This is a genomic window from Brumimicrobium salinarum, from assembly GCF_002844555.1.
In the GTDB taxonomy this organism is placed as follows: Bacteria; Bacteroidota; Bacteroidia; order Flavobacteriales_D; family Crocinitomicaceae; genus Brumimicrobium; species Brumimicrobium salinarum.
Map to the genome: position 1 here is coordinate 1 of NZ_PJNI01000009.1, position 57,671 is coordinate 57,671.

46 protein-coding genes (1 of these 46 running past the window's edge) are annotated in these 57,671 nt (G+C 34.5%); 29 read left to right on the top strand and 17 right to left on the bottom strand.

What is annotated here, in order from left to right; translation table 11 throughout:
* The 5 genes from CW751_RS08775 to CW751_RS08795 all read right to left on the bottom strand — a co-directional run.
* The coding region (locus CW751_RS08775) for a PKD domain-containing protein (protein WP_119782961.1) at window positions 1-2,100 on the bottom strand (2,100 nt) is incomplete at its 3' end.
* Between the two features lie 38 nt (window positions 2,101-2,138).
* The gene (locus tag CW751_RS08780) at window positions 2,139-2,567 is read right to left on the bottom strand and encodes a hypothetical protein (protein WP_101334632.1); all 429 of its coding nucleotides are present in this window, start codon (window positions 2,565-2,567) and stop codon (window positions 2,139-2,141) included.
* Between the two features lie 233 nt (window positions 2,568-2,800).
* Window positions 2,801-3,679 carry a cation diffusion facilitator family transporter gene (locus tag CW751_RS08785; RefSeq protein WP_101334633.1) on the bottom strand — a complete coding sequence of 293 codons (879 nt, stop codon included), beginning with the start codon at window positions 3,677-3,679 and terminating at the stop codon, window positions 2,801-2,803.
* Window positions 3,680-3,770: 91 nt separating this feature from the next.
* A complete protein-coding gene (ade, locus tag CW751_RS08790) occupies window positions 3,771-5,393 on the bottom strand; it encodes an adenine deaminase (RefSeq protein ID WP_101334634.1) in 1,623 nt (540 codons plus the stop codon).
* A gap of 186 nt (window positions 5,394-5,579) precedes the next feature.
* Complete coding sequence (locus CW751_RS08795; protein WP_101334635.1) at window positions 5,580-8,249, bottom strand: PKD domain-containing protein; 2,670 nt, start codon at window positions 8,247-8,249, stop codon at window positions 5,580-5,582.
* A 703-nt stretch (window positions 8,250-8,952) separates the two neighbouring features.
* Between CW751_RS08795 and CW751_RS08800 the strand changes: the two genes are divergently transcribed.
* The 4 genes from CW751_RS08800 (at window position 8,953) to CW751_RS08815 (ending at window position 11,276) form a co-directional block, all read left to right on the top strand.
* Window positions 8,953-9,423: a class I SAM-dependent methyltransferase gene (locus CW751_RS08800; RefSeq protein ID WP_101334636.1), complete on the top strand. Its 471-nt coding sequence runs from the start codon at window positions 8,953-8,955 to the stop codon at window positions 9,421-9,423.
* A gap of 355 nt (window positions 9,424-9,778) precedes the next feature.
* Window positions 9,779-10,213, top strand: coding sequence for a MarR family winged helix-turn-helix transcriptional regulator (locus CW751_RS08805; RefSeq protein WP_101334637.1), 435 nt, complete (start codon window positions 9,779-9,781; stop codon window positions 10,211-10,213).
* Window positions 10,210-10,632 (top strand): organic hydroperoxide resistance protein, encoded by a 423-nt coding sequence (locus CW751_RS08810; RefSeq protein ID WP_101334638.1) that lies wholly within the window; start codon window positions 10,210-10,212, stop codon window positions 10,630-10,632. Before CW751_RS08805 ends, CW751_RS08810 begins: the two co-directional genes overlap by 4 nt.
* 8 nt (window positions 10,633-10,640) lie before the next feature.
* The gene (locus CW751_RS08815) at window positions 10,641-11,276 is read left to right on the top strand and encodes a nitroreductase family protein (RefSeq protein WP_101334639.1); all 636 of its coding nucleotides are present in this window, start codon (window positions 10,641-10,643) and stop codon (window positions 11,274-11,276) included.
* Window positions 11,277-11,609: 333 nt separating this feature from the next.
* Here CW751_RS08815 and CW751_RS08820 read toward each other — a convergent pair whose 3' ends face one another.
* Window positions 11,610-13,742, bottom strand: coding sequence for a M3 family metallopeptidase (locus tag CW751_RS08820; RefSeq protein ID WP_101334640.1), 2,133 nt, complete (start codon window positions 13,740-13,742; stop codon window positions 11,610-11,612).
* A gap of 99 nt (window positions 13,743-13,841) precedes the next feature.
* Window positions 13,842-17,756, bottom strand: a complete 3,915-nt coding sequence (locus CW751_RS08825; RefSeq protein ID WP_165779268.1) for a PKD domain-containing protein — start codon at window positions 17,754-17,756, stop codon at window positions 13,842-13,844.
* A 320-nt stretch (window positions 17,757-18,076) separates the two neighbouring features.
* On the opposite strand from CW751_RS08825, the gene CW751_RS08830 reads away from it, so the two are divergent.
* From CW751_RS08830 to CW751_RS08885, 12 genes are all read left to right on the top strand, one after another.
* A complete protein-coding gene (locus tag CW751_RS08830; RefSeq protein WP_101334642.1) occupies window positions 18,077-18,685 on the top strand; it encodes a hypothetical protein in 609 nt (202 codons plus the stop codon).
* 66 nt (window positions 18,686-18,751) lie between these two features.
* Window positions 18,752-19,585, top strand: coding sequence for a hypothetical protein (locus tag CW751_RS08835; RefSeq protein WP_101334643.1), 834 nt, complete (start codon window positions 18,752-18,754; stop codon window positions 19,583-19,585).
* Between the two features lie 3 nt (window positions 19,586-19,588).
* Window positions 19,589-20,053 carry a DUF4268 domain-containing protein gene (locus CW751_RS08840; protein ID WP_101334644.1) on the top strand — a complete coding sequence of 155 codons (465 nt, stop codon included), beginning with the start codon at window positions 19,589-19,591 and terminating at the stop codon, window positions 20,051-20,053.
* Between the two features lie 107 nt (window positions 20,054-20,160).
* Window positions 20,161-21,804 (top strand): acyl-CoA carboxylase subunit beta, encoded by a 1,644-nt coding sequence (locus CW751_RS08845; protein WP_101334645.1) that lies wholly within the window; start codon window positions 20,161-20,163, stop codon window positions 21,802-21,804.
* A gap of 11 nt (window positions 21,805-21,815) precedes the next feature.
* Complete coding sequence (locus CW751_RS08850; protein WP_101334646.1) at window positions 21,816-22,265, top strand: GNAT family N-acetyltransferase; 450 nt, start codon at window positions 21,816-21,818, stop codon at window positions 22,263-22,265.
* 13 nt (window positions 22,266-22,278) lie between these two features.
* The gene (locus CW751_RS08855; protein WP_101334647.1) at window positions 22,279-24,324 is read left to right on the top strand and encodes a M13 family metallopeptidase; all 2,046 of its coding nucleotides are present in this window, start codon (window positions 22,279-22,281) and stop codon (window positions 24,322-24,324) included.
* Window positions 24,325-24,338: 14 nt separating this feature from the next.
* Window positions 24,339-25,232 (top strand): tRNA (adenosine(37)-N6)-dimethylallyltransferase MiaA, encoded by an 894-nt coding sequence (miaA, locus tag CW751_RS08860; RefSeq protein WP_101334648.1) that lies wholly within the window; start codon window positions 24,339-24,341, stop codon window positions 25,230-25,232.
* A 221-nt stretch (window positions 25,233-25,453) separates the two neighbouring features.
* Entirely contained in the window at window positions 25,454-25,753 is a 300-nt protein-coding gene (locus tag CW751_RS08865) for a hypothetical protein (protein WP_101334649.1), read from the top strand.
* A gap of 86 nt (window positions 25,754-25,839) precedes the next feature.
* On the top strand, window positions 25,840-26,469 hold the full coding sequence (locus CW751_RS08870) for a hypothetical protein (RefSeq protein WP_101334650.1): 630 nt from the start codon (window positions 25,840-25,842) through the stop codon (window positions 26,467-26,469).
* A gap of 349 nt (window positions 26,470-26,818) precedes the next feature.
* On the top strand, window positions 26,819-28,594 hold the full coding sequence (gene rpsA / locus CW751_RS08875) for a 30S ribosomal protein S1 (RefSeq protein ID WP_101334651.1): 1,776 nt from the start codon (window positions 26,819-26,821) through the stop codon (window positions 28,592-28,594).
* Window positions 28,595-28,722: 128 nt separating this feature from the next.
* Complete coding sequence (locus CW751_RS08880) at window positions 28,723-30,378, top strand: YceI family protein (protein WP_101334652.1); 1,656 nt, start codon at window positions 28,723-28,725, stop codon at window positions 30,376-30,378.
* Between the two features lie 22 nt (window positions 30,379-30,400).
* A complete protein-coding gene (locus CW751_RS08885; protein WP_133122181.1) occupies window positions 30,401-31,231 on the top strand; it encodes a DUF2279 domain-containing protein in 831 nt (276 codons plus the stop codon).
* Between the two features lie 212 nt (window positions 31,232-31,443).
* Here the strand turns inward: CW751_RS08885 and mutS are convergent, their stop codons facing one another.
* Window positions 31,444-34,020, bottom strand: a complete 2,577-nt coding sequence (gene mutS, locus CW751_RS08890) for a DNA mismatch repair protein MutS (RefSeq protein WP_101334815.1) — start codon at window positions 34,018-34,020, stop codon at window positions 31,444-31,446.
* A gap of 136 nt (window positions 34,021-34,156) precedes the next feature.
* Between mutS and CW751_RS08895 the strand changes: the two genes are divergently transcribed.
* The gene (locus tag CW751_RS08895) at window positions 34,157-34,699 is read left to right on the top strand and encodes an RNA methyltransferase (protein ID WP_101334654.1); all 543 of its coding nucleotides are present in this window, start codon (window positions 34,157-34,159) and stop codon (window positions 34,697-34,699) included.
* 151 nt (window positions 34,700-34,850) lie between these two features.
* Here CW751_RS08895 and CW751_RS08900 read toward each other — a convergent pair whose 3' ends face one another.
* From CW751_RS08900 to CW751_RS08910, 4 genes are all read right to left on the bottom strand, one after another.
* Window positions 34,851-35,555, bottom strand: coding sequence for a YjjG family noncanonical pyrimidine nucleotidase (locus CW751_RS08900; RefSeq protein WP_101334655.1), 705 nt, complete (start codon window positions 35,553-35,555; stop codon window positions 34,851-34,853).
* A gap of 253 nt (window positions 35,556-35,808) precedes the next feature.
* The gene (locus tag CW751_RS15325; RefSeq protein WP_133122182.1) at window positions 35,809-36,018 is read right to left on the bottom strand and encodes a hypothetical protein; all 210 of its coding nucleotides are present in this window, start codon (window positions 36,016-36,018) and stop codon (window positions 35,809-35,811) included.
* 16 nt (window positions 36,019-36,034) lie between these two features.
* Window positions 36,035-36,682, bottom strand: a complete 648-nt coding sequence (gene upp / locus CW751_RS08905; protein ID WP_317045805.1) for a uracil phosphoribosyltransferase — start codon at window positions 36,680-36,682, stop codon at window positions 36,035-36,037.
* Window positions 36,683-37,128: 446 nt separating this feature from the next.
* Entirely contained in the window at window positions 37,129-38,649 is a 1,521-nt protein-coding gene (locus CW751_RS08910; RefSeq protein WP_101334657.1) for a hypothetical protein, read from the bottom strand.
* A 159-nt stretch (window positions 38,650-38,808) separates the two neighbouring features.
* Between CW751_RS08910 and CW751_RS08915 the strand changes: the two genes are divergently transcribed.
* Window positions 38,809-39,375: a hypothetical protein gene (locus CW751_RS08915; RefSeq protein ID WP_101334658.1), complete on the top strand. Its 567-nt coding sequence runs from the start codon at window positions 38,809-38,811 to the stop codon at window positions 39,373-39,375.
* Window positions 39,376-39,397: 22 nt separating this feature from the next.
* Here the strand turns inward: CW751_RS08915 and CW751_RS08920 are convergent, their stop codons facing one another.
* Window positions 39,398-39,832 carry an NUDIX domain-containing protein gene (locus tag CW751_RS08920; protein ID WP_101334659.1) on the bottom strand — a complete coding sequence of 145 codons (435 nt, stop codon included), beginning with the start codon at window positions 39,830-39,832 and terminating at the stop codon, window positions 39,398-39,400.
* The gene (locus CW751_RS08925) at window positions 39,822-40,229 is read right to left on the bottom strand and encodes a pyrophosphohydrolase domain-containing protein (protein ID WP_101334660.1); all 408 of its coding nucleotides are present in this window, start codon (window positions 40,227-40,229) and stop codon (window positions 39,822-39,824) included. Before CW751_RS08925 ends, CW751_RS08920 begins: the two co-directional genes overlap by 11 nt.
* A gap of 117 nt (window positions 40,230-40,346) precedes the next feature.
* On the opposite strand from CW751_RS08925, the gene CW751_RS08930 reads away from it, so the two are divergent.
* The 7 genes from CW751_RS08930 to CW751_RS08955 all read left to right on the top strand — a co-directional run bounded on the left by CW751_RS08930 (window position 40,347) and on the right by CW751_RS08955 (window position 50,217).
* Window positions 40,347-43,556, top strand: a complete 3,210-nt coding sequence (locus CW751_RS08930) for a SpoIIE family protein phosphatase (protein WP_101334661.1) — start codon at window positions 40,347-40,349, stop codon at window positions 43,554-43,556.
* Between the two features lie 52 nt (window positions 43,557-43,608).
* Entirely contained in the window at window positions 43,609-43,782 is a 174-nt protein-coding gene (locus CW751_RS15430) for a hypothetical protein (RefSeq protein WP_165779269.1), read from the top strand.
* Window positions 43,779-44,522, top strand: a complete 744-nt coding sequence (locus CW751_RS08935) for an EI24 domain-containing protein (RefSeq protein ID WP_101334662.1) — start codon at window positions 43,779-43,781, stop codon at window positions 44,520-44,522. Before CW751_RS15430 ends, CW751_RS08935 begins: the two co-directional genes overlap by 4 nt.
* Window positions 44,523-44,878: 356 nt before the next feature.
* A complete protein-coding gene (locus tag CW751_RS08940) occupies window positions 44,879-46,522 on the top strand; it encodes a DUF1800 domain-containing protein (protein WP_101334663.1) in 1,644 nt (547 codons plus the stop codon).
* Window positions 46,523-46,579: 57 nt separating this feature from the next.
* The gene (locus tag CW751_RS08945; protein WP_165779270.1) at window positions 46,580-48,175 is read left to right on the top strand and encodes a DUF1501 domain-containing protein; all 1,596 of its coding nucleotides are present in this window, start codon (window positions 46,580-46,582) and stop codon (window positions 48,173-48,175) included.
* Window positions 48,172-49,020: a porin family protein gene (locus tag CW751_RS08950; RefSeq protein ID WP_101334665.1), complete on the top strand. Its 849-nt coding sequence runs from the start codon at window positions 48,172-48,174 to the stop codon at window positions 49,018-49,020. Before CW751_RS08945 ends, CW751_RS08950 begins: the two co-directional genes overlap by 4 nt.
* Before the next feature lie 12 nt (window positions 49,021-49,032).
* Complete coding sequence (locus tag CW751_RS08955; protein WP_101334666.1) at window positions 49,033-50,217, top strand: hypothetical protein; 1,185 nt, start codon at window positions 49,033-49,035, stop codon at window positions 50,215-50,217.
* 24 nt (window positions 50,218-50,241) lie between these two features.
* On the opposite strand, the gene CW751_RS08960 is transcribed toward CW751_RS08955, so the two are convergent.
* The 3 genes from CW751_RS08960 to CW751_RS08970 form a co-directional block, all read right to left on the bottom strand.
* Window positions 50,242-51,204, bottom strand: a complete 963-nt coding sequence (locus CW751_RS08960; protein WP_165779271.1) for a transglycosylase SLT domain-containing protein — start codon at window positions 51,202-51,204, stop codon at window positions 50,242-50,244.
* A 137-nt stretch (window positions 51,205-51,341) separates the two neighbouring features.
* The gene (cmk, locus tag CW751_RS08965; protein WP_101334668.1) at window positions 51,342-52,025 is read right to left on the bottom strand and encodes a (d)CMP kinase; all 684 of its coding nucleotides are present in this window, start codon (window positions 52,023-52,025) and stop codon (window positions 51,342-51,344) included.
* Window positions 52,026-52,046: 21 nt separating this feature from the next.
* Window positions 52,047-54,161, bottom strand: coding sequence for an endonuclease MutS2 (locus tag CW751_RS08970; RefSeq protein ID WP_101334669.1), 2,115 nt, complete (start codon window positions 54,159-54,161; stop codon window positions 52,047-52,049).
* Window positions 54,162-54,196: 35 nt separating this feature from the next.
* Between CW751_RS08970 and CW751_RS08975 the strand changes: the two genes are divergently transcribed.
* The 4 genes from CW751_RS08975 to CW751_RS08990 all read left to right on the top strand — a co-directional run.
* Window positions 54,197-54,796: a hypothetical protein gene (locus CW751_RS08975; RefSeq protein ID WP_101334670.1), complete on the top strand. Its 600-nt coding sequence runs from the start codon at window positions 54,197-54,199 to the stop codon at window positions 54,794-54,796.
* Between the two features lie 46 nt (window positions 54,797-54,842).
* Window positions 54,843-55,754: a 23S rRNA (adenine(1618)-N(6))-methyltransferase RlmF gene (rlmF, locus tag CW751_RS08980; protein WP_101334816.1), complete on the top strand. Its 912-nt coding sequence runs from the start codon at window positions 54,843-54,845 to the stop codon at window positions 55,752-55,754.
* A gap of 67 nt (window positions 55,755-55,821) precedes the next feature.
* Window positions 55,822-56,994 (top strand): hypothetical protein, encoded by a 1,173-nt coding sequence (locus CW751_RS08985; RefSeq protein WP_101334671.1) that lies wholly within the window; start codon window positions 55,822-55,824, stop codon window positions 56,992-56,994.
* A 116-nt stretch (window positions 56,995-57,110) separates the two neighbouring features.
* Window positions 57,111-57,671 carry the 5' portion of a thioredoxin family protein gene (locus tag CW751_RS08990; RefSeq protein ID WP_101334672.1) on the top strand. It continues 6 nt past the right edge of the window, so only the first 561 of its 567 coding nucleotides appear in the window; its start codon is at window positions 57,111-57,113; the stop codon falls past the right edge of the window.

The window sequence follows — 57,671 nt, forward strand, 5'->3', positions numbered from 1 at the left end:
ATCTCCGATACATTGCACTGTTAGGTCAGCTGGTGCTGTTCCGGTTGGCGCTATTAAATCATTAATGGTGATGGTTTGCGTACACGTTTCTGTATTTCCACAATCATCTTCAATTTGATAAGTACGCGTAATCACCTCAGGACATGTATTTCCATCAGAAACCTCGCTAAGCAAAGTAAAAGTAGCGGGAAGCACTGAAGCCCCTCCAGTTGTAGATGCTGAACCACCTGCCGCTTGGAAAGCCGCAAAGTTTGCATAAGCAGGTTGTTCAGAAATATCACACACTGCAGTTAAAGCAGGTGGACAATTCATGGTTAGCACTGCATTAATTATAGTAATTGTAAATGATGTTTCATTTTCACAAAACGGAGCTACAGTAGCTCTATCATAAATATATAAAGTAGTTGTTGCAGAAATCACATCACCAGGATTGTATTGCGTACCTGTACCATTCATTCCTGTATAATACGCTTCATTCCCTGTCAAATTAACACCTGTAATTGCAGGCAGTGTATAAGGATTACATTGAGTTACATCAGCAACTGGGTCGATCACTGGAGAAGGATCTACAGTAATACATACCGTTGTATCATAGTCACATCCAAAATTATCTGTTACTTCAAAAGTATAACATGCATTACCTGTTGAAGTAGGTTCAACAGTAATAGGATTTGTACCACCAACTATTGTGGGGTCAGCTTGCCATCCTTCAGTAACAATTGTCGGTGTAAATGTAATTGCGGGTGGCAGAATAGCTGGATCGAAGTTCAGGCTCCAGTCAAAAATAAATCCGTTATCACTTCCCATATGGTCTGTAATAATTAAAGTCCAGTCTCCATTTAAATCGCAACCTATCAGTCCTCCCATAGAGTTTGCAGACTCATATGAACCAGCTGGCAAACTTACACCACCAGTTCCGTTAGCGACTAGTGTTCCATTTGTAGCTGTTGGATCAAAACAGTAATTGTATCCTACCCCTTGAACCGTAGGTTGCCCATCATCATCAACAGGTTCTCCAAGAAATGTATTAGACCCTCCAGGATAATCTTTTAAAGAAACAGTCTGCCCGTTTGGACATTCAATAACCATATCTAAGTCTCCCAAAAAAGAATGTTCAATTTCAAGACATATAGATACAATATCACTAATATTCGTTACAGTTTGAGATGCTCCATAACAATCGATATTAACACTTGTTTGATAAGAAACTCCCGAACCATCTGGTAGAGATATAGGTGGAAAGTTAGGTTGATTACATGTTTTTTCATAAGTTACAGGAGTAACCACACCGTTAAAACTAGCTTGTTCCCCCAAACATATAGGGTCTGGACTTCCAATAGTACCAGAGAAATTTGGTGTTGTAGAAACTCGGATTTCTTGATCTATATCATTAGCGTTAGAACAACCTTGGACATCTTCAATTTCAAGCTGTACAATATATGCACCCTCAGTTGTATATGTATGTGTAACACTTTGTCCCACAATAGCAGGGCCATCTTGCGTGCTCCATGTAAAGGTAGAAGTAGCATCAGATTGTGGGTAGGAGGTATTATTATCTGGATAAACTCCAGTTCCATTCATGGTTACTGCAGTCCCTTGACAGATTCTAATAATTCCATCTCCATCAGGAGCAGGAGAAAAAATTGCGTTCGCAATAATATCCTGACAAGGTTGAGTACAAGCGATGTTAGCACTCCAACCGGCATTATTCACAGACCCATCAGATGTAAAAACAAAGGTCAAACACCCAGAAGTATTACTTGCCGTTGCGCCAACAAACCCAGGACTTGTGGTTCCTGTATAAGATCCTAATGTAGGAGCAGCGGTACTATTCCCGTCATAAATGGTTAAAAAATCCCAACTATTCTCAATATCGAAAGACGTAAAATCTGCTGTTAACTTCCCTCCATTATCTGGACAGATGGTATAGGTCAAATTTTCACTACCACTATAACTCCCTCCACTTCCTCCAGAATCATAAAAGGTACCACTACATGTTGAAATAGAACCTCCATTCGTCATATTGTAATTTTGCGCTTGTAGGATATTCATTCCTAAAAATAGGAACAGCAATGTCATTGCCAATTTAGCATGTTTCATATAAAGGTTTTAGCTTTAGTAGTTTTGTAAAAGATGGCTTACCTGTTTCTCACTTGTTTATTAATGTATTCGTTGGATTGAATAACAATGATCGTGTTATCGCTCGCATCTAAACGAAAAACACCCTCCTCAATCGCAGGAAAAGAATACTGTAAAAAATTGAAATCATCAGTTTTAGCTGCTGCTGCAAACTCACTTGGAGTAATTTCATTTTTCATGTATAAGGTTTGAGGTAAAATTGGTAATTGATTGAATTTCTCTATAGCAACCGTATCAATTTTGTACCCTTCTGTTGATTTAATTTTTAGGTATTCAATCAATCCCGGATTATCCGATAAACTTGATTGGTATTTTTGATCTCCTAAAAATTCTTTAACAAGTTGATCAACTGGTGGTGATTGAGCGTTTAATTGTATAGAAATAAAAAATGTAAATAGTAACAATGCACACGTTGTTATCTGTTTCATAAATGTAGTTTTGTGTTTAACAAGTTTTTAACGCTATTCAACTTTTAAAGTTGCTTAGAATTAAGTTTTTATCGATAAAAAAACATTACATTTTTATTAACAACATGTTAAAAACAATCTCAAAAAAACTGATAATCAAGAGGGTTAACCCCTCATTTTATTTGGTGTTTTTTCTGGCTTTTATTTTAAAATTTTAAAAAATAAAAATAATGACATTTATAAACCTTTAAAAATTAACTAAAAGAACATTTCTCCTTATCTAATTCTGTTTCCACTGTGTAATGGCTAAATTGATTATCCTTTAATATAGTTTTAACCTTATCTTTTACTTCAATAATCTCATCAAACTTGTTTATATGTTCTAATTTTAAATGTGTCGTAAATACATGGTTCTCTCCATCTAAAGACCAGCAGTGCGTATGATGCATCGACTGAACGTTGGGGAGATTAATAATTTCTTTTCTTATTTTACTTAAATCAATCTCTTTAGGCATTCCTTGTAAAAAGAAATAAAGTGTTTCTTTTAATCGTCCAATTACTCCGTAAAGAATATAAGCTGTAATGGCCAAAGATAAAATGGGATCAATATATGGTGTTGGATAAAAATAAATAACTATCGCGGCAATTAAAACAGCAACCCAACCTAAGACGTCTTCTAACATGTGCCAAAACACAACGCGTTCGTTTAATTTTGTTGAAGACCGCATTCGCAGAACAACAATACCATTAACAATTACCCCAACAACTGCAAAAGCAATCATTCCAAGCGCATCAGAATCTTCTGGATAAATAAGTCGATCGATGGCAGCATAAATAACAAATCCGGAACCCACCATCAAAATCAAACTATTAATTAATGCACCTAATAAAGAATATCGTGCATAACCAAAAGAGAACTTTTTATCGGCTGATTGTTTTGATTTTTTCTCTAGATACCACGCAGAACCTAAAGATAAACTATCGCCTAAATCATGAATTGCATCAGAAATAATTGCAACACTATTAACGTAAATTCCACCAATAATTTCGAAAATTGAAAAACCTAAATTCATCCAAAAAGCCAGCTTTAGGTTTTTGGTAGAAGAGTGATCATGCGAATGATTGTGAGCCATAATTAGCTGTATATTATTTATTTTGTCTTATCTCAAATATACTTAAAATATGACCAAAAAGAATTGTAAAAAAACTGTTCAATTGATCGACCTATTCAAACAAAGAAACAAATTCAAATTTTGATCCATCAAACAAACCTTTATCACTTAATTTTAATTGTGGTATAACCAACAAAGCACAAAAAGAGAGCGTCATGTAGGGAGAAGTTAATTTCGAGCCTAATTTTTTAGCTCTTTTGTCTAAGAACTCATAAAGCGCGGCAACTTTCTCACCATCATCTGTTGTCATGATTCCAGCAACTGGTAAACCGAGGACTTCTTCTTCTTTGCCATTGGCTAAAGAAATTCCTCCTTTTTCTTTAATAATAAGATTAATGGCTTTTTGTAAGTCAAAATCGTTTGTTCCTACCGCAATAATGTTGTGACTGTCATGAGCCACACAAGATGCAATGGCTCCTTCCTTCAATCCGAAGTTTTTGATGAATGCCACTGCTGGTTCCGCGTCAAAATAGCGATTGACAACAACCACTTTCAGCACATCGTTTTCAACGTCAGCTAAAAGCTCTCCGTTTTCAGGTTTTATTGTTTGGATTGTTTCTTTAGTTACTAATTGACCGTCTTCCACTACAATTACGCGGACAGTATCACCAGTTGCAGGTACTTTCAATTGTGACAATTCAATAGGTTTACAATTGAAGTTATTAGGCACCTCTGCTTCTACTCTTGGGAATTTCACCTCATCATTTTCAAAAACAATTTTTCCATCGATAATGGTTTGACTAACATTAAAATCTTTTAAATCCTCAACGATACAGAAGTCAGCTTGATCGCCGATACGCAGTTGCCCCACATCCATTCTATAATGTTCAATTGGATTCAAACAAGCCGCTTGCAATACATTGAATAAATTACAGCCTTTTGTAATTGCTCTGGCTACCAATTTATTAATATGCCCAACAACAAAGTCATTTGGATGTTTATCATCGGAACACAACATGATTTCATTTGGATATTCATCAATTAAGGTCCACAACGCTTCGAAGTTCTTTGCTGCGCTTCCTTCACGAATAAGAATTTTCATCCCATGTTTCAATTTATCAAGTGCTTCCTCTTTGGTAAAACATTCGTGATCTGTTTCTATTCCTGCTTCGATGTATTTCTTGGCATCTTCCCCTCGCAATCCAGGCGCATGACCGTCCACTCTTTTATTTAAGCTTTTTGCCAATTCAATTTTTGCCATAACATTCTTATCACGAAAAAGAACGCCAGGATAATTCATCATTTCAGCTAAATAATTTACACGTGGTAATTTAAACAATTCACGCAAGTCTTCTAAATCGATTTCTGCACCAGCCGTTTCAAAAGTAGTTGCGGGAACACACGAAGGAGCTCCAAAGAAAAATTTAAAAGGTGTTTTATTTCCATTTTTCACCATGTACTCCACTCCACTTCTTCCCAAAACATTTCCAATTTCATGCGGATCAGATATCGTAGCAACCGTACCTTGTTTTACCGCTAATCGGGCGAACTCTGAAGGTATTAACATTGAACTTTCAACGTGAACATGCGCATCTATAAACCCTGGGAGTATATATTGATTCGGGACATCATTGTGCGGTGTTATTGAATGAATTTTTCCTTTTTCAACTTTTAATACTCCTTTAATGATTTTCTTATTTTGTATATCTACGATGTTTCCTTTAAATTCTTGCATGCTCTAATATTTATAAGCTAAAAATAAAAAATCATTGGTGCTCTTCCTACTTTAAAACAAGAAATCGATATGGAAAATTACTTTTTATTTCCTTACTGTTTTCTGAGAACTAAAATCACAATTGAATAAAAATGGATAATTAGAAATATAATTAAATAGAAAAACAGAATTTAATAAGTATAGTTGTTATCTAATAATATTAACATGACCTACTATTTCAATTTTGTCTTCATTCTTATCTCTTTTAAAATTGATCTTGTAAACATAAGTACCTTCTTTAACTTTTCCATGCCCATTAAGACCATAAGTTCCATCCCACCCAAAGCTTGCATCATAACTTTCAAAAACTTTTTCTCCCCATCGATTAAAAATTAATAAACGATAATCTTGTGGATCAAAGCCTGAATCAAAAATAGGTTGGAAAGTTTGGTTAATCTCATTACCATCTGGCGTAAAAGTATTTGGAATATAATAAACTAATTCCTCTTCTACGTAAATAACCATTGAAGTAGTATCAATACACCCTAACTCACTCACTGCAGTAAGTGTTACTGTGTATTTATTTTCTTCTAGCTCATATTCATGATTGGGATTAGTTTCGCTACTTATTGTTTCGTCTCCAAATGACCATATATAGGTTTCTGCATTATGTGATGTATTTGTAAACTCAACTTCCCTGTAAAAATCAGTAACCACATCTGAGTCAACGGTAAATCCAGCTTGTGGAACAGCGTCTACACAAATATAATTAGTCTCTGTTTTCGTCCCGAAACAACCCGCATTATTCTCTAACTCTAATGTAACATCATAGCAACCAGGCTCTGTAAAAGTATGTGTCAAATCACATCCATTTAATTCGGTTCCGTCACTAAACGTATACTTACAACTGCCAGGTGTACTTGAGTTGTTGGAAAATTCTACCGTTAGAGGAGCGCATCCAGATGTAAAATCTGCAGTAAACTCAACGTCTGCTACGTCGGAAACATTTACAGTAACAAAATCTTCACCAACGCAACCAAAACTATTCGTAACACTTGCGGTATATACAGTTGTTCCAACAGGCGGCGTAAAAGGTTGGCCATCTACCACATTATTATCCCATATATAATTTTGATTTCCATTTCCAGATAATGTAATTTGTTCCCCAGTACAAACGGAAATATCACTTCCTGCATCAACTACTGGAACAGGATTAACCGTTACGTCAAGCTCATCACTAGCGATACAACCAGATAAATTGGCTGTTACAGTATAAGTTGTCGTACCTAGAGTTGGGGAGAACTCAACACCATCAACAACCCCATTGTCCCATGAAATTTGAGCTCCATCGGGATTATTTGCCGTCAAATCAATAAGATCTCCTTCGCAAGCTACTATGTCTTGACCAGCATCAATAGTTGGTATATCTGGTGAAATTAAGGTTATTGTTTGCGCGTTTGTACCAATACAACCGTCGATACTTACAACAAAATTGGTGTATGTTCCATTCGTTAGATTATTAACAATACCTTCTCCTACGGCATCAGTATTTACCGTAATTGGCCCTATATTGTTTCCGTTTTCATCAACATACTCAACCGAATAAGTTGCATTTGGGTTTAATCCTTCAATTGTTATTTGACCATCAGACAAATTACACGCTGAAGGTGCTGTTCCTAAAAGAGTAAAAACAGGTGTCGGTTCTACAAAGACATCTAATGTTGTAGTTGATGCACAACCTCCATCAGGTGTAAATGTATAAGTTGTTGTCCCACCAGTATTACTTACTGTAGATGGATTCCAGCTACCATCGATACCATTTGTTGATGTTGTGGGTAAGACTGGTGGTGTCGTGGTTTCACAAAAAGAAGGTATAGGATCAAACGTTGGTGTTACCTCGGAATTAACCGTGAGATTAACTGTTTGAGGACAACCACTAAGGTCGTAAGTTATTGTTGTGGTTCCAGGACCGACTGATGTGACTTCACCAGCAGCATCAATAGTTGCTATTGTTGGGTCTGATGAACTCCATGTTCCTCCTCCGGGACTTCCGACTAACGTTTGCGTATCACCTGCACCACACATATCTGTTGGAGTTGTAATCGTAGCTTGATTCAGTCTTTCCTCTACCTGAAAAGTGGTAGCTATACAACTGTTCACTCCAATTTCCAAACTGTAGGTTTGTCCAAAATTTACATTATCAATTTCTCCCGATGGATCAATAGTTGGACCAGCAGGTGTAAAAGTGTAAGTTTCATTAATATCGTAATTCAAGATGGTCGCCACACCATCTTCAGTACAAGTTGGGGGATCAATATTTATATATGCTGTATTTGGTAAACTTGTTGAGGAAACAACCGCATCCCATCCTTCTCTATTTACAACACTTGAAGCATAAAAACGAAACGTATAACATTGATCAACTGCACAAAATTCGGTAGAGGTGTCAAAATTACAACTAGTCCCATAAGGATTGTTTGGCCCACCATTTCTATTATCAAATAAGATATTTCCGCTTGTCGTAGGACCTTCGTAAATAACCATCCAATCAAAACCACTTGATGTCGCAAACATTGAAAGAACAAGGAACTGTACGCTTAAGACTTCTCCTGGCGCAGGACAAATAGTCGTTATGGTTTCACAACCTGAATTAGAAAAATTACCCGAAGCTCCACTTGTACTGCAATCACCTCCCGGGCCACCATCGTCGTAGAAATGAATTGTTGATCCAGGACTCAACGTATACGTTGCTGTTGCACAAGCTGTAGGAATAATATCACCTTGTTGGGCCTTCAAATGCGGGGAAACACCCATTAAAAGAAGTAAAAACACCCATAAAATGTTTAAAGAAGCTAATATTTTTTCAATTTTATTCATTCAATTATGATTTGTGATGTCGCTGATCGAATTATACAAGTTTTAAAGTCTTCATTTACAAAAATACAAATGTACTTTGACTAGAAGCTAAAAAAAGATCCCAACATTTATTGTAGACTTAACGTTTATCGCTCGATTAGGTTGCTATAATCCTCAGTCTATTTTTACATCTTGTCTAACTTTAAATCAAAAGCTATCCTACTTTATTAATACAAAACAATAACACAGTAGTTTACAGAATCTTGTTTTTTTTAACTGTAATCATGTGATCTGAGAATTTTATTAAATAAACTGAAAAAGTTATGGATTTATTCGCTTGACACTACCAGTAAAATAATAGATAAGTATAAAATGTTATACTCAAAGGTCTACAAAATACAAGTTACGTCAGATTATAATGATTAATTACTAACTTAGCGCAGTAGAATAAAGCTACTAAACCGCATTAAGAGCAGATGAAAAAGAAAAACATAAAACGAATTAGAAAAGCTAAATATTTTTTTACAAGAATAGGGTTCATAAGGTTCTACCTACGAAAAAACTCAATTTTATTGGACATTTAGGTGGTGTATCCAAATGGATTGCTGAAAATCCAGCTAAGGATTTTTCAGACTTTCCCGTTAAAAATTTTGATTATAATCGACGTTATGAACTTTACAAACACCTCATTGAACATGAAGTTTCTGGAGAAGCTATCGACTATTTGGAATTTGGTGTTGCAAAAGGACAATCTTTTAAGTGGTGGATAGAACACATAGAACATGATGATTCGTTTTTTTATGGTTTTGATACCTTCAATGGTCTTCCTGAAGATTGGGGTTCATTTAAGAAGGGAGACATGTCTAACGGTAACGAACCTCCTAAAATAGATGATTCAAGACATCAGTTTTTTCAGGGAGTCTTTCAAAAGACCCTACCTGATTTTCTAAAAACCTATCAATCCAAAAAGAAAAAGATAATTCACTTAGATGCTGATTTGTATTCTGCTACATTATTCGTGCTTGCTTCAATGTCACCGTTTTTAAACAAAGGAGACATTCTTCTATTTGATGAATTCAACGTTCCTATGCATGAGTTTAAGGCATTTAATGAATGGGCTAATTCATTTTATATTAAATATACAGTGATAGGAGAAGTTAATAATTACTTTCAGGTTGCAATACGAATCGACTAGGACTTAACAACCTAATAATTATCAATTATAAATAGAAATATTCAAAATAAGCACAACCTTAATTGGCCCTTATTACCCCATAAACAATTCAAAATCTATTAGATAGACTTATGATCTTAAAGTAACTGTCCCTACTTTAATACTACAGTAGCTAAAGGTATAAATGAACTTATTAAATCTGTAATTAGCTTTGATCAAAATTTCTAATTGGAAACATCGATAATTTATTTACGTCCTTAATCCGCATTCCCATAACTTGCGCATGTCAAAATCAAAATAAATCATAAAATCACACAATTATATTGTACACAATTTAATTTTGCACTACATTTGTTGCAGATTTAAAAATAGAACTATGTCTGAAGAATTAAAGTTAAAAAACCAAGTATGCTTTCCGGTGTACAACCTGGCAAAGGAAATAATCAGTCTTTATCGACCGATATTAAAAGACTTAGACCTTACCTACTCCCAATACATAGTTATGCTGGTTTTATGGGAAAATGAAGAACAAAATGTATCAGAAATTGGGTCACTATTAAACTTAGACAGTGGTACGCTAACTCCTTTGTTAAAAAGATTAGAATTAAAAGGATTTATAGAAAGAAAAAGAAAAGCGACAGATGAAAGGGTGGTTTCCATCACACTGACAGAAGAAGGAAGGAATAAAAAGGAAAAAGCAGAATGTATTCCTACTCAATTGGTGGAGGCTTTGGATATTTCTATTGAAGATTTAAGTGAATTAAAAAGAATAACTGAAAAAATTACAAATCAAATAAATAAAATAAAATGAAAACGATGTATACGATTGGCGCAAAAGCCACAGGAGGAAGAAACGGACACGTAAAAAGTGAAAATGGAATAATAGACATTGAAGTAAGACACCCAAAAGCACTTGGTGGAGCGAATGACGATTATGCAAATCCAGAAATGCTATTTGCTGCAGGTTATTCCGCTTGTTTTGATAGTGCATTAAATCTCGTAATTCAAAAAAGTAAAAAGAAGACGGGAACAACATCAGTTACCGCAAAAGTGAGCATTGGTCAAATCGAAAATGGTGGATTTGGTCTTGCCGTAGAATTGGATGTAAACATTCCTGATGTTTCACTCGAAGAAGCTGAAGAACTAACAGCACAAGCACACCAAGTTTGTCCATATTCAAATGCAACGAGAGGTAATATTGAAGTTAAACTAAATACAACAAATAAATAAACAAAATTATGTCATTAATTGAAGATTTAAATTGGAGACACGCAGTAAAAGCCTTTAATCCAGATAAAAAAGTCAGTGAAGAAAACATTGAAAAAATAATTGAAGCGGCTAGATTAGCTCCAACATCCTCAGGATTACAGCCATTTAGAATTATTAATGTTTCTGATCAAGAGACAAAAGAAAAGTTGGTCACAGGAGCATTGAATCCTGACTCCATGAAAGAATGTTCAAATGTATTAGTGTTTGCAGCTTGGGATAATTATACAGCCGAGAGAATTGACAAAGTATATGATTTCACAACTGAAGAAAGAGATTTACCAAAAGGTCGATTTGATTCTTATACTGATAAACTTAAGGAAATGTATTTGAATCAACCTGCAGAATACAATTTTGCACATACCGCCCGACAATCTTATATTGGTTTAGGTTTGGCTTTGGCAGAGGCAGCTGAATTAAGAGTTGATTCTTGTCCAGCCGAAGGAATTAATAATCAATTGGTAGACGAAGTACTTGAACTCGGAAAACATGGATTAAAAAGTGTTTCGGTTATGTATGTTGGCTATGCAGATGAATCAAGAGATTGGGTAAAACCAATGAAAAAAGTTAGAATACCAAGAAGTGAATTCGTAATTGATGTAAAATAAAACAAATACTTGTTCATAGGATTTCCTTTGATACATTTCAAAAACTGATTCCTTGCAATTATACCAGTTTATTTTTAATGTCATTCTGAATTTTTATTTCCAACCAATTGAAAAGAGAAATTCAGAATGACATTTATATATAAAAGCAGCATTTGACAAGCTATTTCTCAACTTGTCAAACACTGCTTATCAATTAAGCTCTAAATCAGAAAAATGAATAAAATCCACGCGAATTCATCATTCATGGTTCACAATTAAAACCACACCCAACCGCATTCATAATTCATCGTTCATAACTCATAATTACCGTCAATCATCGTTCATAACTCATAATTACTCAAGCCCTCTAGCCTTAATCATAGGTGCAATCTGAGGATCTCTTCCGCTCCAATCTTTGTAAAGCGCATCATACTCCAAGGTATTTCCAACTGAAAGCACCATGTCTCTAAAACGCTGACCATTTTCTCTTGTGAGTCCGCCGTTGTTTTCAAACCAAACATAAGCGTCGTGGTGCAACATTTCTGTCCATAGGTAAGAATAATATCCAGCGCCATATCCTCCTGCAAAAATGTGAGAAAAGTAGGTTGACCTATAACGAGGCTTTACCGCATGTACTTTGTCTAAGCCATGTTTATTTAAAGCGTCTTTCTCAAATTGATTCGCATCTTTTATTTCTTGATTGGCAGAAATTGTGTGCCATTCGAAATCTAAATTTGAAGCAGCTAAATTTTCAGTAATTCCATAACCTTGATTAAATGTTCCAGCGGCTTTGATTTTGTCTAACAAAGCGCTTGGAATCACTTCTCCCGTTTCGTAATGCTTAGCATAATTCTTTAAAATATCTGGATGCGTTGCCCAGTTTTCATTAAACTGAGATGGAAACTCAACAAAATCTCTCGCTACATTCGTACCTGATAAAGTCGGATATTTTTGATCTGCAAAGAAACCGTGAAGCGCATGTCCGAATTCATGGAACATGGTAATTGCATTATCAAAACTCAACAATGTGGGTTCTCCTTCTGCTGGTTTTGGGTAATTACACACATTGTAAATCACTGGTCTTGTGTCATACAAATGCGATTGATCCACAAAGTTACTCATCCAAGCTCCTCCTCTTTTGCTTTCTCTAGAATAGAAATCGGCATAAAATAGACCTAACTGAGATCCGTCCTCTTCGAATAATTCATACACCAACACATCGTCGTGATAAACAGGAATATCTTCACGCTTTTTGTAGGTAATTCCATATAATTTTTCAGCTGCGTAGAAAACTCCATTTTCTAAAACAGACATCATTTCAAAATACGGTTTAATTTCATCCTCATCCAAGTCGTATTTTGCTTTACGCACCATTTCTGCATAATAATTCCAATCCCAAGGTTCGAGCTGACCTTCTTGACCTTCACTGTGCATCATTTCTTCAATCATTTCTGATTCTTTTTGTGCTTTAACCACGCCTGCTGGAATTAATCCATCAAAAAATTCTCGAACATTTTCTTTGTTCTGAATCATGGTTGTTTGCAAACTCCAATCGGCGTAAGTATCAAATCCTAATAATTTAGCTTTCTCTGCTCTTTTATGTGCAATCTCAATCACTAAATCTTTTGTATCATTTTCAGAACCGTCTGCGCGCATCCAAGCATTTTCAAAAACCATTTTACGCGTATCTCTATTATCTAGAGAAGCTAAGGTTGGCTGTTGCGTTGTGTTTTGAATTGGAATTCGATAGTTTCCGTCATCTGTTTTTAAAGAAGCCAAAGTAGATTCACTCAATCCTTTCAATTTTGCCTTGTCTTCAATAATTAAAGCGCCTTCGTTTGTTGCAGCCAAAAGTGTTTTTCCAAATTCAGCAGAAAGAGAGGCTAATTTAGAATTGATTGCTTTAAGTTTTTCTTTATCTTCACTCTTCAGTTCCGCTCCGGCAATCACAAATTTCTTGTGATATTCCTCCAACAACTTTTTCGATTCGGCATCAAGACCCAATTCATCTTTTTTGTTGTTTAATTCTTGAATACGTTCAAAAAGCTTCTCATTCAAATAAACCTCATCATTTAATTCTGATAGTTGAGGAGCCAATTTTTGATTCAAATCTTGAAGTGTATCATTGGTGTGGGCTCCAGTTAGAGCTGAAAAAACATTGGTCACTTTACTCAATTGATGTCCACTTTTTTCCAAAGCAACGATTGTATTTTCAAAAGTAGGTGCTTCTTCACTTTCTACAATTTCTTTCAGTCTTTCACGTTTAATTCGAATTCCTTCCATAATGGCTGGCTCGAAATGCTGATTGCGTATTTTAGAAAAATCTGGTGCTCCATAGGGTAGTGTACTCTTCTGAAGCAAAGGATTACTCGATAAATCTTTCGATCCAACATCTTTATTTGTCATTTTATCATCTGTATTAACTTCAGTTTCACAGCTTAAAAAGCAAAAAACCAAAAGAAAAGCAACTGCACTATAAATTTTCATTCTTTATTTATTTTTTGATTACATGCATATTTAGTAATTAAATGATTAAAAAAGAAGTAAATAATAAAGAAAGAAATCTTGGTAAAATGAATTCATGTTTTATTTAATGACATTTACATGCCCAGAAATTTCTTGACGTTTATCATTATTGCTTCGTTTAAAGTCTATTTTATAGATATAGGTACCATCTTTAACGACACCATGTCCATCATAGCCATAAGTTCCATCCCATCCAAAATCAACGTTATAACTTTCAAAAACAATCTCTCCCCATCTATTAAAAACAGTAAAATGATAATCCATTGGGTCAAAACCAGAAGTGAAAATAGGTTTAAATACCTGATTAACATTATTACCATCTGGTGTAAAGGTATTTGGTATATAGTAGATCAACTCTTCCTCAACCTCTATGATCAAAAAAGTAGTATCCATACAACCAGCACTACTTTCTGCTATTAAAGTAACTTCATAAAATTCCTCCTCAACGTCATATTCATGACTTGGATTTACATCTGTACTTATTGTACTATCTCCAAAAATCCATTGATAAGTATCTCCTCCTGTCGAGTTATTTAAAAAGTCAACCTCATTTGTTAATCCTCCAATTACCATTGGATTTGCAATAAAGCTTGCTTTTGGAATTTCATCTACACAGATAAAATCGATGGCGGTAAAAGATCCTTCACAGCCTTGATTATCCGTAATCGTTAAGGTTACATCCATGCAACCCGCATTTTCAAAAACATGAACTGGATTACAGCCGTTGATAACTGTTCCGTCGCTAAAAGTGTAAACACAATCCCCATTGGTCGTAGAAGTATTCGTGAGATTAACCGTTAATGGAGCACATCCTTTATCAACATCTGAAATAAAGGATACATCTGGTCCTGTCGCGACATTTACATCAACCTGATCAGTGCCTTCACACCCTTCACTCGTCACCCCTACAACTTCGTATGTGGTTGTACCTAGTGATGGTGAAAATGGTTGTCCGTCTACCACTCCGTTATTCCATGTATAAGTATCTGCACCACTAGCTGAAAGTGTTACTTGTTGGCCTTCACACACATCTATATCGACTCCTGCATCAACAATTGGATTACTAACTACAGTAACACGAACAACATCTGTTGCAACACATCCTAACAAGTCTCCTGTAACAGTGTATTCAGTTGTACCTACTACTGGTGTAAAAGCAACACCATCTGTAATAGCATTATCCCATGAGATCGTTGCCCCATCAGGATTATCAGCGACCAATATAACCGTCTCACCTTCACAAACCTCCACATCTGGACCAGCATCTATATTGGGTACGCCAAGTACATCTAAAGTTATGGTTGTATTATCCGTAGTTGAACATCCATCTAAAACAACTTCAAAATTTAAATAATCTCCATGACCCAAGTTTGAAATTATGACATTTCCAGTAGCATCGCTTGTCAGATTAACAGGTCCAATAACATTTCCAGAGGCATCTTGATAACTCACTTCATAAGTAGTGCTGGCCTGCAAACCTTCTATAGTAATTGAGCCATCGGTCGTCAGACATGAAGTTGGATCGTTAGAAGTCAATGTAAAACTAGGACCAGCGACAACGTTTACAATTGTTGTTACGGAATTTGAACATCCGTTTGCATCTGTATAATCATAAGTTAAGGTATGATTACCTATCCCTGCCAACGATGGATCAAAGTTCGTTCCTGAAACAGCTGTACCCGAAAAAGTTCCTCCTGATGGATTTCCGGATAAAGTAACGGTAGTTTCATTTTCACATTGATCCGCAATCGGATTAATTGTTGGACTTGGAAGAGGATTAACAGTAACCACCACCACGTCCGTTGAAGTACATCCAGATAAATCTGCAGTAACGGTATATGTAGTTGTACCAGTTGGTGGAGTAAATGCAACACCATCTGTCACACCATTGTTCCAAGAAATTGTAGCTCCATCCGGATTAAAAGCTGTTAAAACCACTGTAGACCCAACACAAACTGTTTGATCACTTCCAGCATCAATTGTTGCAGCTGCACCAGAATTTAAAGAAATTCCAGCAACATCCGACCCAACACAACTTGAACAAGTTGATAAACTAATTAAGAAATCAGTGTAACTTCCTTCTGGTAAGCCAGCAATAGTATATTGACCCGAAACATTTGTTGTTATACTTGTTGGCCCCATAACGGTTCCATTTTGAATATAAGTAAGGTTGAAGGTTGTATTTGGATCAAGACCATCTATAATAATCTCTCCATCTGTTCCTCCACAAATAGTAGGATCGTTTGCAGTTAAAGTAAATGTAGGATTAGTTGCATCTACATTTATTAATTGTGTCACATTCACATGACCTCCACAATCATCTTCTACCCGATAGGTTCTTGTTATTTGTTCACCTTGACACACATTACCATCAGAAACGTCAGAAACAAACGTTATTGTAGGAGGCGTACCACAAACACTCGTCGCACCTGTCACTACTGATGGGTCTGGAGCAGGTATATTGTTATTACAATCAATATTTATAGCTGCAGGATTAGATGCTGTGGGTGGAGTTGGGTCACAACAAGTATATGGAGCATTTAGAGAAAATGAACAAGCAACCGGAGAACCAACCATTTGATCAAAAACGACATCAATTGTGGTGGTAAAATCAGCTGTCCATTCTCCATCAGCTAAATTTGAACATGTTTTGTTAGGTGCAAAAGTTGTATAAATAGTAGGGTCCCAGGGCCAAAAACCAGGGACACTAAAAATATTCGGCAATACATAAACCTCAACTGTACTAGACTGTGTATACCCTCCTGGTACATCTAAGAGATTAATACAAACATTATGAGAATTACCTGTAAGTTGTGGACTCATGTATACCTGATTACCATCTATAAATATAATCACATAAAATGATTGATCTGTTTCTGTACTTGGAGGATCAAAACAAAAACCGCTAACATCTACACACAAATCTAACGAAGTAGCATTTCCACCTGAGTTATTTGGTGGTATAGTAATTAAAGCAGAGTTATTAGTTCCTCCAAATGGTGAACTTGCAACCACAGCATCAGAGGATGTTAAAGATTGATCATAAGTTTCATTCACCAAAGGCCCAGCAGTTTCACAACAATTTGGAGCACCTGAGACACCTAAATAATCAACCGTGAAGTTTTCATTACCATTTCCACAAGCGCCGGTGCTTAAACCTGCTGGATCAGGAGAAATCGTAAAGATATTTCCAATATCTAAAAGATCACAATCATTTTCTGGTGATACCTCCCATGAACATGAAGTCGTGTTCCAAGTAATATCTACCAAGTCACTAACATCTGTAGGCACTTGAGGGTTTACTGTAACGGCATGTGTACCACTAGAGATTGTTGTTCCAGAAACATCACAAGTAATCGTCCAAGGAAGATTAACATTAATAGGCGTACAAAAATTAGCATTTGATAGAGGAACTTGCACAATAAAATCATTACAATTATTGGCTACTGCTGTTACTGGTCCGGAAGGTGTTGTAACTGTAATGGTAGCTGAACTTATCACTATATTTGCATTAAAAATTATATGACTTTCCGCTCCAAAATCGCCATTTATATCTGCTAAAACAATTCCCCCTTGTTGGGTTTGTATGAAACCACCGCCAGAGAAGCCATCCCCATAGGAGTCATACACCTTTAAATCAAAAACATTTCCATGAACATTTGGATCTAATGGTCCAATAGTTGTATTAATCGCTCCGTTACTTACACCTGGTCCTCCACTTGCTACAATTGCCCCTGAAGTATTACTAACTACTTCCCATGTTATTTCGCTTCCATAAGAACCGTAATTTCCAACAACATCGAAATAAACTTCGCCATTACAAGAGGTATTGTCAACTGAAAAGGAATAATCTTGATTTCCGCAAGCTTCACCACTAGACGAAGATGTCGAAGCGTAACTTGGACAGTTTTGAGCGTTTAACTCAAAAAATGAAAAAAATAAAATTAAAACAATAAGTAATGCAGAATTTTTCATAGTGCGTGATATTAACATTTTTTAAACGTCTCAAAATTCATTTAGTTGCCATAAAATGGAATTAAAACAAATAAAATGGTAGTCTATTGATTCACTTGTATTTAAGCAAAACACAAAGCATGAAACTTACAAAACCGAAAATCTAATCTTTCATTTAGTTCTACATTAACATAATTAAGCAAACGGAAAGTAGATTTTAAATAAAGTTAAGCCCCCTTAATTTAACAAGAAATTGAGACAGAACGTGGATTAATGAAATTAACAGTGAAAATTCATATTATTTTTTTATTATTTTGGACACTTTGAATTTTAAAAAAAGTATGAGAAAAATCTTATATACAGCATTAATAACATCTCTCTTTCTTATAGGATGCAAAAACGAAAACACCTTAAGTAAGCAAGAGATTAACTCATTTTTAAAAATCTGTTTTGAGGATTATTACCTCAATTTTGATGTAGAAATAACAGCTTTATTAAATGATTTTGAACATCACCTAGTGAAAGAAGGTCATTTAAAAGACACGACAGGAAAGTCTTATAAAAAACTATTAAAATCACTTCAAAAAAACAGTTACTTCAATCCACCACTTGAGAAAAATAATTTCAATGAAGTTTTGCTTTACGCAAATCCCAGTAACATTATAGCGTGTGTCAAAGAAACATTTGCCATTGATTCCGTCGAAATAGTAAAAACTAAATTTCACAAAATTAGCATGACCATAAAGAATGAAATTGAAAAAAAAGAAGATCTTTCAATACATTTCATCTTTGAACAATATATAAATGAACTAAAAAACTCAGAATTTAAATACGATTACAATAAACAATCTATTCAACTACTATTATATAGATGGTATTTCAAAAGTAAAAATGTTTTAAACGCTAAAGAAACAGATTATTCGCCCAAAGAAAAACACATTAAAAGATAGTAATTTTAACATTTTAAAAGTTTTTCCTTTCATTCAATTATCTTTGTAGAAACTTATTTTGATATTATGAGACTTGCCCAAATTTCTAGGAAATTAAATGTAAAACCAACAAAAGTGGTTCACTACCTGAAGAATGAGTTAGGAGTAGAGATTACAAACGCTCCAAACACAAAAATTCCCGATGAAAATGTTGAACAAATACTTATTCACTTCAATAATGAAAACAAAGAAGCACCAACATCTCATGAACACGCTATAAATGAAGAAACAAAAAACAAAGAAACGAATAAAGTTGAAGAAGAAGCTAAAATTGAAATAGCAGCAAACAATAGCGCATCAACAGAGGTTGAAGCAGAAGAAAATACTGAAGACAACTTGGACGGTCTAAACATTGAGGATGGTGTTATTAAAGCTCCAAAAGCGGAAATAAAAGGTGTAAAAGTTGTTGGTAAAGTGGATTTGCCAAAACCCAAATCAAAACCCGAAGAAACAACCGCAGAAAAAGAAAAAGAAGAAGAAACTGTTAAAGAAACGATGGAGGATGCTCAAGATAATTCTACCTCTTTGTCGAAATCACCTCAAGAAAAACATTCTAATCATAAGAAAAGAACTAAACATAAAGGTAAGTCGAGTAAAAAACGAAAAAATACCACAGGCCTAACGAAAGAGAAATCTGAAAAAGAACAAAAGTTAGCACTTGAAAAACAAAAAGAGCTTAAAAAGAAAAAGGGAAAAGAACGATATGAGCAAATGATTCAAGAGCGGAATAAAAAGGCCCATGTCAAATCTAAAAAGAAATCAAAAAAGAAAAACTCCAAAATCAAAGAAATAGAATCGGCAACAAAAAAAGAGAAGCCCACCTCTATTTGGGGTCGTTTTATTTATTGGTTGAATCATTAAATCATGTTATCTAAAGAAGAACGAAAATTAATGAATCAAGTATTTTGGACTCGATTCAAAGAACAAGCCGGGATTTTTAAAGGTGAAAACGGAAATAAAATCAATTGGGTAAATTATCCAACACGTTTAAAACCCCTTTACATTCGTCTCACTGTTGATAAAACATGTGCTCGTTTTTCGATTGAAATACAAGACAAAGATGAAGGAATTCGAGACATCATCTGGGAGCAAATGATTGAATTAAAGAAAGTACTTGAGACAGAAATGGGAACTTATGGGGAATGGGAGAAAATTCAATTTAACCTTTCAAATCAACCTATATCTAGAATTTCTTGGATAAAAGAAGACATTAATATTTATCATAAAGAAGATCATCAAAAGGCTTATGACTTTTTGATTGATACATTAAGAAGATTCGATCGTTTTTACAACACCTATGGTGATATTCTGATTGGTTTGGTGAAATAGTTAACCAGTTTTAATATACTTTCAAATACCATTCAAAATAATTTTCTCAAAATCATCCTATAAAATCAACGATTTCGATTATTTTTAACGCACAACAAATTACAATTATGGCGATCTCAAAAAAAGAATTAGAATTTAACAAAAATGATGACGCTATGCGTCTAAAGATATCACAGCTTGAACGTGAATTAGCTAAGATTTATGAAGGTGGTGGAAAAGCCAAAATAGAAAAACATCATAAAAAAGGTAAACTTACGGCCAGAGAAAGAATTGAATTATTACTTGACAAAGACACTCCACGCTTCGAGGTTGCAGCATTTGCAGGAAAAGGAATGTACGAAGAATACGGAGGGTGTCCTTCAGGAGGTGTTGTGATAAAGATCGGCTATGTATCAGGCAAACAATGTATTGTTGTAGCCAATGACGCAACTGTAAAAGCCGGAGCTTGGTTTCCCATAACAGGCAAAAAAAATCTTAGAGCACAAGAAATTGCAATGGAAAACAACCTTCCTATTATTTACTTAGTTGACTCCGCAGGAGTATTCTTACCGATGCAGGATGAAATCTTTCCTGATAAAGAACATTTCGGTCGTATTTTTAGAAATAATGCAGTGATGAGCTCAAAGGGAATAACTCAAATTGCTGCAGTAATGGGAAGTTGTGTTGCTGGAGGTGCATATTTACCGATCATGTCAGACGAAAGTTTAATTGTTAATAAAACAGGAACGATTTTCTTAGCAGGTTCATATTTGGTGAAAGCTGCAATTGGTGAAAGTATAGACAACGAAACTTTAGGAGGTGCATCTACCCATACCGAAATATCTGGTGTTTGTGATTATAAGTCAGAAACAGATGAAGAATGTTTAGAAACAATTCGTGAGCTTATGGATCAAATTGGTGCGCCAGAATCTGCTGGTTTTGATAAAAAAGAAGCGATTGAACCAAAGGTTAAGCCCGAAAATATCTACGGAATTCTTCCCAAAGACAGAACTAAACCTTATGATGTTAAAGAAATCATCAAATGTATGGTTGACGATTCAAAATTCACGGAATACAAAAAAGAATACGGTCAGACTATAGTAACAGGTTATGCAAGAATACAAGGTTGGAGTGTTGGAATTGTTGCCAATCAAAGAGTGCTAACCAAAACAGGCAAAGGAGAAATGCAGTTCGGAGGTGTTATATATTCGGATTCGGCTGATAAAGCTGCGCGATTCATAATGAATTGTAATCAAAAAAATATTCCGCTTGTGTTTCTTCAAGACGTTTCAGGATTTATGGTAGGTTCGAAAAGTGAACATGGAGGAATCATTAAAGACGGTGCTAAAATGGTAAGTGCCATGGCTAATTCAGTTGTACCTAAATTTACTGTCGTAATGGGTAACTCTTATGGAGCAGGTAATTATGCAATGTGTGGAAAAGCCTACGATCCAAGATTAATGCTCGCATGGCCTACTGCCGAACTCGCCGTTATGAGTGGAGCTTCAGCAGCAAAAACACTTTTACAGATTGAAGTAGCTTCTTTAAAAGCAAAAGGTGAAAAGATTACTGAGAAAAAGGAAAAAGAAATGTATGATAAAATCAAAAACCGCTACGACGAACAAATTAGTCCATACTATGCTGCGTCAAGAATCTGGGTTGATGCAATCATAGATCCTGCTGAAACTAGAAACATTATTGCTTTAGGAATTGAAGCGGCAAATCTAAAGCCAGCGGAAAGAGACTATAACGTTGGCGTTATTCAAACTTAATTCCTTCAATAATGTTGAGCTGGCAATTTAAACATTTCGAAGATTTAGATATTTACGAACTTTATGATTTACTCGCTTTAAGAGTAAAAGTATTTGTTGTGGAACAAAATTGCCCCTATCAAGAGTTAGACCACAAAGATCAAGTCGCTTTTCATCTTGTTGCAAGAAATAAAAAGGGAAACATTGTGGGCACCATGCGTATTTTACCACGTGGTGTTTCCTATGAAGAAATCTCTTTTGGAAGAATTGTTCTCGACAAAAGTGAAAGAGAGAAACAATTCGGTGACGAAATGATAGAAAAAGCAATGGATTATGTTAGAACCGTAATTGGTAAATATCCAATCAGACTGTCAGCACAAAAGCATTTGGAAAACTTTTATAAAAAACACAAATTCGTATCAACAGGAAAAGAATACCTTGAAGACAACATTCCGCACGTTGAAATGATTTACAAACCATAATAGAAAAAATAAAATGAATTTTAAAATTAATACCCTTGCATTAATTGCCATTAGTGCTTCACTATTCTCATGTAATAGCAACAAAGAAAAGCAAGACGCTGAGAACAATAACTCTAAATATACGATCAATGTTTCCTACATGGATACAACAACTTCACCAACAAAAGATTTTTTTCAATTTGCAAATGGAACTTGGATAAAAAACAATCCTGTTCCAGCTTCAGAATCTAGATGGGGGAGCTTCAATGAGTTAGATAAAATAAACAAAGAGAAACTTACTACCATCCTAGATGAGGCAATAGAGAAAGAGGCAGAAAAAGGAAGCGATATGCAAATTATTGGTGATTATTATGCTGCCATGAAAAATAAAGTCGCTCGTAAGAAAAATTGCGATGAAGAAATGCAAAACATTAAGCAAGATATTAACAAACTACAGGAGTTCAAGGATCTACCTAAAGTTTTGTTTGACATGAAATCCAAAGGAATAACAGGATTTTACAGTCTTTATGTAGGTCAAGATTTAAAAAATGTAGAAAATCATGTGCTTAATCTTTCGCAAGGAGGTCTTGGAATGCCGAACCGTGAATACTACATGGATGAAAGCAAAAAAGAAATTCAAAATGCTTACATCGATTTCATGACAAAAGTATTTGACTATTTCGGTTATAAAAATCCCGAGAAAAAGGCACATTCCACTTATTCTTTAGAAAAAGAAATGGCCAAAAATATGATGAAACCAGCGGAACTTAGGGTGCCTGAAAACACCTATAATCCTATCTCCATTTCTAACGCTCATCAATATTCTTCTTTTTTAGATTTACAAAAATACATCAACACTTTTGGAAATGATGAGGTAGATTCTTTAATCCTTGGACAACCAAAGTACCTTAACGCACTAAAAACCATCATAAATGAAAGTAATTTCGAAAATATTAAAAACTACATCACTTGGAAATACATCAATCATTATTCATCGTATCTAAACACTGATCTTGTTAATTTTCATTTTGACTTTTACGGAAAAACTTTGTCTGGTAAAAAGGAAATGAAACCTATAAATGAACAAGCAATTGAAGAAATGACGAATAAAGCCGTGAAGACAGCTCTAGCAAAAGAATTTGTAGCACGTCATTTCTCTGAAGAAGCCAAAGAAAAGGTAAATACAATGGTTGATCATTTGTTAACCGTTTATGAACAACGACTGAATAATCTTGAGTGGATGACTGACCGAACAAAAGCAGAAGCTTTGAAAAAACTAAACGCAATTGGTCGAAAGTTAGGATATCCCGATGAATGGAAAGACCTCAGCGCATTATCAATATCTCCAGATAACTACATCAGCAATATCGATGCATGCAATCACTTTTCGTATATGGACAATATGTCGAAATTAACCAAAAAAGTGAATAAAAATGAATGGGGAATGCCGGCGCACATGGTAAATGCTTATTATCACCCACTTTTAAATGAAATTGCATTTCCTGCTGGAATTATGCAACCTCCTTTTTTCGATGTTGATGCAGAAGATGCAGTAAATTATGGTGGTATCGGGATGGTAATCGGTCATGAATTTACGCATGGTTTTGATGACATGGGAAGTAAATTTGCAGCAGATGGCTCATTCACAAATTGGTGGTCAGAAGAAGATAGAGAAAACTTTGAAAATAGAACAGCAAGATTAGGAAAAACATTTGCGGACTTCTGTCCTATTGACGGTCATTGTGTTAACCCTGAATTAACAATGGGGGAAAATATTGCTGATTTAGGTGGAATAACGATGGCCTATCATGCTTACAAAATGACAGAGGAATACAAATCCAACAAAATGATTAACGGTTATACACCTTCGCAAAGATTTTTTATTGCTTACGCTCAACTTTGGAAAATCAATTACACAGATGCTGAATTAAAAAAACGAATAGCTACAGATCCACACAGTCCAGGGAAATACCGTGTGAATGGACCGTTGATGAATTCTCCGGAATTCTTTAAAGCTTTTAACGTAAAAGAGGGCGACCCAATGCGTAAAAACGAAAAAGAGATTTCTAAAATCTGGTAGAACCTGTAAGTAAAATGAAGAAATTGATTGTAATAGCAGGCCCCACAGCGAGCGGAAAAACATCCCTTGCTGTGGCTGTTGCAAAACAACTGAAAGCACCTATAATTTCAGCTGATAGCAGACAATTTTACAAAGAACTTTCCATAGGAACTGCAAAGCCTACAAAAGAAGAAATGCAAGGCGTTCCGCATTATTTTGTAGACTCCCACTCTATTCACACCCCCTTAACCGCAGGACAATTTGAAAAAGAGGCCTTGGCAAAGGTCAATGAATTATTTAAAACCAATGAATTCATTGTAATTGTTGGAGGCTCTGGAATGTTCATCAACGCATTAATTTACGGGACAGATCAATTGCCACACGATCCAAAAATCAGAGCATTTTGGAATGATAAATTAGAACACTATGGTATTGAATACCTTCAAGAAGAACTCAAGAAAGTAGATCTTGAATATTTTCAAAACTCAGACATTCAAAATCCAGTTAGAATTATCAGGGCATTAGAAGTCTTCGAAATTACTGGTACTCCCTACTCTCAATTAAGGAATCAAAAAAAGAAAACCCCACGCTTTCCCACTGACTTTTACGTGTTAGATCATCCAAGAGAGGTTTTATACGAAAGAATTAATCATCGCGTAGATTTAATGATTGAAAATGGATTAATAGATGAAGTGAGAGCAAATAAAAAACACCAAAAACTACAACCATTAAACACCGTTGGCTACAAAGAAATATTTGAGTATTTAGATTATAACATCTCTTACGAAAAAGCAATAGAACTAGTAAAACAAAACACACGAAGATACGCCAAAAGACAACTCACTTGGTTTAGAAAAATTGAAGATGCGCAATGGATTAAACCAAACGCTTTGGATGAAATGACACAATTAATATGTAAGAATGTTTGAGTAAAAGCAGATGCTCTTTTAAGAATATGAAAATTAGAAAAGAAGTTCTTTATGGTTTAATTGGAGTTTTGACTATTGTAGAATTCTATTGGCAGCCAATATTTGGAGTTTACAACATAGTTAAACTAGGATAAGGATTATCTCTGTTGACTCTTACCATTTACATTTTATGGAACCAAATACGAAAGAAACTAGTAATTATAGCTTCTTTATTTGCATTTATGATTGGAATAATCTCCACTCAAATTAGTATCCTTAAATACGAAATATTAAACTCACCTTACAAAGGATATCTCACTATAAAAACCTGTCATAATGCCACAAAACTTGCAGAAAGAGATTTTAATAATGGACGTCTTAAATATTTTCAGTTAGGTGATTTTAAGGATACGACATTATTAAATATTTTAGAAAATAAAAACATTCAAATTATCGATTTGACAAGTTTTAATGCTGAACACCTAGAATGTAATAACAGCATCACCACACTCAGTCTTTCTCAATATTCTCCCGTTCAGTAAAACAAGTTCCTATTTCGTCATTATTTTCCATTCAACACTAGGACTAATTCTCTGATTTCTGTATATTTGATTTAAAATCAACAACTATGAAAATTATATACTTCGCTCTTACTTTGTCTGTTTTGGCTTTATTTTCTTGTAAGAAAAAGGAATTAGAATTTAATTTAACAGGGTATGTATCCTCATCTATTTCTAATCAAGGCTTATCAAATGTTAATGTTGAAGTTTACACGATTGAAATAGGTAAAAACATTGAGTCACTAAAAGGAACTACACAAACAGATGGAGCAGGAAAGTATTCAATTAACATTGACAGGAGTAAGTTTGAAAAATTGATAATTGTTTTTACCAAAGAAAATTACTTCAAGCATTCAAAAACATATTTTTTTGATGATTTAACAGCAGATGAGGAAAACGTTACCAATCCAACCTTAGAAGCAAAATCTTTCACTCGTTTTATAATTAAAAATCAACCGCCAAATAATGATCAAGATGTATTAAAAATTCAGAAGGTTAATGGCAAAACAGACTGTTCTGAATGCTGTCCAGACGGAGAAAGTTTTTACACAGGTAAAGTCGATACTATCTTCAAATGTGCAAATACTGGCGATACATATATGAAGTTTTACTGGTGGGTAAATGGAAGTGAGTCTTACGGCTATGACAGTGTTTTGAATGTACCTTTTGAAACCACTGACTATATTTTAGAATATTAATTGTTTCATTGTAAACAAGCCATTAAACCATTAGGAACTACACCTAGTAAACACAAATATACTCCTTATAAAAATTATCCGTTTCGTGATTTAGCGAATACTTCAATAAAATGTAGTTTAAGTAAAAAATACATTGTAGGATAGGCCTTTCAAAATTGAATAAAACACTTCATTTTCAAGAAGTAATTAAATTTTTATCAATGTCTTTTGCCATTCAAATAAAATAAGTTTACCTTTGCACTCCAATTTAGAGAAAATTGGGCATCGTCAATCTTAATACAGACGATTTTAATATAAACATCTTTCAGGTTTTTAAGATTACTTGAAATACAATTAAATTATTGCCAATATGGCTGAAAACAAAATTATCGATCAGGGAAATCCTGAATTTGACTGGGAAGCGTTAGCAAACGAAGGATACAGTCAAGCAGAACACGCTGAATACGCTGATACGTATGAAGCAACTTTAACTTCTATCAATGAAAAGGAGGTAATCCTTGGAAAAGTAGTAGCGATTACAGACCGTGAAGTGGTTGTAAACATTGGTTACAAATCTGAAGGAGTTATTGCAATTAATGAATTTCGTTATAAAGACAACCTTGAGATAGGTGATGAAGTTGTTGTTTTTGTTGAGTCACAAGAAGACCGTAATGGTCAGCTTGTTGTTTCTCATAAAACAGCACGTATGCACCATGCTTGGGATCGTGTTAACGAAGTACTTAAAACTGGAGAAGTAATTACTGGACATGTTAAATGTAGAACTAAAGGTGGTTTAATCGTTGATGTATTTGGAATTGAGGCATTCTTGCCAGGTTCTCAAATCGATGTAAAACCAATTCGTGACTACGACATGTATGTTGGTAAAGACATGGAATTCCGTGTTGTTAAAATTAACCAAGAATTTAGAAACGTTGTTGTTTCTCACAAAGCACTTATTGAAGCTGAACTTGAAGAGCAGAAAAAACAAATTATTTCTGGTCTTGAAAAAGGACAGGTTCTTGAAGGTACAGTTAAAAACATCACTTCTTATGGTGTGTTTATTGACCTTGGTGGTGTTGATGGTTTAGTTCACATTACAGATCTTTCTTGGGGACGTGTAAACCACCCAGAAGAAATTGTAGAGCTTGATCAAAAATTAAATGTAGTTATTCTTGATTTTGATGACGACAAAAAACGTATTGCACTTGGATTAAAACAATTGCAAGCTCACCCTTGGGATGCGTTGGATGAAAACATGAATGTTGGAGACAAAGTAAAAGGTAAAGTAGTTGTACTTGCTGATTATGGTGCATTTGTTGAAATCGCACCTGGTGTTGAAGGATTAATTCACGTTTCTGAAATGAGTTGGTCACAACATTTAAGAACTGCGCAAGATTTCCTAGCAGTAGGAGATGAAGTTGAAGCAGTTGTTTTAACATTAGACCGTGAAGAGCGTAAAATGTCATTAGGAATCAAGCAATTGATGCCAGATCCATGGGAAGAAATCCAAAACCGTTACCCAGTTGAGTCTAAGCACAAAGCTAAGGTACGTAACTTCACTAACTTCGGTGTATTCGTTGAATTAGAAGAAGGTGTTGACGGATTGATTCACATCTCAGATCTTTCTTGGCAAAAGAAAATTAAACATCCATCAGAATTCTGTAAAGTAGGAGAAGAAATGGAAGTTGTTGTTCTTGAAATCGACCAGGAAAACAGAAGAATCTCTTTAGGTCACAAACAATTAGAAGAAAATCCATGGGATGTATTTGAAACAATCTTCGGAGAAGGTTCAGTACACCAAGGAACAATTGTTGAACAAAAAGATAAATCAGGTATCGTATCTTTACCATACGGTGTAGAAGGGATTTGTCCTGCTAAGCACATGCGTAAAGAAGATGGTTCTAACGCGAAAGTAGAAGAACAACTTGATTTCAAAGTTATCGAATTCAACAAAGACGCTAAGAAAATTGTTGTTTCACACTTAAGAACTTTCGAAGAAGGAGAAGACAAACCAACGACTAAAAAGTCTGGTAAGTCAGGAGGTACTTCTAAAGCCATTAAAGATGTAAACAAAGGAGCTGAAAAATCAACTTTAGGTGATTTAGATGCACTTGCAGCGCTTAAAGATAAAATGGATGGAAAATAATCATTCCTCATTATAGAGATACAATCCCGATTCTAAAGAATCGGGATTTTTTATTTTTAAACAAATCATCTTTATTACTGTATTATCCTATTAATTAAAATATCATTAATTTTATAAAAAAATAAAACATGACATACATAGCAGCAATATTTTTAATTATTTCAGGAGTTTTATCTACCTTTTCTAGCGTAAAAAGAAAAGCACCCGCTACTCAAATGATTTCTTCATTCATTTTAGGGTTAATTACTTTAATACTTGCCAAAGACTTTTTCTCTGTTGCAGAAGAAACCAATTTCTTGATGGCTTTTATTTTAATTTCAATTCTTGGAATAAGCTTTGCCTTTGGAATCTTACTAAAGCATAAATCAAATAATATTTTTGTACTTATTCCACTCATTCTATCTTTTAGTTTCTTATTCTTTCCCCAAGTGAGCGCACATAGCTTTATGGATTTCCCTATAGAGGACCTGAAAGTTTTAATAATGATAGCAGCAATAAGTTCCTTAACTCCACTCCTCATTTCATTAGTAAATAGCTTAATTAAACGGTTAGTGAATAAAATTTCGCCCATCAAATGGGAAACTCAAGATCAATATTTACTATACAACGCATTTGGCTTTGTTTTTATAGGCCTCATTGCTGCAATCGGTAACTTTTTACTTGGTAAAGCTGGGGTTCTAATTGCTGCTACATTCTTTCTTTCGTCTGCTTTTCTTTTCAAAAACAAAACGATTAACTCAACAAATATTAACACGGCAACGGGTGGTTCGTTATTTTTAATAGTTGGTGCATTTATCATTTTAAATAATGCAGGCTATGAAGCCTTAAACTTATCAAATGGTGAAGTACTTGAAGGTATTTTCTTCGCTGGTTTTAATATAATGGTATATGAAATTCTTATTCGTTTAGCAAAAAGAAGTTCGGGTAAATGGCAGTTATTATTTACACTAAAAGCACTTTTTGTTCCTGCAGTAATTATTTTGTTACTTGGGTTTGCTTACACACAACTAGAACGACTAGGAGGTGTATTAACTTTAACAGCTTTGCTTATTTCAACAGGTTTGGTTGGGTTGCTATATGCTGGTTTTAAAAATACATCAAATGCAATTGGATTGAAATTATTTTCCTTTGGCTTAATTCTTATAGTTGCCCCTATCTTCTCTCCTGTTAAACAAACCTCGGGTATTGATTTAGGTGCACTTGGAATTGAAGATAATAAAGGAAAAAGTAAAACAACGGTCAAAAGTTATCATGATCAATTAGAAGAACCTAATGGAAAAGATTTAGAACAAGCATTGGGTAAATGGAAAATCGATGAAGAGGTTTCTAAGATTTTCTTTGAATTGGGACCACAAGGAGGTAGAACAAACGGTGAGTTTCAAAAAGTAAAAGGAACTTTTAATGTGGCACAAAACATTTCCAAGTCCAAAATAAAGGTTGTTATGCCTGTAAAAAATATTACCACCTTCAACTCAATGCGAGATGAATCCTTAATGGAAAATGATTATTTAAATGAAAAAGAACATCCCGAAATGATATTTAAAGCCAATCAGTTTAAGCCTAAAAACGATGGATATGAAGTTCAGGGAGATTTCACATTACTTGGAGTAACTAAGCCTTTAAACCTTACTTTAAAATTAGTTGGAGTTGGAGAAAAAAATAACGAAAAAATCATGGTGCTTTGGGGGAAAGCTTCTCTAAACAGAACTGATTATGGTATGGCTTCCTCAGCAAAAATTGGTGATATCGTAGATTTTCATTTTGAAGTACAGTTAAAGCAATAAACTTTGGTAAGTCTAATAAATTTTGAAACAAACATTACTCATACTCTTTTCATGCCTGACTTTGAATCTTCAAGCGCAAACATTTTTTGAAAAGGATTCCGTTTTCAATGTAAAACGAACGGCATGGACAAGTGGAGTAATTGGCGCAGGATGGTTAGGCAGCGTTGTGTCCTTGAAAAATATTTGGTATAAAGAAAATTGGACAAATAAATTCCACACTTTTGACGACTCAAAACAATGGTTAGGAATGGATAAAGTAGGCCATTTTTATACTGGAAATATGATTACCAAAAACATCTCTTCTGTTTATGATTGGTCTGGCATGAATAGGTCTCAGCGTCTAATCATCGGTTCTACAGTTGGATTTGGATATTTAACCACATTAGAGATTTTGGATGGTTACTCTGAAGAATGGGGCTTTTCATGGGCAGACCTTGGTGCTAATGCGCTTGGAGTAGCTTGGTATGTTTGGCAAGATTTGGTATGGGAAGAACAAAGATTCAAATTAAAATTCAGTGCTCATTTGACACCTTATGCATCGTATCGTCCAGAAGTCTTAGGTAGTTCTTTTCCAGAAAGGTTACTTAAAGATTACAATGGTCAAACCTATTGGCTTTCATTTACGCCAAGTCAGTTTCTAAACTCATCTTCTTTTTTCCCGAATTGGCTTAGCTTTAGTTTTGGTTATAGTGTGGACAAAAAACTACATGGCGATCTCAACGTATATAACCACATCGATAGTAAATTAGGGATTGAGACTTTTAATGCGGAACGGCAATTTCTATTTTCTTTAGATATTGACTTTGAACAGTTTAGTCCTGAAAAAAATGGATATCAACCCTTTTCAAAGTGATTAATCACATAAAAATACCATTTCCTGCATTGATCTTTAACGGTAAACAATTAATTGTACATCCTTTGTACTTCTAATTTACACCGGATATTTTATACATCTTTAAAGCAAAAATATAGAGAGGTCAATCAATAAAGGTTCACTTACTTGAGAATCTGTAAATATTGTAATTACAAAAATATTCCAATTCTTAATATGAGCAAATACTCGTATTACTTCCCTCCTACCATTTTCTTAATTTCATTAAGTTTAAAAAGAGCTTCTACTGGAGTTAGTGTATCGATATCCATGTTGGTAACTTCATCACGAATACTTTCTAAAACAGGATCATCTAATTGGAAAAAACTCAATTGCATATCATCTGCATCACCTGCCGCCTTAACTTTTTCTTTTTCACTCCCTCGATTCGACGTTTCAAGTTCTTTTAACATTTTTGTTGCACGTTCAACAACAGGGTTTGGCATTCCAGCAAGTTTCGCAACGTGAATCCCAAAACTGTGTTCACTTCCCCCTTCAATTAGTTTACGTAAAAACAGAATTTTTGTCCCCACTTCCTTTACAGATACGGTATAATTCTTTATCCGTGGAAACTTATTCGTCATTTCATTTAACTCATGGTAATGTGTAGCGAAAAGTGTTTTGCAATGCGCCTTTGGATGTTGATGAATGTATTCTGCAATTGCCCATGCAATAGATATTCCATCATACGTACTTGTTCCTCGACCAATTTCATCTAAAAGCACTAAACTTCTACGGGAAAGATTATTTAAGATACTCGCCGTTTCGTTCATTTCTACCATGAACGTTGATTCCCCTGAAGAAATATTATCTGAGGCTCCCACCCTCGTAAATACTTTGTCTACAATTCCTAATTTTGCTGAGGCTGCGGGAACAAAACTTCCCATTTGAGCCATTAAAGAAATCAAGGCTGTTTGACGTAAAATAGCACTTTTACCCGACATATTTGGTCCGGTAATCATAATGATTTGCTGGGTATCGTTATCTAAAAAAACATCATTTGGGATATAATCCTCACCAATACCCATTTGTTTTTCAATCACAGGATGACGGCCTTCTTTAATATCAATTGCAACACCATCATTAAGCTCTGGCATGTTGTATTGATTTTGCTTTGCTACAGTTGAAAAAGATAAAAAACAATCCAATTGCCCAATCAGAAATGCATTAAATTGAATAGGATGTATATAATCAGCCATTGCGAGAACCAATTCTGAAAACAATCGCCTTTCGATGAGATCAATTTTCTCTTCTGCGCCAAGGATTTTCTGTTCGTATTCTTTAAGCTCTTCTGTAATGTATCTTTCTGCACTTACAAGAGTTTGCTTACGTATCCAATCTTCAGGAACTTTGTCTTTATGGGTATTCCTAACTTCCAGGTAGTACCCAAAAACATTATTAAAAGCCACTTTTAAACTAGGAATCCCCGTTCTTTCAGACTCTCTTTGTTGCAATTCCTCTAAAAAGGTTCGCCCAGAATTAGATAATTTACGTAATTCATCCAACTCTTCATCAAATCCATCTGCAATGACTTTTCCTTTTCCAACTTGGATAGCTGCATCATCATGCAGTTGCTCGGTAATCAAAGCAATCAATTGTTCACATGGATTAATACGATCTACAATGCTCAACAACGCTTTAGCTTGGGTACTTTTCAAAAGGTTTTGAATTGGTTTCAACTCTAATAATGTTCCCTTTAATTGGTTAACCTCTTTAGGATTTACCTTTCCTACAGCAATTTTTGAAGCCAAACGTTCTAAATCATAAATATTACTCAGGCGTTGATTCAACTCAAATGAAACCTCTTCATTTTCGATTAAAGCTTTCACCGCTTGTTGCCTCGCTTCAATTGTTTTTAAATCTTTAAGAGGCAAAACCATCCATCTTTTCATCATTCGTCCACCCATTGGAGTGATCGTTTGATCGAGAACAGACAATAAAGTTGCTCCATTCTCATGTGGGGAATTGATAAGTTCGAGGTTCCGCGTTGTAAAGCGATCCAACCAAACATACTTATCCTCCTCAATTCTACTGATTTTTGATATATGCCCTAAATCTTTGTGTTGTGCTTCAGAAATGTATTGCAAAATTGAACCAGCTGCTATAATTCCTGCACTTAGTTCTTCAACTCCAAAACCTTTTAAATTCTTAGTTTGAAAGTGTTTATTCAAAGATTCACGTCCAAAATCTTCCGTGAAAATCCAGTCTTCTTGGCGGAAGCTATAAAAGCGTTCGCCAAATATTTCTTTAAACTTTTGGTCTTGTTGTCGTGCATATAAAACTTCACTAGGTTCAAAACCTTGTAAAAGTTTATCCAAATACTCTGTATCTCCTTGGGCTACAAGAAACTCCCCTGTTGAAATATCAAGAAAAGCCACACCATGTTCCTTTTTACCTAAAAAAACAGAAGCTAAAAAGTTATTCTTATTATGTTCTAAAACTTGATCATTCATCGCAACTCCTGGAGTAACAACCTCAGTGACACCACGCTTAACGATTTTTTTCGTCATTTTCGGGTCTTCCAGTTGATCGCAAATTGCTACGCGTTCTCCTGCACGAACTAATTTTGGCAAATACGTTTGCAAAGAATGATGAGGAAAGCCAGCCAATTCAATATGGGCAGCAGTTCCATTTTTTCTTTTAGTGAGAATAATTCCAAGTATTTTAGAGGCTTTAACAGCATCTTCTCCAAAGGTTTCATAAAAATCTCCAACTCTAAAAAGAAGCATGGCTGTTGGATGTTTTGCCTTGATCTGATTATATTGCTTCATCAGTGGAGTTTCACTTGATTTTTTTTCTTTCTTTGTTTTCGCCAAAATGAATTTGTTTATGTTATTTTGCAGTGCGTAAACATACTGGTTTCAGTAGATATTTCAGCAAAAAAAACAGGTCCAATTATCAATACTTATGAACAGAAAGTTAAAATTATGGGAGTTAAATCGCCCAACAGTAGAGGAGTTTAAAGAAAAAGAGAAGTTTCCACTTGTGGTGGTACTTGATAACATTAGAAGTTTAGCCAATGTGGGCACGTTTTTCCGTACTGCTGATGCTTTTAATGTTTCTAAAATTATTCTTGGGGGAATTACCGCCCAGCCACCTCACCGTGAAATTCAAAAGACAGCGTTGGGTGCAACAGAGTCAATTGAATGGGAATATCACGAGAGCTTAGTTGATTTGCTAAAGAAATATCAATCAGAAGGATGGAAAGTCTATGCTGTTGAGCAAGCAGAGAAAACACAAATGTTACATGAAATCAAAATAAAATCTGATGAAAAGCACATTTTGGTTTTCGGAAACGAAGTGGATGGTGTACAACAAGAAATCATTGATATTGCAGATGTTGTTTTGGAAATCCCTCAATTTGGGACGAAGCACAGTTTAAATGTTTCAGTTTGTGCTGGAGTAGTACTTTGGGAGTTTGTAAGAGAAATTTCGGTCAGAAATGTGTAGTTATTGAAGAGTTAACTCCCTTGGTTTCCTTCATTATGATGTATTAAATTTTGTCGAAATGAACCCGTAAGCTTGGTTTAGCGTACTTCTTGCTTCATAACAGCTTATCAGCTAATTTATAAACACCTATCTTGTTTCGATAAAATACAACTCAAATTCCTAAAATCAAAGGTGGTATTTCCTTTAAATGCTCGACGCGTTCAATAGTTGTATTGGTGTGGTATTTCTTATTAGGATCAAATAAAACACCTCGAATTCCAGCATTTTCTGCACCAATTACATCTGCTTTAAAATCATCTCCAATCATAATCGAATGATTTGCTGCAGCTCTAGTTCTTGCCAATGCACCTTGAAAAACAGATGGATGGGGTTTTGCTTTACCCACTTCCTCGCTACATAGTACATCATCAAAAAAATGAAGTATTCCACTATTTTTTAGTTTAATGAATTGAACTTCTTTAAACCCATTTGTAATAATATGTAAGCGGTAATTTTGCTCTTTTAATTCAGATAGTACCTCTTTGGTAGAAGGAAAAAGATGTGTTTGATAAGGAGAAATTTCGAGATATCGATCGTTCATTTCTTGGCCTAATTGTTCGTCATCAATATTAAAAATCTTTAATGTATCTGTAAAACGACCATTTCTTAATTGTATTTTATCAATTTTTCCTTGTCCGTAATCGTTCCAATACTTGGCATTTACTTGTTTATAATTATTCAAAAAATCCTGAAATGATGACGCATGATTTTCTAGTTTTAAATCATCAAAGATAATTCGCAAAGCGCTTTCAGAGTTTCTATCAAAATCCCAAAGTGTTCGATCCAGATCGAAAAAAACATCTTTTATAACATTCATATAACTAAATCTTTAACAAAGTAAGTGCCACCTGTAATAATAAAGCAATCTAAGGTAAGGAATAAAATAATGAATGGGAAAGTTTGCTTATGATGTTTATAAAACTTTGCGGTAATAATCGTCCCTAGAGGAATAGATAAGAACAAAGGAAAAGCCCAATACGTAAAATAACGACCTATTTTTTGTTTAAAATAAATGATACGTCGGTTTGTTTTTGTAAAGACTCTGTATTTCGGGATAACCTTACCTTTCGCTATTGCCTTTTTGGTTTTTTTGCCCTTCGTTGAACAGAGAGCTGCATAAAGTAACTACTTCCAAAGTAAAAAATAGAGGCTGAAAAATATCCACCCACACAACACGATATAAATGTTTCCCAAAAACTTAATCCAGCAGCAGGTCCTGCTAAGGGAGTGAACATAAATTTCCAAGAACTAAATAAAGCAAAACTGAAGTATGTTAACATTTGTCTATTACTTTACTTACACCTTTTCTCCGTAAGCTAAATCTCCTGCATCGCCCAAACCTGGAACAATATATGACTGAGCTGTGAGTTCATTATCTACCGCTCCTACCCATATTTTGGTAGATTTTGGTAGTTTTTTCTCTATAAAACCTAGTCCCTGCTCTGTGGCAATTCCAAAAACTAAATGCAATTGTTTAGGCGTTCCATATTTTTTAAGCACCTCGTAAACAGCAGCTAATGAATTACCTGTGGCCAACATAGGATCACTAATAATAAGTACTTTCCCGTCTAAGCTTGGTGATGCACAATATTCTACATCGATTTCAAAGTCTTCTTTTGAAGAATGATTTCTATATGCACTCACAAATGCTGAATCCGCTTGATCAAAGTAATTGAGTAACCCTTGATGCATAGGAACTCCAGCACGTAAAATTGTTGCCAAAACAATTTCATCATCACACGTATGCATCATAGCTTCGCCTAATGGTGTGGTGATTTCTTTTTCTGAGTATTTCAACGTCTTGGACAATTCGTACGCCATTATTTCGGCTATTCGTTCAATATTACGTCTGAACCTCAATCGGTCTTTTTGAATTTTAGCATCTCGAATTTCAGCCAAGAATTGGTTGAAAATTGAATTGGTTTTTGAGAAATTAGTTATCATGATTGCAAATTTAATTCTAAATTACAATCATTTTACAATTAATGAAATTAAAATGAAAAGATGTTGCTATGATAAACAGGAATAAAATAAAAAAACCATGTAGCTTAAATCTGAAAGCCTCAGATCGACATGTGTAGAACCTCCGACTTATTTCTGTAATCCTCTGGGTTATCCTTTTCGTAAAACGACGAAGGGAGGCTCGCCATAGACAAGTCAAGTACAGTTCTAAAGGTAAAATTTTAAGCTTCAAACAACGCTACATGGCGGTCTTGCGACCTCAAACAAATCGAACACCTCTGTGTGATTGTTTGTAAGGTAAAAATAATACTTTTTTTTGACTCCCCGCTATAATTTTGCTAACAATTTTACGTGTTTAAACAATCATATCCAAAAAAAAAGGTGCCCATAATAAATATGGACACCTTGAAAATAAATTAATCCGTTAACTAAAACGAAACATTACCCATTTGATTAATTAGGTCTTCTTGAAATGCATTTGTAATTTGTTTAAGAACGTTTACATCCTTATTTTTCATCACAATTTTCAGAACAAACTCCTCGTTATTTCCTGTCAATGACAGATGATCGGCTAAACCAAGAATCAAATCATACCTACCTCCTGAAACAGGTAAATCGTTTTCTGCAAAATGTTTTAAATCAACATAAAATGAAAAAGGTGGATTCCCAATTTCTTTCATATTTGATGTTTTGGTAAGACCTTCCACTTTAAAATTTTCTTTTAGCGTGTCATTACTATGTAAAATAACCGCATTTTCTTGTACCAGCATCATTGCTTGATCTTGGCGATAATATCCATCTCCTAAATCTTTTACAGTTCCTTCTTCTGCATACGTTTCTAACAAATCCATCATATTTTCAGTCTTATTACCTAGCCCAATATACATGTGCATTTTCGGAACGTTTTGCATATTAATATTATCTGGCACTGCTTCCTTACCGACCATTAATCCGATATTACCATTTATGGCATCTGTCAGATGCTCACCCACAAGAGATTCCATCATTTGTCCTTGCTTACCAAACATTTGAAAAACAGAAAGCTCTGGTTTTGGAGAAAAAGTCAGCATCAATTCTTCCATCTTTTTCAAATCAACGGACAAATTCATGTGTACTGAAGGTTCACCTGGTCCGAGGTTTTTATTAATTTTCGCATCAGCTTCTTCTTGAAAAAAGAACGTTGATTTCATTTCTTCGTTTACATTAGATATATCAAATTTGGAAATCAATTGACCTTCTTCAAACCCTAAACTAAAAGCAACATGGCTATTTTTCACCAAGCTTTGAATCTCATCTTGTTTGTCTGCAGATAAATTGGCTAAAGACGTATTAGAGGTTCCGTACATTTGCTCTAAATTAGAAGCAATAAGAATATCTGTTGGTGTATTCAAAATACTTTCAACACGGTCATTAATCTCACCATCACCTATCATAGTTTGATGAATATCAGCAATCAATTCAGCTCCTTTTCCTTTTAGACCACCATACGCCAAAACCATAGTTTTATCATTAAAGCCTATTGCAAAATCACCTTCCTCATAAGTCATTAAATCATTTTCTTCCTCGAAAAAGAATCCCATGTCATCAAACATGGCTGCTAAGCTATCCTTATTAGCTACACTCATAAATACATAGGCATTTTTAGGAACTCCATTTCTATCGAGCGGTCCTTGCAAGGCATAATGTATCATATCTTCAAACTTCAAGCCTTGTTCTATCGTGGATAATTGCTCTTGAATTAACGCTCCAAAATCAGGAATTTCAGTTAATGCAGACTTATCCTTTATTGCTTTAAAGTCAATATATCCATAACCGACAATACTATCTGTTTGGCTAACAAATTTTGTTACACCTTTATTCAAATCGCTATCAACTTCAGACTTGCAACTCGCCAAAAAAACAAGCATGAATAAAGTTGAAATAAACATTAATTTTCTGTAATCTCTCATTGATTTAATTTTAGATTTTTTTTGATAAATATATACATTCTGAATTAATTACGTCTGCTCAACTAAATTTTACCCTTTAAAATCAAAGATAAAATTAATCATTTTAAAACTATCAGCATAAAGTTTATCATTCTTCAATTGTTGTCATACCTTTGTAATATGCATGAAATAGAGCCTTATTTTAATTGGAGAGATCATTATATTTCATCTGAAGATGAGCGTTCACCTTTTTATGAAAAAGAATATAGTGAATTTGAATTTTCGGACCAAGTCTATAATTATTTATTACATCCCCAGTGGGATAACTTTGGTTCTTCTACTTTATTCATGAAAATTCTTTACACTGACTATCATGAGGGATATACCGTCATTGAATTAATTGGAGAGTGGAATGATGCAATTAATAACGACATTATGACCTTTAAGAGAGATATTGTTGAGCATCTGATGTTTGAAGGGATAGATAAATTTATTCTTATAGGTGAAAATGTACTTAATTTTCATTATTCTGATGATTGTTACTACGAAGAATGGTTTGATGAACTCGATGATGGATATATTGCCATGGTAAATTTTCACGAACATGTCATACGTGAGTTCAATGAAATCCATCTTGATCAGTACTTTGTTCTTGGTGGTGAATTAGAAGACGTTTCGTGGAGAACCTATTCTCCAGAGCAGTTTTACACCAAAATCAATGCTTACGTTCAAAAAAGACTTGCATAACTCTTTTTTTTGATTCGTATTCTCAAGAGTTCTTAATCAATAATTCAACCACATGCTTATCTATTGGGAAAGTTACCTCGTCCGTACTTAACTCAGATAGTTTCATCCAGCGGTGCGACTCTATTTCATTCTCTTTAAAGTCAAATGGAGTGTTTTTTACTTGAATTAAATCGAGATGAGGAGAAAATACGGAATAATAAACACTTATAATTTGGTCGTTTTCATTAAAGGCTGATGGCTGATAGAAATCGGTTAAATAAATGAGTTCTTTTACTTCAATTGGAAGGTTCAACTCCTCTTCAAACTCGCGAATCAAACAATCTTTAATCCCTTCGCCCTGTTCTAAACCTCCTCCTGGAAATTTAGTAAATCTTTTCCCAAAACGCCTTTCATCCGAAAGCAAAATCTCGTCTTTGTCATTTCTCAGAATACCATAAACACGAATATTAAATGCCATATTTTTCTATTATTGATTGAATATTTGGCGCAACATAAGCATTTCCTTTCCCTACCTTCCCGTCTTGTCGGTAAACAGGTTTTCCATTCAAATCTAATTTACTCATGTTTGCCCTATGAATTTCTTGAAAGACCTCTACAATCACATCTTCCATTCCGTGTTTGAGAATAGTACCAAGTAATACATACAACTGATCTCCTAGCGCATCTGCCACTTCGGTAACATCGTCATTTTTTGCGGCAGATAAATATTCTTCATTTTCCTCCCGCATTAATCGATAACGTAATTCAATTGCATCATTACCAATATTGGCGCATGGAGCATTTGCATTTTCAATCGAAAAGCAGGAATGAAACGCTGAAACACACTTTATTAATTGCGATAATGATTTTTCCATTTTACAGTATTGTTTTTATAAAAAAACGAAGTTAAGAAATCCTATCTAGCCAATACAAAGAATTCTATTTTTTGAATATATTTGAACAAAATCATTTGATTTTCTTTACTTTGTATTATGAAACGATTGCTAAAACACCTATTACTTTATGTGAGTATTTTTCCTTGGTTATGGGCCAATGCTCAAAATGAATTTCCACCAATTACCAATTTCAATGCTGATGATTACGGTCATCAATTCTCGCCAGAAAACATTGGAATCTGTCAAGACAATAGAGGTGTCATGTATTTTGGTAACACGGGAAACATTCTCACTTTTGATGGAAATAGATGGGATTCGATTTCTGTGGTTCCTACACGCGCTTGTTATGCTCTACACCATTCAAAAAAAGGGAATATATATGTTGGCACATTAGGCGATTTCGGTCAATTAAAGCCAAATAAATATGGCAAATACGTATATCATTCCTTAATAGATTCGGCATTTAGAAAAGATTATTCTTTTCATGAAATTTGGGATATTCATGAAACACCTGATGGAATATTTTTTCAAAGTGAGGAACAAATTTTTCTTTTAAAAGAAAACAAAATTACCGCTCTTGAAATGCCTTCAACAGCCCATACTACATTTAATGTTAATCAACAATTAGTTGCAAGGATGCGTGGCATAGGTTTAATGACTTGGAAAAACAAGCAGTGGATTAAGGTAGAGAATAGTGAAGCCATAAAGGATTATGGTGTTTTTGGTATTGTTCCAACACAAGAAAAGCATATAAAGATTGTTATTACCCAGGAATTGGGTCTATTCAAACTCAATACAAAAAGTAACACACTTTATCCGCATCCTACAGCGCATGATAAACAAATCTTAAGTTATATTTTATATGGTGCAAAAGCAATTGGAGATCAAAAAATCAGTCTACAAACCAGAGGGAAAGGATTGATTATAATCAACCATGAAGGTAAAGAGCTATATAGAATAGATAATCGAATGGGACTTGTTTCTAATGATATCGAAAGACAGTTTATCGATGTAGATGGTAACTTGTGGATTACAACGGCTAATGGTATTTCTTTAATTAACCAAACATCAAGACTGTCATATTTTTCTGCTAAGCAAGGCGTACACGGAGGTGTAGAAGCAATTCTCCATGATGTTTATAAAGACCGAGAACTCTTATACATAGGAACCAATGAAGGTTTGTTTAGATTAACACAGTCACATAAGAAATCGATCCGAATTTTTGAGAAAATAGAAGGTATAAATTATTCTGTTTGGGACTTAAGCAGGCATAAAAACCATCTTTTTATTAGTACAAGCGAAGGCTTTTTCGTTGCCGATATAGAGGACGCACAATTGAAAATAACCAAAATAAACAGAGAGAATACCAATAAATCCTACCTAGATCAAGCAAACAATATTCTCGTAAATGCTGGAATGAACGGTGTTTCTGTTTATGACCTAACGACACTCACGCTTCTGTACCGTTATAAAAATGAATTAACTACAATTTCTGGCATTGAAAAACAAATTACTGAGGATGGCACAAATTATTGGATTGGTGCGATAGGTCAAGGAGTTATAAAACTTAAGAAGACCGATCATTTTGATGTAGAACTTTTTATGGGAACAGAACTTGGGTTTCCGCAAGACCATATTTTAGTACCTCAAATACTAAATAAAAAAGTCGTTTTGGGTTCAACGCAAGGCGTTTTAAGCGTAGATGAAACAGAAATGGATGGCGAAACTTATACTTTCTTTATGCCTACCACATTAGGAGACAGCTTACTTGAAGGGCCAATCTTTGACTTACATGATGAGGCAGATCGCACATGGTACAGCATAGATAACCAAGTTGGTGTATTCGACAAAAAGAAAAATACATTTACCAATCGACCATTTTGGGGAATTAAAAAAGGGCGCATCAATACTTTGTATCGTTCTAGCGACGCTCCTTATCTTTGGATAGGGTCATCTGATGGACTTATACGCTACCAAATTGAAGGGGAAATTCCATTTAAAAATGATTTTAAAGCCATTATAAGCGCTGTGAAAAACAAGGCTAATCAAACAATTTTTGGTGGCATTCATCATGAAGAATTCATTCCAATTAATATGGAATACAAAAAAAACTACTTGAATATTGAATTCAGTGCACCTTATTTTGAAGATCGACAAGCGCTAGAATATACATATTGGTTAAAGAATTACGAAAAAGATTGGTCAGCTTGGAGTAATAAAACAAAAATAGAGTTAACTAATTTACCAGATGGGAAGTACACCTTTAAAGTTAAGGCTAGAAATGTTTATCATCAGGAATCTGAAATTGCTGAAATCTCATTCACTATTCTTACTCCTTGGTATAAAACATCCTATGCTATTTTAGGATACTTTATTATTCTATTATTACTCATTTATGGAATTGTGAAAATTAGTCTCTACCGTTTAAAACAACAAAATAAACGACTTGAAGTAGCGGTAACGGAACGAACACACGAAATTGCATTAAAAAATACGCGTTTAGAAGAGCAAAAAGCAGAAATTATTCATCAAAAAACAGAAATTGAAGACAGTATAAATTATGCACAACGAATTCAATCTGCTATTTTGCCCATCAAAGAAGAAATGCTTCAAAAACTAGGGGATGCTTTTGTTTTATTTTGGCCAAAAGATGTCGTAAGTGGTGATTTTTACTGGTATTATCGACAGAATGATATTTCAGTTGTAGTTTGTGCAGACTGCACTGGACATGGTGTTCCTGGAGCATTTATGTCAATGATCGGAGTTGACAAACTTAATGTATGCGTACAAGAAAAAGGCATTACCAATCCAAGTGAGATTTTGAGTTTTCTCAATCAAGGTATAAAAACTTCTTTACGACAAGATGAAACTAAGAATGCAACAAGAGATGGAATGGATGCTGCAATTCTGACTATTAATCACAGTACCCAAAGAATTCAATACGCAGGAGCTAACAGACCGCTATGGATGATGAGTAATAACGAGTTTAGTGAAATCAAAGCTACTAAAGTTGCCGTAGGCGGATTTACACCTGCTGATCAAGTTTTTGAATTACATGAGTTTAATCTAATTAATACAACTCGTTTTTATATGAGTTCTGATGGTTACGCTGATCAATTTGGAGGCCCAAAAGGAAAAAAGTTTAAAATTAAAAAGATGAAAAACTTAATTATCGAAAACCATAAGCGACCTATGCAGGAGCAGCAAGAACTTTTAGAAAATACGATGAAAAAATGGGCTGAAGGTCATGAACAAATTGATGATATTTGTGTAATTGGATTAACCATAGAAAAACAGAATACGTAACATTCATTACGAACTAAAACCAATAAATAAGTTATTCTTGTAGAAAAAAGTCATGGCAGCAATTCACTATTTATATGCGTTTATTGGCGGATTGATTTTTGGCGGTTTAAATAGTTGGTATTGGTACACAAAAGGATACAGAGGCGGAAAATTATTTTTTCTTGGTACAATTGGTTTTTTTGGGATTATCGTATTAATTTTAAAGTTGTTTAATCCCCATTCATGAATGCATTAAAAGATCATTTATTCGCATTAAAACGCAGCCTCTTTCTATTGAGAAAACGCGCATTTTTGATTTTTTTTATACCCGGACTTGTTGTGGCAAGTATTTTTATACTTTATGTTGTCGGTCTTTCTATATTAAATGATGGGCTGCGTTTTTTCGCCAAGCTGCCTTGGATAGGAATTTACCTAGGCTCAACCATCAACACCGTTTTTAATTGGATCAACAGCCTATCTTTATTCATTTATCAATTTACAATCATTACTTTATTATCTCCTTTTAACACCTTGCTGAGTCAACGCGTTGAAACTACAGAAACAGGAAGAGATTTTCCTGATGGTTGGACGAAATTTTTTAAAGATATCTTGCGTACTTTAGGTGTAATAATTTTCGGTGGTTTACTTTATTTCTCGTGCTACTTATTATGGTCAATCATTGCATGGTTATTTGGCCTTACAATCCTTTCGCCCTTCGTAGCTCTAGTTTTACTAAGTTTCTTTACCGGCTTTAATAGCTACGATTATTCACTCGAAAGACACAACATCAGTGTAATAAACAGCTGGAAGTACGCATTTCAGCATCCACTTCAAATGATCTTTACGGGTCTAATCTTCACCATCTTACTTTACATTCCTTTTATTGGAGTAGTTTTAGCTCCCGTTATTTTAACGATGGTAGGAACCATAAACTTTTTAGAATTACAAAAAAAGAAAGTAAAAAAAGAGAAATCAATCGAATCATAAAACAATTAAAACATATATAAAGCTTTAGGAGATATACACTACTATCTGAAAACTTAAAAATAGCCCAGTACTTTATCTTTTATAAATAATGGAAGGTAAGAAAAGTAGGCTACTTCGTAAAACGAAAAAAAGGTCCTTCGTGTATCAATTAGCAAACGAAGGTTGACAATAGCATAAGGAAAGCAATCAAAATCTTTCGGGTGAATATCGGGATAAAATCTAAAAGTTTAAATTTCATATTGTTGCTTTCTTAGAAATGTATCGACCATTATATATCAATAGATTGCTTATTTCTTTTGTTAAAACAATATGTTTTTAATTAGAATTGATTTATTTTTGAGGTAAACATTACAACTATGGCATCTCTCAATCCCATAACTGGAAATCTAGGAAATCAACGTGCTGCTCATTTACTGCGTAGGGCGACCTTTGGTTTTCAAACAGCAGATATTCAGGCTTTTTCAGGTCTTACAGCAACAGCGGCTTTTCAACAATTAATTCAGCCACAACCAACTCCTGCATTGCCCATTGATTATTTAAGTGGAACTGACTGGGTTCATCCCAACACTAAACATCCTGATCGTTTCACAACTACTCTATCAAACTTTACAAGCAGTTGGTGGATTGAATCTATGCGAACGTCAGGCGCAAACCTAACCGAACGAATGGTATGGTTTTATCACACACATTTTCCATTAATCATTTCTCGTGTAGAGAGCAATCCCCAATTTTCATTAAATTATATTCGACTTCTTCGTTTTTATGCACTTGGAAATTATAAAGCATTAGCTAAAGCATTTTGTATTGATAACGGCGTACTTGTACATTTAGACGGAAAACTTAATATAAAAGGCGTTCCGCAAGAAAATTTTGGACGTGAATTTTTAGAGTTATTTACTGTTGGAAAAGGACCACAGATAGGTCCAGAGGATTATACCAACTTTACAGAAACCGACGTAAAGGCCTTAACAAAAGTCCTCACTGGATGGGGAACTGATACTTCCTACCAGACCATAGATCCAAATACAAATTTACCAACGGGAAAAGTCAAAGGTAACGGCACAATGTCCACTCAGCATGATGTTTCTGACAAACAGTTTTCTGCTGCTTTTAACAACACACTCATTCAAACGCCTAATGTTTCAGGAAGCAATACAACTGTTCAAGGAGTATATGACGAGCTAGATGATGCAATTGATATGATATTTGATTCTCCGCATACGGCAACAAATATTTGTAGACGAGTTTATAGGTCTTTTGTATATTATGACATCACACCTGAAATAGAAACCGATATTATAACTCCGCTGGCACAAATTTTAAGAAATAACAATTATGAAATTACATCTGTTTTAGAGGTTTTATTTTCAAGTGAACATTTCTATGATCAAGACAACACCATTACTAGCGATAATAATATTGGAGCTATTATAAAATCTCCGTTAGATCTAATCATAGGAACACTGCGTTTATTCGAGCTTAATGTGCCCGATCAGACCACAGACTTGGAAAATCATTATAATTTATATGGTCAAATATTAAACCAACTTAATTTACAAGGATTAAACTTCTTTGAACCTTATGATGTGGCTGGATACGATCCTTATTTTCAAGTACCCGATTTTCAAAGGTATTGGATTTCCTCTAACTATTTGGCGAATCGATATAAGTTTGCCGAATTGTTAATCAACGGTTTTTCTGCCAACGGCACTACTCTACTAAAGTTAGACTTCGTTCAATTTGTAAGAGATAAATGTACTGACCCTGCAGATCCTAATGTTTTGATTCAAGAATTAATGGACTGGATGATTCCGATTACTTTGACTACAGACCGTTTTAATTACTTTAAAGACACCGTGTTATTAGATCAACTTTCTGCCATCAATTGGTCTATTGAATGGAATAACTATATCAACACAAACAATGACACAAATGTAAGAATCCAGTTAGAACGTTTAGCCCTCGCAATAATGCAATCACCAGAGTACCAACTCTATTAAGCCAACATTATGAATAGAAAAGATTTTTTACGATTATCCGGTCTAATGGGTTCCGGCATGTTATTAAAATTAAATGGAATACCACTTCACGCAGCTCAAAACAATGGCTTTTTAGAGGAAATTGCTGCAAAAAGTTACAATGATCGTGTACTGATATTAATTGAACTACACGGTGGTAATGATGGCTTAAACATGGTTATTCCAATTGATCAATATGGAAATTACTACAATTTGCGTCCGAATATTGCCATTCCTCAAATGGGAACTCGTAAATACATTCAACTTGATTCAAATTTAGCAGACAACAAGCAAGTTGGACTTCATCCAGATATGGTAGGTGCCAAATCAATGTATGATGATGGAAACATGGCCGTTATTCAAAATGTTTCTTATGAAAACAGTAATGGTTCTCACTTTAGAAGTCGGGATATATGGCAAATGGGTGTAAGTTATGACGAATATGAAAGCTCTGGTTGGATGGGAAGATATCTTGAACATTATTACCCTGGATATCCAATTAACTATCCTAATCCAACCGTTCCTGATCCGCTAGCTATTGAAATTGGAACAGGAGTTTCGCTGGCTTTTCACAGAGATCAAGGAATACCAGCTGGATTATCTATTCAGAACCCAGATGCATTTTACAACTTAATCAATAGCGTTGGTGTTGATGCGCCGATAAATTTTCCAGACTCACATGCAGGGGATGAAATTGAATACATGATGCAAATTGAAAGACAATCAAATAGTTATGCCGACCGTTTGCGTGATGTATATAACGCAGGAACAAATTCCTCTACCGTTTATCCGGACTTATATCCTTTTATTGCTCCATCTGCAGATTTGCATAATCCATTGGCTCCACAATTAAAAATCATTTCTCGTTTACTGAGTGGAGGTATAAAAACTAAAATTTTTCTCTGTAGAATCGGAGGTTTTGATACACATGCCAATCAGGTCGTAAATAATGACAGTTCCATGGGAAAACATGCCGCTTTAATGTATCACATTTCATCGGCTGTTAAGGCATTTTACCAAGATTTAGGAAATTTAGGTCTCGCAGACCGTGTATTAGCAATGACATATTCAGAATTTGGAAGAAGAGCAGCCTCTAACGCCAGTTATGGCACAGATCACGGTAATGCTGCACCCATGCTAGTGTTTGGAACTTGTTTAAATCCTGGTGTTTACGGTGAAAATCCAGACTTATCCAATCTTCAGAATGGAAACATACCTTTACAACATGATTACCGTCAAGTGTTTAGCTCAGTTGTTAAAGATTGGTTTGACGCTTCAGATGCGGCAATAAATGATGTTCGCTTTCAGGATTATATCAACGATCGAATTGATTATATAAAATGTAAACCTTTAAGTACATCAGAATTATTTAAAGAAAATTTATGGATGAATTGTTTTCCAAATCCTAGTACATCACAAACTACGGTTGAATATTATCTTCAGAAAGGTGGATATGTTGAAATTAGCGTTGTTGATTTAACAGGTAGAACAATTGCGAAACTAGTCGACGAAAAGAGCAATCCTGGAAAACACAGTAAAGACTTTGATTTGTCAAAATTTCAAAGTGGAACTTATATTTTCACATTAACAACGAATAAGAATACCATTACAAAAAAAGTGATACTGCAAAAATGAAGATAGTAAAAATTATAATTACAATTTCTTTGGGTTTGACCTTAGCGCCATTCGTTAGTGCTCAAAAATATACCGTTCATAAAAATAAAAAATCATACATTGCTGTTCATGGTGGTTTCAACTTTTCTATTCCACATGTTTCCGATCGCTATGCCATCTTAAGTCCGCAAAGTGAAGAGATGGAAAAAGATTACGGTAAACTTGGAAAAAATACAGGAGCCCAATTTGGCATTCGGTATAGCTACAATTTCACCAATGCATTAGCTATAAATGCTGGAATAGGTTACCAAAGTTTTGGTTTTAAATATCGTACAGACTATTCATGGAATGACACGATAGCACAACAAAACCTAACCAAAGAAATGCATCATGAGCAAAAAGTAAGCTATTTCTCAATCCCTGTTATGGTAAGGTGGGATTTTTCAAGACAACAATTTATGCCGTATGCACAAGCAGGTATTTCTTTTGATTTTCGTCATCAGTCGAAAAAATCTATTCACCAGGATCAAATAATTGATGAAAAAATTACAGAAAGTCAGTTTTCTTCTTTGGAAACTGCGGATATGACCGAACACATAAGAAAGTTCAACATGGGGATTATGGCTGGAATAGGTATTGAATATTATACTAAATTTTTCACTTTTGGTGTTGAAAGCAATTTCAAGTATGGATTTTTTAAGTTGGTAAATGATGAAAACCGATATGCCGATATGACTGGTTTTGCCATGAAGTACCTTGACGTGCTCGATCAACTTAAGCTTAGTAACTGGAACGTACAGTTTACACTTGCTATTCCCATTAATCACAGCGTAAAAACTAATATTTTACGTAAACGTCGCTATTAAAAATCAATTGAAATGAAATACATCAACACAACGTATATATTTATTCCACTGCTACTTACAGTTCTTTTATCTACTTTAAATAGTTGTAAAAAAACATATAAACCAGAAAAGAGTTTTGTGAAAATTTATCACGATGAAAATGGAAATAAAAATGATCATCCTTTAAGTATTCATGCGACAAAAGATAATGGCTTTCTTATTCTAAATGCTTTTAATGGATGGAATATTGAAATTTTAAAAACGGATCAGTACGGTGAATTAGCTTGGAAATACGAATTACCAGAGCAATATGTTAATGCCGTACCACATTTAATTTCCAAAAACGATGAGCTTTACTTTGTGTGTATGAATGCTGTTGGTTTATTTACATACATCATGAGAGTTGATGAAAATGGAAAGCAAGTAACGGAATTCGCTCAACATCAAAATATACAATATCCAACATCGGTCTTAAAAACTGGAAATGCTGTATATATTCAAAACTATAACAGAATATCTTTTGAAACAGGAATTTTTGAATTAAATACTGAGATGGACCAAATTATAAAAAGTGGTTCTGTGATGGTTTTTGCGGATGTCGAAGAGAAAATTGTAGACCATGTTCATTTTACAGGAAAACGCTTTCCTTTCTTTATCGAGAAAACAGATAACCATGTGATTGTAAATGGTTTCAACAATTATAGTTTTTCTACTGTTTTTATGGATAATGACCTCAATTATACAGGAGTTTATAACGGTGCTGCTTTCGAGGGCGGTCTAAATGCCTTATTGCCGTTAAGTAATACTAATTTTGCAATTGCACGATTTTCTTTCTCAAATCTGTATTTCAATCCACGTGCAAAATTAACACCCACAGCAATAGAAATCGCTGAATCTATACCCGCTGTAGGAATGTCAACGCTAGCTGCTGAAAACCCTGTGCTCATAAAAAGTATTAATATTAAAGGAGAAGTTTACACAACTTACTTAGCAACCACCAAAAGCAATCAGTTGATTTTACAATTATATCAAGCGGGAAATGAAGAACCTGTGGCCATTAAATATATGGGAGAAAGTGTTCCGCTCAAGGCAAGTGATTTCCTACAAACAAGTGATGAAGGGTTAATGATATTGGCACAAGTTGCTGTTATGGGAAGCTTTAACAGAGTAGCCACCATAAAACTAAGCGCAGAAGAATTGGAAGAATTAATCGAATAAGTAAAGTTCTTATATGCTAAGGATTCATGAAGAACATTCCCAAATCATATCTTCAAAAATAAGCATGGCAGCCAATGCTAACTGAGAGTAATTTTGAGAGGCATTTCTAAAACGCCCGTTTTCGGTAATCCACATTTTTTGAATGAGTGTCATGCCTCCTTTATTTGGATTGATTTTGTTGACTACACCAGCAACATTATAAGCGCCTGCGTGATAAACATGCATTACAAATAAACGGAACCATAAATCATTTTCTTTGTAGCTAATTCCTTTTTTATCGAGAATAACTTTTGCTTCAGGAATGCAAACATTTTCAATTAAACTACTTGCTGCAACAGCCGATTTAACAAAGTCTTTTCGCTCGTCAACGTATCGGTTTACGGTTAAGCCTTGCGATCTCGCAACTGAGGCCATCAATTGAAAAGAACCAAAAGCACCAACGTTAGATTTGGCTAAACGACCTGGACTTTCTATCATTAAAATAGCTTGAGCATACCAAGGATCTACGTTTTGTTGCTTAAACACCTCTACTCCTTTTGAAATGGTTGGTAAAACTCCTTCAAAAGTATAGAAATCTCTTTTTCCAGTCGTCATATATACTTTGGAATCATCGCTTAATCCTCTTACAGAACGTATGGAATCGCGATAAACAACTTTTGCATCATCAGATTTTTCATCCCATTCATCAAGGGTCATGTACTGCACAATTTCCCGCGTAGCTCCAATGTTAATCACACATGAATCGGGCGAAAGGGTCATTAAAGTTTTCCAGAAGACAGGATGCGCCAAGTGATCCCATTCTTCTTGAAAAAGTTGTGAATTGTTGACATAAAACAAATCCAAAGAATCGTTTAAATATCGAGATTCAACAAAATCTATTGATGATGTTTTTTTATCTTTATTCGTCAAGGCTAAACTGTCATTCTCGCTGGCAAAAGAAAAGCCAAATGACAAACATGAAGCAAAAAGCAAAAAGTTTTTAAGCATAGTTTTAATTGATGTTTTATAGCTGAGTTTCATTTTCAAAATGTCCCTCATACAATAATAACAAAAATTAGGAAATTTGTTACACTTTCCTTCTGCTTTTTAAGTCACAAAAGATTGTTTGCAATTCTTGAGTAACCTTACTTTCTCTCTTCTACGAGTAATAAACTTTTTTCGAGTTGCTGTTTTGGTGTTAAGTTTGAATTATCTAGAACAACAGCGTCTTCGGTTTGAATCAATGGACTTTCTTCTCTACTGGCGTCCATTTCATCTCTTAATTTCAAATTGGCCTTCACCTCTTCTAAACTTACATTGTCGCCTTTTGCTTGCAATTCATCAAATCTTCTTTGTGCTCGAATTTCAGGATCGGCAGTTACGAACAATTTCAATTCGGCATTTGGAAAAACAACAGAGCCAATATCGCGGCCGTCCATCACAACACCGCCATTATTACCCATTTTACGTTGTTGTTTGACTAAAAATTGGCGGACTTCTTTGATTTTAGCAACAGCACTTACCACATTTGAAACCTCAATGCTTCGAATTTGGTTTTCAACGTTTTCACCATTCAAAGAAAGTTCTGCAACACCATTTTCGTTATTAGAAAAAGATAAATCGATGTTTGAAAGTTCATCAATTATTGCCCTTTCATCGACTCCATCTTCGGAGATTAAACCTTTTCTTTTTGCGTATAAAGTAACGCCTCTGTACATTGCACCAGAATCAACATAAACATAATTGAGTTCCTTGGCAAGCGCTTTTGCCAATGTACTTTTACCGCAAGAAGACCATCCGTCAATGGCAATTGTAATTTCTTTTTCCATGTGCCAAAGATATAAATTGAATCAATCAGAAACCCAAATCAGTTGTGATAATTTCACTTTCATTCTCGCAAAGCCAAGCAAAACAGTTACGTCTTCTCCTTTTATTTCTTCAACCTCACCTGTTTGTTTGGTGGAAATCATTTTTACTTTGCTTCCTACCTTTATTTTGGCTTGATTGTATTGGTCTTTTACTTTCTTGGTTTTCTTCTTCTTATTGGCTTGCTTTTTCAGCCGAACTTCTTGTTTTACTTCTTCAATTTTAGATTTTTCCATAGCAATATACTTCTTCACCTCTTGCATAAGGTCGGCATTGCTATTTTTCTTCTTTGAACGAACTTTATAATCATTTATAAATTGCTGAAGCTTCTTTCCTAAACTCACAAACTTACTTGTCTCCTCTGCCCTATCTTTTAAATTTTGGAGCTTTTGATCATACTTCTTTTTGGTCGTTTCATAAAACTGTCGATGTTCTTCTGCAGTTTCTTGCGCCAGAATATGCTCTTTCGTCAATCGATTCAAATAGGATTTCTCCTTTTGTAATTCATGCAAGAGCTCATCCATCTTTACCTTTTTATGATCTAATTTAGATTTTGCTTTATTGATTAACTTTTTAGGAATTCCATTGATTTGAGCCACTTCAAAAGTAAAGGAGCTTCCGGGCTGTCCCATTGAAAAACGAAATAAAGGATTCAATGTTTCAGTATCGAAAAGCATACATCCATTAATGGCTTCTGGCAGTTCGTCCGCTTTTAATTTAATATTTGCATAATGTGTTGTGATCACTCCAAAGGACTTTCTGTCATACAAAGTTTCAAAGAAAACCTCGGCCAATGCGCCACCTAAATCAGGATCGGAACCTGTTCCAAACTCATCTAATAAAAGCAATGTATTTTCGTTGGAAACATTTAAGAAATGGCGCATTCTTTTCAATCGGTAGGAATAAGTACTCAACTCATCTACAATTGATTGATTATCTCCAATATCAGTCAGCAATGCATCAAAAAGACACATTTTACTATTCGGATGGAGTGGAACTAGGAGTCCGCATTGCAACATCAGTTGAAGTAATCCTACTGTTTTTAAGGTTATACTTTTCCCTCCAGCATTTGGTCCAGAAATCACGAGCATTCGTGCGTCCTTGTTCATGGAAATACGCTGTGGCACAGTGTTCTTACCCAAGGATTTATTATTTAGCTTCAGCAGTGGATGATAACAATCTATCAATTCCATTTCCTTATTTTCATTGATGGAAGGCAAGTTTGCATCGAGTAATAAAGCCAAGCGAGACTTTGCATTGATGAAGTCTAATTTAGTCAACACTTGTTGATATGCTTTAATGAGTGGCAAATAAGCCAACATTTCAAAAGTTAATTGCTGAAGAATAACAAAGATTTCTTTACGCTCATCATCCAGTAACTGTTCATATTCATTGTTAAGCGGAATTGTCTCTCCAGGCTCAATGAAAGTAACATTTCCTGATTTCGAATTACTCACTACTTGACCATTTACTTCTCTTTTATAAGAAGAAAGCACTGCTAAAACCCTACGGTCATCAAAAAAACCTTCTTTAGTATCGCTTAAATATCCTTTTTTCAAATATTTACGCATACTTCTGTCAAAAGTAGAATGAATATGTCTTTTAACGGATTGCATTTGTTGTCTCACCCTTAACAAATCTTCTGAGGCGTCATCTTTTACTTTTCCGTGTTTATCAAAAATTTCATCAATTTTATTGATTAAATCCTTGGTGTACTCAACTCCAGAAAGTAATTCATATAAATTTGGAAAATCTTCTTCTCGTTTATTGAAAAAGTAAATCAAGGAATTCACCATTACGGAAGCCATTCTAATTCTCGCAAAGCTCTCTTGAGGAAGACTCGCATTTTGGACTGGCAACATTTTAATTTCACTTTTCAATTCTTCAAACTCAAGCCTTGGAAAGCGTTCAGCTTCTCGTCGAATCTCAACCAACTCATTGGTTTGGTTCAAAAATTTAATCAGTTCGTCATTATTTTTGACGGGTTTTAATTGATCTACAATTTGAAGTGCAGAAGGACCAATACAATACTCTCGTAAAATATCTTGCAGCTTTTCAAGCTCTAAATCCTTATATGTTTGTGGGTCGCATTTTAACATTTCATACAAAGCTAAGAAATCATTACATTTGTTAAATGAAAAAGTTCACCGCATTCGCATTATCCATCCTTACAATTGTTCCATTTGTAGCAATTGCTTGGGTTTTATATTACAATTTTCACTCAACGCCTGTAGCAATTATTAACTTATTAATTGTTATGACGGGAGTTTTATTAGCATTTATTGTATACAATCGAACATTAATCTCAAACGATGAAAACGTTTTAAAAATAGATATGGACCACTTTCCTTACATTGAAAGTGCATTGATTTATGTAATGCCACAAGATTTTGTAAGTAAACTTGATAAAAATACAGGTCATATTTTTATAGCAGCCTCTGAAGAAACAATTGATAATGTAACGCTAGTAGATGGAAATTTTGACAAACTTACCGATACAATCACTTTAAAATACACAAACGGAATCACCACTACAGTTCGTGGTTCGAGAACAGTAGCCGTTGGCGATAACCAGTTTTTATTTTATGGTTTTGATGAATTAATTCACAAAAAGGGCAGTAAAAAGTCGATATTTCAATGGGAAGATGATCGTTTGATTCAGAAAAATGGTAATGAAATTTTCCCTATTTCCATTCCAGACCGCATGCCGGTTTATGTTTTTGATTGGAAGTAAAAAGCTTTTTGCTAACCATATTAAAAGCAACATACATTTCATCAATATGTCTCAAAAAAGCAAATTACACCTCCATTCTAGAAATAAAAACAAGCTTCCGTATGATTTATTGTCTTTGTTAAAAATCCAACCTAAATTAAAAAGCCATGTTACTTTAAACAAAATAGGGAAGCAGTCTATTAATTTTTCAGATTCAAGAGCTGTAAAACTATTAAATGAAGCTATTTTAAATCATTATTATGGAATAAAACATTGGGAATTTCCAGAAGAAAATCTAACGCCCCCGATTCCTGGTCGAGCTGATTACATTCATCATATTGCTGATGTATTAGCAAAGGAAAACAATAATGAGATACCTTTTGGAGACAAAATTACTTGTTTAGATATTGGTGTTGGCGCAAGTTGTATTTATCCAATCATCGGAGTTGTGGAATATGGTTGGAACTTTATAGGCGTAGACGTAAATAAACAATCCCTAGAATCAGCAGAAGGAATTATTGCTAAAAATCCTACATTAAAGGGTAAGATTAAGCTGCGATTGCAAAGTAAAAAACAAAGTATTTTTAAAGGTATAATTAAAAGTGAGGATCAACTTGACATCACCATTTGTAATCCACCTTTTCATGCAACAAAAGAAGACGCTTTAAAAGGAACACGCCGAAAAGTGAAAAATTTAACAGGGAAAAATACAAAAACACCTGTACTCAATTTTGCTGGTGCTAAGAATGAATTGGTGTACAAAGGTGGAGAACTTGCTTTTATTCAAAAGATGATTGAAGAGAGTAAGCTTTATTCAAAACACATTAAATGGTTTTCGACCTTGGTTTCAAAGCAGCTGAATAAAAGAAAGGTTGTTAAATATTTGGAACAAATTGGAGCGAAAAACATCATCGAAATACCCATGCAAACAGGAAATAAAATTACACGCATAATAGCATGGAGTTTTATTAGCAAATAAACTAACCTGTAACAGAATAGGTTTTTATGGTTATAAATATACCCCAAACAATAAAAACCATACAATTATGAAAACCTTATTCTTTATTCCCGTTTTATTTTTTTCTACAATTTTATTTAGTCAGTCCACGGTTCGAACAGTTGATGATATAATCGACCAGCGTGAGAAAAAATCAGGTATCTATCGAATATCTGGAACCTATTTAAACACTGCAGTTGTAAATATGAATTATGGAAAAGCAGAAATCTTATCTGTAATGAATAAAAAAGAGTTGAAAACCTCAAATATCATTCAGATAGATCTTGTTTACACCAATTATCCAAAAGGTGAAGACATTAGTGCCTTAAACAAACAACGTATTTTGAATATGTTAAGCATACGTCCAGATTTAATCAAAGCTGAAGGAATAACCTGGAGTTTAGTACGTCAAATGTATTGTAAAAATGAAGCACAAGCAAAATTAATGTTTCATGGCGCTGTAATTTATTACAAGCCTAATCAGGATCAAGAAATGAGAAAAATAGAACAAAAGAATTATCAATCGCTTCCCAAAGATGATTCAAAAAAGATAACTGAAAAAGATCTAGAAAAAGAATTTAGAAGTAATCCTGTAGTGATCAATGCTTTTAAACGAAATAAATGGGAGGATCCGGTAATTGTAGCCGATGTAACAGGAAGTATGTATCCTTATATGAGACAAGTAGCTTTTTGGTTTTTACTGAAAATGAATAAAAAAGAAGAAACATATATTGCCTTATTTAATGATGGTGATAGAACCCCGAACGATGAAAAAATTATAGGTCGAACCGGTGGTATATATACCATAAAAACAAAAGATTATTCTCAATTTAGGGACGCTCTATTGAGAACTGTCTCTTTGGGTAACGGTGGAGACACACCTGAAAACGATGTGGAGGCTCTTTACAAAGCACAAAGAGACAATCCTGAAGCTGAAGAGCTTATTCTCATTGCTGATAATTTGGCAGACATGAGGGATCAAAAGTTAATTTCAAAAATAAAAAAACCTGTTCGCATTATTCTGTGTGGTACAAAGTATCGCATAAACATACAGTATCTCAATTTGGCTTTTGCCACAGGAGGTTCAATTCACACTTTAAAAGAGGACCTCAATGATTTAATTAACCAATCAGAAGGAGATACTTTTGAATTTTTAGGAAAAAAATACACCATAAAAGATGGAGAAGTTGTTGAAAGACAGAATAGGAAAAAACGGATATAATATTCTGCTATGGTCTCAACTAAAAACGCAAAACATAATTCTAAGTTTTATCAACTTTTAAGAAACTAAAACAATCAACATTAGATTAAAGTTATAGCTTTGTAAAAAAAGAAAACATGAGTAATACCACAACTTGGGCATCATATTTAGCAAAATTTGACGAAATACTTTCACAAGACAATCCTCCTGCGCCCTATGATGAAGCTGCTTTTTTAGATTATCTTAAATTAAATAGAAGTAGGCAAAAAAGATGGTTAAAAACAGCAAATATCGATATTGAACTCAAAAAAACAATTGAGAAAATTGATCAAGAACAAACATGGTATGTTATCACTGAACCATGGTGTGGAGATGCAGCACACAGCGTACCATTCATCTATAAGATGACTCAATTGAATCCAAATATCGATCTTAAAATTGTTTGGCGCGATACCGAACCTTACATGATTGAAGATTATCTAACGAATGGTGGTAAGTCCGTTCCAAAAGTTGTTATTCGTGACAAAAATGAAAATGACTTGCACGTTTGGGGACCAAGACCTGTTGAATGCCAAAAACTATATGAGGAATTAAAAGCAAAAGACGCAGATTTTGAAGAACAAAAAGTAGCACTTCAAAATTGGTACAACAAAGACAAGGGAGTTTCCATTCAAAAAGAGTTTAATGGACTTTTGCAG

What these genes read in the sequence shown, in the direction of transcription:
- CW751_RS08780 (WP_101334632.1), bottom strand. Translation starts at nt 2,567, where the DNA reads ATGAAACAGATAACAACGTGTGCATTGTTACTATTTACATTTTTTATT.
- CW751_RS08785 (WP_101334633.1), bottom strand. Translation starts at nt 3,679, where the DNA reads ATGGCTCACAATCATTCGCATGATCACTCTTCTACCAAAAACCTAAAG.
- ade (WP_101334634.1), bottom strand. Translation starts at nt 5,393, where the DNA reads ATGCAAGAATTTAAAGGAAACATCGTAGATATACAAAATAAGAAAATC.
- CW751_RS08795 (WP_101334635.1), bottom strand. Translation starts at nt 8,249, where the DNA reads ATGAATAAAATTGAAAAAATATTAGCTTCTTTAAACATTTTATGGGTG.
- CW751_RS08805 (WP_101334637.1), top strand. Translation starts at nt 9,779, where the DNA reads ATGTCTGAAGAATTAAAGTTAAAAAACCAAGTATGCTTTCCGGTGTAC.
- CW751_RS08810 (WP_101334638.1), top strand. Translation starts at nt 10,210, where the DNA reads ATGAAAACGATGTATACGATTGGCGCAAAAGCCACAGGAGGAAGAAAC.
- CW751_RS08815 (WP_101334639.1), top strand. Translation starts at nt 10,641, where the DNA reads ATGTCATTAATTGAAGATTTAAATTGGAGACACGCAGTAAAAGCCTTT.
- CW751_RS08820 (WP_101334640.1), bottom strand. Translation starts at nt 13,742, where the DNA reads ATGAAAATTTATAGTGCAGTTGCTTTTCTTTTGGTTTTTTGCTTTTTA.
- CW751_RS08825 (WP_165779268.1), bottom strand. Translation starts at nt 17,756, where the DNA reads ATGAAAAATTCTGCATTACTTATTGTTTTAATTTTATTTTTTTCATTT.
- CW751_RS08830 (WP_101334642.1), top strand. Translation starts at nt 18,077, where the DNA reads ATGAGAAAAATCTTATATACAGCATTAATAACATCTCTCTTTCTTATA.
- CW751_RS08835 (WP_101334643.1), top strand. Translation starts at nt 18,752, where the DNA reads ATGAGACTTGCCCAAATTTCTAGGAAATTAAATGTAAAACCAACAAAA.
- CW751_RS08840 (WP_101334644.1), top strand. Translation starts at nt 19,589, where the DNA reads ATGTTATCTAAAGAAGAACGAAAATTAATGAATCAAGTATTTTGGACT.
- CW751_RS08845 (WP_101334645.1), top strand. Translation starts at nt 20,161, where the DNA reads ATGGCGATCTCAAAAAAAGAATTAGAATTTAACAAAAATGATGACGCT.
- CW751_RS08850 (WP_101334646.1), top strand. Translation starts at nt 21,816, where the DNA reads ATGTTGAGCTGGCAATTTAAACATTTCGAAGATTTAGATATTTACGAA.
- CW751_RS08855 (WP_101334647.1), top strand. Translation starts at nt 22,279, where the DNA reads ATGAATTTTAAAATTAATACCCTTGCATTAATTGCCATTAGTGCTTCA.
- miaA (WP_101334648.1), top strand. Translation starts at nt 24,339, where the DNA reads ATGAAGAAATTGATTGTAATAGCAGGCCCCACAGCGAGCGGAAAAACA.
- CW751_RS08865 (WP_101334649.1), top strand. Translation starts at nt 25,454, where the DNA reads ATGATTGGAATAATCTCCACTCAAATTAGTATCCTTAAATACGAAATA.
- CW751_RS08870 (WP_101334650.1), top strand. Translation starts at nt 25,840, where the DNA reads ATGAAAATTATATACTTCGCTCTTACTTTGTCTGTTTTGGCTTTATTT.
- rpsA (WP_101334651.1), top strand. Translation starts at nt 26,819, where the DNA reads ATGGCTGAAAACAAAATTATCGATCAGGGAAATCCTGAATTTGACTGG.
- CW751_RS08880 (WP_101334652.1), top strand. Translation starts at nt 28,723, where the DNA reads ATGACATACATAGCAGCAATATTTTTAATTATTTCAGGAGTTTTATCT.
- mutS (WP_101334815.1), bottom strand. Translation starts at nt 34,020, where the DNA reads ATGAAGCAATATAATCAGATCAAGGCAAAACATCCAACAGCCATGCTT.
- CW751_RS08895 (WP_101334654.1), top strand. Translation starts at nt 34,157, where the DNA reads ATGAACAGAAAGTTAAAATTATGGGAGTTAAATCGCCCAACAGTAGAG.
- CW751_RS08900 (WP_101334655.1), bottom strand. Translation starts at nt 35,555, where the DNA reads ATGAATGTTATAAAAGATGTTTTTTTCGATCTGGATCGAACACTTTGG.
- CW751_RS15325 (WP_133122182.1), bottom strand. Translation starts at nt 36,018, where the DNA reads ATGTTAACATACTTCAGTTTTGCTTTATTTAGTTCTTGGAAATTTATG.
- upp (WP_317045805.1), bottom strand. Translation starts at nt 36,682, where the DNA reads ATGATAACTAATTTCTCAAAAACCAATTCAATTTTCAACCAATTCTTG.
- CW751_RS08910 (WP_101334657.1), bottom strand. Translation starts at nt 38,649, where the DNA reads ATGAGAGATTACAGAAAATTAATGTTTATTTCAACTTTATTCATGCTT.
- CW751_RS08915 (WP_101334658.1), top strand. Translation starts at nt 38,809, where the DNA reads ATGCATGAAATAGAGCCTTATTTTAATTGGAGAGATCATTATATTTCA.
- CW751_RS08920 (WP_101334659.1), bottom strand. Translation starts at nt 39,832, where the DNA reads ATGGCATTTAATATTCGTGTTTATGGTATTCTGAGAAATGACAAAGAC.
- CW751_RS08925 (WP_101334660.1), bottom strand. Translation starts at nt 40,229, where the DNA reads ATGGAAAAATCATTATCGCAATTAATAAAGTGTGTTTCAGCGTTTCAT.
- CW751_RS08930 (WP_101334661.1), top strand. Translation starts at nt 40,347, where the DNA reads ATGAAACGATTGCTAAAACACCTATTACTTTATGTGAGTATTTTTCCT.
- CW751_RS15430 (WP_165779269.1), top strand. Translation starts at nt 43,609, where the DNA reads ATGGCAGCAATTCACTATTTATATGCGTTTATTGGCGGATTGATTTTT.
- CW751_RS08935 (WP_101334662.1), top strand. Translation starts at nt 43,779, where the DNA reads ATGAATGCATTAAAAGATCATTTATTCGCATTAAAACGCAGCCTCTTT.
- CW751_RS08940 (WP_101334663.1), top strand. Translation starts at nt 44,879, where the DNA reads ATGGCATCTCTCAATCCCATAACTGGAAATCTAGGAAATCAACGTGCT.
- CW751_RS08945 (WP_165779270.1), top strand. Translation starts at nt 46,580, where the DNA reads ATGTTATTAAAATTAAATGGAATACCACTTCACGCAGCTCAAAACAAT.
- CW751_RS08950 (WP_101334665.1), top strand. Translation starts at nt 48,172, where the DNA reads ATGAAGATAGTAAAAATTATAATTACAATTTCTTTGGGTTTGACCTTA.
- CW751_RS08955 (WP_101334666.1), top strand. Translation starts at nt 49,033, where the DNA reads ATGAAATACATCAACACAACGTATATATTTATTCCACTGCTACTTACA.
- CW751_RS08960 (WP_165779271.1), bottom strand. Translation starts at nt 51,204, where the DNA reads ATGCTTAAAAACTTTTTGCTTTTTGCTTCATGTTTGTCATTTGGCTTT.
- cmk (WP_101334668.1), bottom strand. Translation starts at nt 52,025, where the DNA reads ATGGAAAAAGAAATTACAATTGCCATTGACGGATGGTCTTCTTGCGGT.
- CW751_RS08970 (WP_101334669.1), bottom strand. Translation starts at nt 54,161, where the DNA reads ATGTTAAAATGCGACCCACAAACATATAAGGATTTAGAGCTTGAAAAG.
- CW751_RS08975 (WP_101334670.1), top strand. Translation starts at nt 54,197, where the DNA reads ATGAAAAAGTTCACCGCATTCGCATTATCCATCCTTACAATTGTTCCA.
- rlmF (WP_101334816.1), top strand. Translation starts at nt 54,843, where the DNA reads ATGTCTCAAAAAAGCAAATTACACCTCCATTCTAGAAATAAAAACAAG.
- CW751_RS08985 (WP_101334671.1), top strand. Translation starts at nt 55,822, where the DNA reads ATGAAAACCTTATTCTTTATTCCCGTTTTATTTTTTTCTACAATTTTA.